We start from the raw sequence: 42,738 nt of genomic DNA, 5'->3' as shown, positions 1-42,738 counted from the left end.
GAGGCCATGGTCGGCATCAACGTCGACGAGATCGCCCAGCCGCACCGGCTGGCCGAGCGCGGCTGGTAACGTTCGCCTGCCTCTCCATGGACTCGGCGCTGGCGCGCCTCGTCCATGGAGCCTCTGCAGGCTCTCTTATTGAGCCAAGAGGGCCTGGCGCGATTGTCGCCAAGCAGTAAAGTACGACGACGGAGGCCGGTCACCCCTGAGGGTGACCGGCCTCCGTCGTCGTTTCCAGAATCTGCCAGGGAAGCGCCGCCGGAAATGCTTAGCACTTCAGGATCAGGTGCCGGCCGCGGCCGACCAGGCCCAGGCCGCAGGCCTCCAGGAACGGCGTGGCGGCCGGGGCCGCCGCGGCCACGATCTCCGGCGCCCCTGCCGTGAGTGCCCGCACCAGGGCCTTGCCGGCCCCCTGGTGGCGGTACGCGGGGGAGACGGCCACCGCGTGCAGCGAAACCAGCCCGTCCGGGCCGGTCCTGGCGAAACCGTGCCCCACGGCCTGTCCCTGCGCGGTGCGCACCGTGGCGTGGAGCACCGGCCAGCGCCCGTCGGCGACCGCGAGTTCCGCGGAGTCGGCCCCGCGGGCCTCGGCCACCCGGCCCCCGAGCTGGACGGTCAAACCGCCCGGCAGCTCGTCCGCGGCGCCCAAGGGGTGCGTCACCGAACGGGGCGCCCTCCCCGGCATCGGCGGCGCCCCCGTCCGCGCTCCCGTCTGAGCTTGCGGCTGAGCAGGGCCGGCCGTTCCGGACCGCGGGGCCGAAGGCTCCGGGACGGAAGGATCCGGGGCGGAAGGCGCGGGGGCTGGAGACTCCTGGATGGGGCGAATGATCGGGATCGTGGTGGTGGGGATGCCGGCATGCCACAGCAGGGGGGCCTGCTCGGTGAAGCCGAGGTCCTCGAGCTCATGTCCCCGCACCCCGGCGTTGAGCCAGGCGTGCACCTCGACGGCACCGAGCCGGGCCCCTTCGGCCAGCCCCGGCCGCAGGCCCGCGGCGGCGGGCGCGTCGGGGAACAGCAGCATCAGCCGGCGCCGGGTTGGCAGCCACACCCAGCGGCAGCCGAAGGTCGTGAAATGCTTGCCGCCGGTGGCTTCGGCGAGGTCGTCCAGCCAAGCCTCGAAGGCCCGCTGGGCCCGGGCTATGGTGCTCATGGCGCCGGTGGACCGTCGGGCGTCGCCGGCGCGGGCCCGGTGGGGGCGGTCTCGATTGGAGCGAGGCCCCTGCGCCGCAACAGGGGTTCGATCCGCGCCTCCCGGCCGCGGAACGCCACGTAGGACTCCAGCGGATCGCGGGTGTTGCCGCGGGAGAGCAGCTCCGCGCGGAACACGGTGCCGGCCGAGCGGACCGGGCCGCCCTGCTCGGTGAACCACTCCACGGTGTCCGCGTCCAGCACCTCGCTCCAGATGTAGGAGTAGTAGCCGGCCGCGTAGCCGCTGTCGAAGATGTGCTTGAAGTAGCCGGTGCGGTAGCGCGGCGGCACCAGGTCCGGGTCGAACCCGGCCGCGCGCAGCGCCTCGTCCTCGAAGCCCAGCGGGTCCTCCACGGCCTGCCCCGGCGCCAGCGAATGCCAGGCCAGGTCCAGCACGGTGGCGGCCAGGTATTCGGTGGTCGCGAACCCCTCGCCCCACAGCGCGGCGTCCTTGATCCGTTCCAGCGCATCCTCCGGCAGCGGCTCCCCGGTGAGGTGGTGGCGGGCGTACCCGGCGGCCAGCGAGGGCCACAGCGCCCACATCTCGTTGACCTGGGAGGGGTATTCGACGAAGTCGCGCGGGACGGAGGTGCCGGCCAGCGAGGGGTAGCGGGCCGCGGAGAACAGCCCGTGCAGCGCGTGCCCGAACTCGTGGAAGAGCGTGTTGACCTCATCCAGGCCCAGCAGGGCGGGCCCGCCGCCGGCCGGGTGCGCGATGTTCAGCGTGTTGGTGACCACCGGCCGCTCCCGCAGCAGGGAGGCGCCGTCGCGCAGCGAGTTCATCCAGGCGCCGCCGGCCTTGGTCGGGCGGGCGAAGAAGTCGCCCAGGAACAGGCCCAGCGGGCTCCCGTCCTCCTCCGACACCTCCCACGCGCGCACGTCCGGATGGTAGGCCGGCAGGTCGGTCCGCTCCGTGAACGTGATCCCGTACAGCGCGGTGGCGGCGGCGAACACGCCCCGGTGCAGCACCGATTCGAGCTCGAACCACGGGCGCAGCGCCGCGGCGTCCACCGCGTAGCGGTCGCGGCGCACGGCGGCGGAGCAGTAGGCCCAGTCCCAGGGCTCCACCGGGTGCCCTGCCGCTTCGGCGAGCACGGCGGCCTCGCGGCGGGCGTTCGCCACGGCCGGCGGCACCAGTTCCGCCAGCCTGTCGCGGACGGCGGCCAACGACGGCGCGGTCTGCCGCTCCAGCACCAGTTCGGCATGGCTGCCGTAGCCGAGCAGCCCGGCGCGCTCGGCCCGCAGCGCGGCGATTTCCGCGGCGACGCCGAGCGTGCCGTGCTCGCCGCCGATGCCGCGGCCCAGCGATGCCTCGAACAGGCGGCGCCGGGAGGCCGCCAGCCGGAGGCGTTCCAGCGCTGGCTGCCCCGTCGGCAGGACCAGGGTGAGGAGGAACCCGTCCGGGTGGCCGGCCGTGCGGGCGGCCTCCACCGCGGAGGCGATCTCGGCGGGATCCAGGCCCTCAAGTTCCTCCGCGTGGCCGAAGTGGACCGCCGCGGCGTTCATCCCGGCGAGCAGCCGGCGCGAGTAGTCGGTGGAGAGCTCGGCAATCCGGGCGTTCAGCCCGCGCAGCCGCTCCTTTTCGGGGTCGTCGAGGTCGGCGCCGGCCAGCCGGAAGTCGCGCAGCGTCTCCTCAGCCAGGCGGGCTTGCTCTTCATCCAGTTCGACGGCGTCAAGCCCAGTGGTGTCCAGCGACGCCAGCCGGGCGTGCAGCGCCGGGTCCAGGTGGACGGCGTCGCGGTGGGCGGAGAGCAGCGGCTGCAACGCGGCGTCGACCTCCAAAAGGTCCGCGGTCCCGTGGGCGGGCCTGACGGTCCCGAAGGCCATGGCGGCGCGGCGGAGCAGCTGGCCGCTGCGTTCGTACGCCTCGAAGGTGTTCGCGAAGGTCGGCGCCGCGGGGTCGGTGGCGATCGCCGCCAGCTCCGCCAGGTGCTCCTGGGCGCCCTGCTTGGCGGCCTCCAGGTAGTGCTCCGGCGCCACGGCGGAGAAGTCGGGGATCCCGAAGGGCAGCCCGCTGGGCTCCAGCAGCGGATTGGGCCCCAACGGTTGATCGGGCCCTGACAACGGCGTGGAACCCGGGTGCGCACCGGAAACCTGCGGCGGATCGGGCTGGGGAAGCGGATTCGATGCCATGGAGGCGTGCGTCATGGACCAAGCCTGTCACACGGTTGTGTTGTAGGCACGTGATGGGGGCAGGGCCGGCCTAGGGTGGATCGGGCGAGGGCGGATCGGGTGGTGGATCGGCCGGCAGATCGTAGGGTGGACACGGGACAGGCCCGGCCGGCGACGGCGGGGCAGGGCCCACAAATGGGACAGGGCAGCAGCGACCGGAAGGGCAGCGAAGGCCGGATGTGTCTTCCTGTGAAGGAGCGGGGCTGGGTGAGGCTTGGGAACGGGGTGGCATGGGCAGGGAACGAGGCCGGCTGCCGGCAGCCGGTGAATGCCGGGCTGTCCGGTTTCCTGGGGAATCCACCAACGCCTTCCCCCGCGCCGTGAAGGCCGCAGTGGTGGCCGCGGCGCTGGCCGCCGCCACCACGCTCTCCGGCTGCACGGGTCCCGGGGCGAATCCAGCAGTCTCGAATCCAGCAGTCTCGAATCCTGCTGGATCCGAAGCGCCGGCGGCGCCTGGCGCAGGGGAGGCGGTTCCCGGAACGGCTTCCCCGCAAACCCCTGCCTCCGAAAAGCCGGCCGCTGAAGCCCCGACCGTCGAAGCGCCGGGGTCGCCGGAGGGCGCCGACTGCGCCCCCGCGGACTGCGTGGACGTCGTGGTGACCGGCGACGTCCTGCTGCACCCGGCGCTGTGGGAACAGGCCAAGCGCGACGGCGGCGGCAGCTACGACTTCAGGCCCCTGCTGTCCGGCCTGCGGCCCTTCCTCGTGGAGGCGGAGCTGGCCGTCTGCAACCTGGAGACCCCGCTGGCCCCGCAGGGGGGACCGTACTCCGGCTACCCCAGCTTCACGGTCCCGCCGCAGATCGCCCCGGCCCTGAAGGCCACCGGCTACGACGCCTGCACCACCGCCAGCAACCACACCGTCGATGCCGGGACCGCGGGCGTGGAACGTACCCTGGACACCCTCGACGATGCGGGCCTGGCCCACACCGGGTCCTACCGCAGTTCCGCCGCCGCGGCCCGGCCGCTCATCGTGGACGCCGGCGGCGCCCGGATCGCCATCGTCGCCGCCACGTACGGGCTCAACGGGCTGCGGGCCGACACCGCCTGGAGGGTGGACCTGATCGAAACGCGCCGGCTCGTCGCCAAGGCGCGGCAGGCGCGCGCGGCGGGTGCCGACATCGTGCTCGCCGCACTCCACGACGGCGTGGAGTACTCCTCCACACCCAGCGCGCGGCAGGTGCAGGTGTCCCGCGCGCTGGCCGAGAGCGGCGAGTTCGACTTCGTTTACGGGCACCACACGCATTCGGTCCTGCCGCTGGAGAAGCACGCCGGGGTGTGGATCGCCTACGGGCTCGGCAACAGCGTGGCCGCCCATGCGACCGACCTCGCGGTCAACCGCGAGGGGCTGACGGTGAAGCTGCGCTTCACGCGCGCCGCCGGCGGATGGCAGGCCGGGGATCCGCGTTGGGCCGCGCACATCATGGCACGCTCACCGGCGCGCTGGTGCGCCCTGCCGGCGGCCGATCCCTGCACCGGCACGGCCGAGGACGCCGCATCCCTGGCCCGCACGACGGCGACGGTGAACGCCCGCGGCGCGGACGACGACGGCGCCGCGGCCTGGGTGCCCGGAAGCGCGGTTCCGGAGACTGCGGTTTCGGAAGCCGGGGTTTCGGAAGGCGCAGTCCCGTAACCCGCCGCTCCCAAGGCGTCCCGCGCCGCCCGGCCGGACCGCCCCGTGGCCGCGCGCGAGTCCTTCGGAAACGCAACGGAAAACCGCCCCGGTGCGGACCGCCGCCGCCCAGCGCATAAACTGGGCGCGGTCCCCATCAACCCACGCGCCGCTTCTCTGCGGCGCGACGCCCGGCCGCGCGCCGGGAGGAAGCGACGATTCGTGCTGAAAATCGGTGTCTTGGCCCTGCAGGGCGATGTCCGCGAACACGCGGCGGCGTTGGCCGCCGGGGGAGCGGACGCGGTGCCCGTGCGCCGTCCGGAGGAACTGGACGGCCTGGACGGGCTGGTGCTGCCCGGCGGCGAGTCCACCACGATCGACAAGCTCGCCCGCGCCTTCGGCGTCGCCGAGCCGCTCAAGCGCCGGATCGCCGAGGGACTGCCGGTCTACGGCTCCTGCGCCGGGATGATCCTGCTCGCCAACACCCTCGCCGACCCCGCCACCGACCTGGCCGGCAACCGCCAGCAGACCTTCGGCGGCATCGACATGGTGGTTCGCCGCAACGCGTTCGGGCGCCAGGTGGACTCCTTCGAGACGGACCTGCGCTTCGCCGGGCTGGAGAAGCTGCCCGGCGTCGTTCCGGGCGCCGAGGCGGCCCCGGTGCACGCGGTGTTCATCCGCGCGCCGTGGGTGGAAAGCATCGGTCCGGACGTCGAGGTGCTCGCCAGCGTGGCGCTTTCCGGGACGTCCGCCGCGGCGCAGGCCCCGGGCGCGGCTAGAATTGTCGCAGTGCGTTCGGGGAAGCTGCTCGCCACCTCGTTCCATCCCGAGGTCACAGGGGAGCGGCGCATCCACGAACTATTCATCCAGATGATCAGAGGAGAAGCGTAAGCATGTCCGGCCACTCCAAATGGGCAACCACCAAGCACAAGAAGGCCGTCATTGACGCCCGGCGCGCCAAGTCCTTCGCGAAGCTGATCAAGAACATCGAAGTTGCGGCCCGCGCCGGCGGTGCCGACCTCTCCGGCAACCCGGCCCTCGAACTGGCCGTCTCCAAGGCCAAGAAGACCTCGGTGCCCAACGACAACATCGACCGCGCCATCAAGCGCGGCGCCGGCCTGACCGGCGAGGTCGTCGACTACGCGGAGATCATCTACGAAGCGCGCGGCCCGCAGGGATCCGCCGTGCTGATCGAGTGCCTCACCGACAACAAGAACCGCGCCGCCTCCGAGGTTCGCGTCGCGGTGACCCGCAACGGCGGCAGCATCGCCGACCCCGGATCGGTGTCCTACATGTTCTCCCGCAAGGGCGTCGTGGCGCTGCCGAAGAAGGAGCTGACCGATGACGACGTCCTCATGGCCGTCCTCGAGGCCGGCGCCGACGAGGTCAAGGAATCCGGGGACAACTTCGAGGTCCACTCCGAGCCCGCCGACCTGCGCGCCGTCGTGGCCGCGCTCGAGGAGGCCGGCATCGAGTACGAGACCGACGAGGTCGAGTTCGTCTCCTCGATGCAGGTGGACCTGGAAGCCGACGCCGCCCGCAAGTTCCTGAAGCTGGTCGACGCCCTCGAGGAACTGGACGACGTCCAGAACGTCTACTCGAACGCCGACATCAGCGCCGAGGTCCTCGCCGAGCTCGAGGAGGACTAGTCCTCCATGGCGTTGCGCGTCGTCGGGGTCGACCCCGGCCTGACCAGGTGCGGACTGGCCGCGGTCGACGTCGAAACCAACCGGCGCGCGACGCTCGTGGACGTGACGGTGGTCGGCACGCCGCCGGACGTCCCGCTGGACAAACGGCTGCTCGCCATCGCCGAGGGCATCGACGCCTGGCTGGACCGCCATGAGCCCGACGTCGTGGCGATCGAGCGGGTGTTCAGCCAACTCAACGTCAGTACCGTGATGGGCACCGCCCAGGCGTCCGGAATCGTGATCGCCGCCGCCGCGCGCCGCGGCATCCCGGTGGCGCTGCACACCCCCACCGAGGTCAAGGCCGCGGTGACCGGCAGCGGCCAGGCGGACAAGGCGGCCGTGGGCAAGATGGTGGCCAAGATCCTGCGCCTGGACGCCCCGCCCAAGCCCGCCGACGCGGCCGATGCCGTCGCCCTGGCCATCACGCATGGCTGGCGCGGGGCCGCGCCCGGGTCCCAGGCCTCGGCCTCCGCCCACGGCGGCTCCGCGGGACTGACCGGCGCGCAGCGCGCCTGGGCGGAGGCCGAGGCGAAGGCGCGGCGTGCCGGTACCCGCCGGCGGCACTGACCCGGTACCCTATTCGTAGATATATTCGGATGGCGGCCGGAACCGGCCAGCCAGCACGACGCCGAAGGATGGCTAGGGCATGATTTCTTCCCTGACGGGCACGGTTCGGCACGTGGGCCTGCACAACGCGGTCATCGACGTCGGCGGCTTCGGCATGCTGGTCCAGGCGACCCCGCGGACCCTGTCCGGACTGCATGTGGGCCGCGAGGCCTCGGTCGAGACCTCCATGGTGGTCCGCGAGGATTCGATGACGCTGTTCGGCTTCTCCGACGCCGCCGAGCGCGAGGTCTTCGAGGTCATCACCGGCGTCTCCGGGATCGGCCCCCGGCTGGGGCTCTCGATCCTCGCGGTCCACACCCCGGAGGACGTGCGCGTCGCGGCCACCACCGGCGACGTCAAGGCGTTCACCCGCGTCCCGGGCATCGGTCCGAAGGGCGCCCAGCGGATCGTGCTCGAACTGGCCGGCAAGCTCGTGCCCACCGGCGAGCCGACCACGGCCGCCGGCGGCACCGCCGACCAGCCGTGGAAGGGGCAGGTGCTCGAGGCGCTCATGGGGCTCGGCTGGACCGAAAAGGACGCCGGCAAGGCCATCGATGCCACCGTCGAGGCCGAACCGGACGCCGTCGAGGGCGGCGACGTCGGCCAGATCCTGCGCACGGTCCTGCGCGGACTGGGCCGCGGCACCGCACGGGCCGGGCGCTAGGAGCCGGCCGTGACCGAGAGCCAGCCGCTGACCGCCTCCTCCAGCGAACCCGAGGAGCGCGCCCTCGAGTCGGCGCTGCGCCCCAAGAACCTCGACGACTTCGTCGGCCAGCAGCGCGTCCGCCGCCAGCTCTCCCTGGTCCTGGAGGCCTCCAAGATCCGCGGCCGCACCGCCGACCACGTCCTGCTGTCCGGTCCGCCCGGGCTCGGCAAGACCACCCTGGCGATGATCATCGCGGCCGAGATGAACGCCCCGCTGCGCATCAGCTCCGGACCCGCCATCCAGCACGCCGGCGACCTGGCCGCGATCCTGTCCTCGCTGAGCGAGGGCGAGGTCCTCTTCCTGGACGAGATCCACCGCATGAGCCGCCCCGCCGAGGAAATGCTCTACATGGCGATGGAGGACTTCCGCGTCGACATCATCGTCGGAAAGGGCGCCGGCGCCACCGCCATCCCGCTGGAGCTGCCCCCGTTCACGCTGGTTGGGGCGACGACCCGCGCCGGCCTGCTGCCGGGCCCGCTGCGCGACCGCTTCGGGTTCACCGGGCACCTCGAGTTCTACGCGACCGAGGAACTGGAACTGGTGCTGCGCCGCTCGGCCATGCTCATGGACATGAAGGTCAACTCCGCCGGATTCGCCGAAGTCGCCGGGCGCTCCCGCGGCACCCCGCGCATCGCCAACCGGCTCCTGCGCCGCGTGCGAGACTGGGCCCTGGTGCACGGGATCGAGCAGATCGACGCCCGCGGCGCCTCCGAGGCGCTGGACATGTACGAGGTCGACGCGCGCGGGCTGGACCGGCTTGACCGCAACGTGCTGCACGCGCTGTGCACCAAGTTCGGCGGCGGGCCGGTGGGCCTGTCCACGCTGGCCATCGCGGTCGGCGAGGAGACCGAGACGGTGGAGACCGTCGCCGAGCCGTACCTGGTCCGCGAGGGCCTGCTGGGCCGCACGCCGCGGGGACGCATCGCCACCGCCGCCGCCTGGGCCCACCTGGGGCTGGCCATGCCCGCCGACGCCGTGCTGGCAGCGGGCCAGGGCACCTTCGGTTTCGACACGGACGGGGACGCCGGGGAGGACTAGCGTCCGCGCAGGGCCCCGCCAGGCCCGCGGACCGGGAGGGGCTCCCGCGGGGCCGGGCCGGGCCGCCGTGGCGGGCTGACTGGGCGAAACGTTAAGGACGGCGTCGCCGGGTCCAAGGCTGCGTTCAGAAACGGCCTATACACTGGGAACTTGCCTGCCCCGCCGTGACCGCCTGCGGCGCCGGGCCCATCACTCCACACAGGAAACAGGTAGCCCTCAGTGACCACGACAGTACTGGCCCAGACGACCCCCGCGCCGAGCTCCGGGTTCGACCCGATGACGCTCATCCTGCTCGCGGCCTTCGCCTTCCTCATCTTCATGATGTTCCGCGGCCGCAAGAAGGCCCAGAAGGCCCAGGAGCAGCTCAAGTCCGAGCTGGCGCCGGGCGCGGAGGTCATGACCCAGTTCGGCCTGTTCGGTACCGTCCTGTCCATCGACAGCGAGAACAACAAGATCGTCCTGGAGCTGTCCCCGGGCAACACCGCCACCGTCCACGCGCAGGCCATCGGCAAGGTCGTCCCGCAGGAGGCCCCGGCCGAGGCGATCGCCGAGGAGGCTCCGGCCACCGAGGGCTACGTCCGGGAAACCCCGGCCGTGGAGGGGTACGCCCAGGAGACCCCGGAGGAAACCCGCCGCCGCCTGGACGGCACGGACACCACCGGCACTGGCACCACCAAGGAGTAGGCCGCCCCGCGCGGCATCCCGACGGGGTGCCGCGCGGACCCATGCCACCGTCCCGATGCCCGGCATCGGACGCCACGAGTAGAAAGTCCCACGATGTCAACAACTGGCCCGATCAGGCACGCCCGGCGTGCGCTGCTGTGGCTCGGCGTGATCTTCATCCTTTGCGGAGCGATCCTCGCCACCGGTGTGGCCACCGCCAAGACGACCTGGTCCCCGAAGCTCGCGCTCGACCTGGAGGGCGGCACCCAGATGATCCTGGCCCCCAAGGTCCAGGGCGGGGACGCGGCCACGCAGGAGCAGCTGGACCAAGCCGTGGAGATCATCCGCCAGCGCGTCGACGGCTCCGGCGTGTCCGAGGCGGAGATCAGCACCCAGTCCGGCAACAAGGTCGTGGTGTCGATGCCCGGCGTCCCCGACGCCAAGACGCGTGAGCTCATCCAGGCCTCCGCCAACATGGAGTTCCGCCCGGTCATCGCCTCCGGCTCGTGGGCAGCCACCCCGGAGGCGGACCGCACCCCCGAGAAGGACCTCCCGGAACCGACCGCCGATCCGGCGAATGCCTCGGACACCAACTGGATCGACGCCGACCTCTGGAAGGCCTTCGAGGCCCACGACTGCACCACCGAGCTGTTCAGCGGCGAAACCACCTCCGGCGACCCGGCCAAGCCGATGATCGCCTGCGAGCCGGGGACCCAGGCGAAGTACATCCTGGGCCCGGTCGAGGTGCCCGGCACCGACATCGCGGACGCCTCCTTCGGCATGACGCAGGGCTCCACGGGCTACTCCACCGGCCAGTGGGCCGTGAACCTGGTCTTCAACGGCGACGGCGCCACGCGCTTCGCCGACGTCACCACCCGCCTGGTCCAGCAGACCGGCGCGCAGAACCAGTTCGCGATCGTCCTGGACGGCCAGGTCGTCTCCGCGCCGACCACCAACAGCGTCATCGCCGACGGCCGCGCCCAGATCACCGGCTCCTTCACCGAGGAGAGCGCCCGCGCACTGGCCGAGCAGCTGAAGTACGGCGCCCTGCCGATCAGCTTCGAGATCCAGTCTGAGCAGCAGATCTCCGCCACCCTCGGCGCCGACCAGCTGCGCATGGGCATCGTCGCGGGCCTGATCGGCCTGGGCCTGGTGGCGATCTACTCCTTCTTCCAGTACCGCCTGCTGGGCCTGGTCACCGTGGCCTCGCTCGTCGTGGCCGGCGTGCTCACCTACGCGGCAATCGCCCTGCTCGGCTGGGCCCAGAACTACCGGCTCTCGCTGGCCGGCGTCGCGGGCCTGATCGTGGCGATCGGTCTGACCGCCGACTCGTTCATCGTCTACTTCGAGCGCGTCCGCGACGAACTGCGCGACGGACGCAGCCTTCCTTCCGCCGTCGAAACCGGGTGGAAGCGCGCCAAGCGCACCATCCTGGCCTCGAAGGCGGTGAACCTGCTGGCCGCCGTCGTGCTGTACATCGCCGCCGTGGGCAACGTGCGCGGCTTCGCGTTCACCCTCGGCCTGACCGCCATCGCCGACCTGATCGTCGTGTTCCTGTTCACCCACCCGGTGCTGCAGCTGCTGGCCCGCACCAAATTCTTCGGCGAGGGCCACCGCCTCTCGGGGCTGGACCCGTCGCTGATGGGCGTCGAACCGCTCTACCGCGGGGCCGGCCAGGTGCGCCGCTACAGCGCGGACGCCGGCCAGGCGCGCACCAAGCGCAACGCCGCAGCCACCAACGAGGCCGCCCGCCGGCAGACCATCGCCGAACGCCGCAAGGCGGAACAGGCCGCAGGCTCGTCCGTGAAGGAGACCGACAATGCCTAACCTCGCCACCTGGGGCAACGAGCTCTACACGGGCAAGCGCTCCTACCAGTTCATCGGCCGGCGCAAGCTCTGGTTCTCCATCGCGGGCTTGCTGGTGCTCCTGTCGCTGATCGTCCCGATCGCCAAGGGCGGCTTCAACCTGGGCATCGAGTTCCGCGGCGGCTCCGAGTTCACCGTTTCCTCCGTGGCCGACACGGCCGTGGGCCCGGGCGAGGCAGCCGTGCTCTCCGCCGCCCCCGACCACCACCCGCGCGTGACCAACATCGCGCCGAACACCATGCGCGTGCAGACGGACAAGCTCAGCGACGACCAGACGCTGCAGGTCGCCGAGGCGCTGGCGACGTCCTACGGGGTCACCAAGGACGAGGTCACCTCCACGTTCATCGGCCCGACGTGGGGCCAGGAGGTGTCCAAGCAGGCGCTGATCGGCCTGGTCACGTTCGTGGTGCTGGTCGCGCTGCTGATGGCCGCGTACTTCCGCACGTGGAAGATGTCGCTGGCGGCGATCGCCGGCCTGCTGACGGTGCTGATCGTCACCGCCGGCATCTACGCGCTCTCCGGGTTCGAGATCACGCCCTCGGCGATCATCGGCTTCCTGACCATCCTGAGCTACTCGCTCTATGACACGGTGGTGGTGTTCGACAAGATCCGCGAAAACACCGCGAACCTGTTCGGGCAGACCCGGCGCACCTTCTCCCAGCAGGTCAACCTGGCCATCAACCAGACTCTGGTGCGCTCGATCAACACCTCCGTCGTGGCGGTCCTGCCGGTCGGCTCGATTCTGTTCATCGGCGCGTTCCTGCTGGGCGCCGGCACGCTGCGCGACCTGTCGCTGGCCCTGTTCGTTGGCATCATCGTCAGCGCCCTGTCCACGATCTTCTTCCAGGCCCCGCTCTACGAGCTGCTGCGCGAGAAGGAGCCCGAGATCGTGCGTCACACCCAGCGCGTCCGCGAGCAGCAGGCGGCCTCGGCACCGACCGCCGCGTAGCGGCACCGAAGCCCGCAACGGGGGCGCCGGCGACACCCGCCGGCGCCCCCGCCGTCGTTCCCGCCATCGTTGGGGTTCCGTTGCTATACCCTAGATTCACCGCCTGTCAGCCGGGGATGTTCCCACCGGGTCCGGACAGGCGGTTGTCAGGCCGGAGGATCCGCCCACACGGTCCGCAGTGAAAGGAGCAGCCATGGCTGAACAGCCCATCCACGCGGCTCCGGGGCCGCAGCCTTCGGGCCGTCCGGTGCCCGGCCGCAGGGAGCGCGCCATGTCGCGCCTGGCCCGGCTGGCCGGGCGCAACCCGTCCGGGCAGCCGCCGATCCTCGAACCCCTGCTGCGCACCGTCCGCGCCAACAGCCCGCGCGAGGACCTGGAGCTGATCACCCGCGCCTACGCGGTGGCCGAGCGCTACCACGAGGGGCAGAAGCGCAAGAGCGGCGACCCGTACATCACCCACCCGGTGGCCGTGGCCACGATCCTTGCCGAAATGGGCATGACCGGGACCACCCTGGCCGCCGCGCTGCTGCACGACACCGTCGAGGACACCTCCTACTCCCTCGACGACCTGCGCCGCGAGTTCGGCCCCGAGGTCGCCATGCTCGTGGACGGGGTCACCAAGCTGGACAAGGTCCAGTTCGGCGAGGCCGCGCAGGCGGAGACCGTCCGGAAAATGGTCGTGGCGATGTCCAAGGACATCAGGGTGCTGCTGATCAAGCTCGCCGACCGGCTGCACAACGCCCGCACCTGGCGCTACGTCTCCCCGGAGTCCAGCGCGAAGAAGGCCCGCGAAACGCTGGAGATCTTCGCCCCGCTGGCCCACCGCCTGGGCATGAACACCATCAAGTGGGAACTGGAGGATCTCTCCTTCGCCGCGCTGCACCCGAAGGTGTACGAGGAGATCGTGCGCATGGTGGGGGACCGCACCCCCGAGCGCGAGAAGTACCTCTCCACGGTCCGCTCCCAGATCGGCGAGGACCTGCACCAGGCGCGGATCAAGGCGACCATCACCGGCCGGCCCAAGCACTACTACTCGATCTACCAGAAAATGATCGTGCGCGGGAAGGAGTTCAACGACATCCACGACCTGATGGGAGTGCGCGTGCTCGTGGACTCGGTCCGCGACTGCTACGCGACCCTCGGCTCGCTGCACGCGCGCTGGAACCCGCTGCCCGGCCGGTTCAAGGACTACATCGCGATGCCGAAGTTCAACATGTACCAGTCGCTGCACACCACGGTGATCGGCCCCGGCGGCAAGCCGGTGGAGATCCAGATCCGGACCCACGACATGCACCGCCGGGCCGAGTACGGCGTGGCCGCGCACTGGAAGTACAAGAACCCCGGAGCCAAGACCGAGGACGGCCCCGACGGGACGGACATGGGCTGGCTGCGCAGCCTGCTCGACTGGCAGCAGGAAACCCGCGATCCGGGCGAGTTCCTGGACTCGCTGCGCTTCGAGATCAATGCCGCCGAGGTGTTCGTGTTCACCCCCAAGGGCGAGGTCATGGCCCTGCCGGCAGGGTCCACCCCGGTGGACTTCGCCTATGCCGTGCACACCGAGGTGGGGCACCGCACCATCGGCGCCCGCGTCAACGGCAAGCTGGTTCCGCTCAACAGCGAGCTCAACCACGGCGACTGGGTGGAGATCTTCACCTCCAAGGCCGAGGGTGCCGGCCCCAGCCAGGACTGGCAGGGCTTCGTCAAGAGCGCCCGCGCCCGTAACAAGATCCGCCAGTGGTTCACCCGCGAACGCCGCGAGGAGGCGATCGACAAGGGCAAGGACCTGCTCACCAAGGCGCTGCGGAAGAACAACCTGCCGCTGCAGAAGCTGATGACGCACGACACCCTCACGGCCGTCGCGCACGAGCTGCGGCACACCGACATCACCGCCCTCTACGCCGCGGTCGGCGACGGGCACACGTCCGCGCAGAACGTCATCGAGCACCTCACGGCGCTGGTGGGTCCGGCCCACGTCGAGGACACGGCGTTCGACGAGACCTCGATCGTCAACGTCCCGCAGCGGCACAAGGCCTCCGACTCGGGCGTCATCGTCCAGGGCGCCGGCGACGTGCTGGCCAAACTGGCCCGCTGTTGCACCCCGGTCCCGCCGGACCCGATCAAGGGCTTCGTGACCCGCGGTTCGGGCGTCTCCGTGCACCGTACCGACTGCGTCAACCTGCAGGAGCTGCTCTCCGAACCGGACCGGATCGTCGACGTCCAGTGGGCGCCGACCAAGTCCAGCGTCTTCCTGGTGGAGATCCAGGTGGAGGCCCTGGACCGCAAGTCCCTGCTCTCAGACGTGACCAAGGTCCTTTCCGACAACCACGTCAACATCCTCGCCGCGAGCGTGAACACCACCCGCGACCGGGTGGCCATGTCCCGGTTCTCGTTCGAGATGGGCGACACGAAGTACCTGCACCACGTGCTGAACGCGGTGCGCCGCATCGACGGGGTCTACGACGTGTACCGCACGACGGCGGGCCAGCGCCGCATCTAGCGCACCGCACCCGCCCGGACCGGGCGGGTGCTAGGCTCCCGCGCCCAGCACCCGCTCGATCCGTTCGCGGGCCCGCAGCTTGCCGGGCCGGCGGGCCTGGCCCTCCAGCAGGTCCAGCACCGCCTGGCCCGTGCAGCCCAGTTCCGGCGCAGCGAGCAGGAGGGCCAGGACCGCCAGCGACTCCGCCTCGGGGCCGCAGAGCGCCACGTCCACCGCGGTTCGCGGCGGCGAGGTCACCGGCACGCCGGCGATCCGCACGATGTCCTCCGCGCCCAGCCGCGCCTCGCTCAGCTGCACCGGCAGCGGGTCGGCGTGCGCGGGCAGGCGGTGGAAGCGGGGAACCAGGACCTCCAGCCGCTGCGGGGCCGGGCAGCAGCCGTGGATCCACGCCGCGCTCAGCCTTCCCACCGCGCCGCCGCCTGTCCATTTGTCGCCTGACCACCTGTCGCCCCTCCGTTGGCCGCCCAGCCGCCTGCCGGCCAGCAGCCCGGCGGCGGCGGCCCGCAGGTGGGGGCCGTCCGGTGCGCGGGCCGGAGCATAGGCGCGTGGCAGCACCTCCCGCACAATGCCCTCCAACGCCATGGCCGCCAGTTCCGCGGCCGCAAAAACCTCCCCGGGCAGGAAGATCCCGGGGGCCGGATCGTTGGCAAACGGATCGTGGGGGCGTGGATCGGCCGGATACGGGAAGGGTCGCGGGGCGGAACTGGCGGCAGGCATGGGTCCACCCTCGCAAAGGGCGCCCGGACGCAACAGGGGGCGGCCGCCGATTGTGGATATCGGCGGCCGCCCCCTCGGGCCGGCCGGATCAGCGGCCGGGCCGCCGGCCCGGCCGCGTGGCTACTGGAAGTCCGCGGCGGACTTGCGCAGCGTCTCGAGCCAGGCCCGGCGGGCCTCCAGGGCCTCCTCGGCGGCGCGGATCTTGCCTTCGTTGCCCTTGGCGCGGGCGGCATCCAGGTCGGCTTCCAGGGACGCGATGGTCTCCTCCAGCTGGCTCAGCATGCTGTTGGAGCGGGCCTTGGTCTCCGGGTTGGACCGGCGCCACTTCTCGTCCTCGGCGTTGCGCACGGCGTCCTCGACCTGGCGCAGGCCGGCCTCGACGCGCTGCATCGCCGCACGCGGAACCTTGCCGGCCGCCTCCCAGCGGTCGCGGATGGAGTCCAGGGACTTCTTGGCGGCGGCCAGGTCGGAGATCGGCAGCAGCGCCTGCGCCTCGGTCAGCAGCTGCTCCTTGACGGCCAGGTTCGACTCGAACTCCTCGTCCAGGGCGGCGTTGGCGCCCTGGCGGGCGTTGAAGAAGACGTCCTGCGCGGCGCGGAAGCGGGACCAGAGGGCGTCGTCGTCCTTGCGGGAGGCGCGCTTGGAGGCCTTCCACTCGTCCATCAGGCGCCGGTACTCGGCAGCGGTGTTGCCCCAGTCGGTGGAGTGGGAGAGCTCCTCGGCGCGCGCGATCAGGGCCTCCTTGGCGGACTTGGCCTCGGCGTTGTCCGAATCCAGCTGGGAGAAGAACGCGCGGCGGTGGCGGTCGAAGGTGGTGCGGGCGCCGCGGAAGCGCTTCCACAGCGAATCCTCGGTGGCCCGACCCAGGCGCGGACCGTTCTTCTGCGCGGTCTTCCACTGCTCGAACAGTTCGTTCATCCGGGTGCTGCCCTGCTTCCACTGCACCGTCGAAGGGTCCTTGGCGGCAAGTTCCTCGGCCTCGGCGACGATCGCCTCGCGGGTCGCCAGTTCCTCGGCGCGGCGCGCCTCGCCGGCGGCCTGCTCGGCCTTCTGCAGTTCGCCAACCCCGGCGCGCAGGGCCTCGAGGCGGACCTGCAGGGCGGCAAGGTCGCCGACCATGTTCTTTTCGGCAACGGTCTGGGCCAGGTGGTCCACGGTCTTGCCCATGTCGGCGCTCGGCGCCTTCGCCGCGACGCGCTGTTCGAGCAGCATGACCTGGCTGACGACGTCGTCGTGCTTGCGCACGAAGTACGCCAGCGCCTCCTCGGCGGTCGCGTCCGGGTACTGGCCCACCGGGTGCTCCTCGCCCTCGACCAGGACGAACACGTGGCCGTCCTCGGTGACGCGGCCGAACTTCGCGGCTTCCTCCAGCGGAGTGCTGTAGGCCGGCGGTGCCGCCACGGGGGCCGTGGCCTTCTTCGCCGGGCGGGCGACGGCGGCCGGGGACGGCTTGCCGCCGGCAACAGCCGCCGGGGAGGGTGCCGCCGGGGACGGCGCTGCGGGGGAGGGAGCGGGAGACGGGGCTGCCGACGGGGCAGGGACCGTTTCGGGGGCCGCCGGGGCGGCTTCGTCGGTCGTGCCGGACGAGGGCTCTGCGGACGGCGCAGGGACCGTTTCGGGGGCCGCCGGGGCGGCTTCGTCGGTCGTGCCGGACGAGGGCTCTGCGGACGGCGCAGGGACCGTTTCGGGGGCCGCCGGGGCGGCCTCGTTGGTCGGGGCGGGGGACGGCGCAGGAACCGCTTCGGGGGCCGCCGGGGCGGCCTCGCCGGTCGTGGCGGGCTGGACGTTGTCGTCGGATTGCTGACTGGTGGTCACCGCTGGAACTCTTTCGCTCGGATCGGCCCCGGAACCGTTCCGGGACGCAAGTATCACCGGCCACTCTACCGAGTCGCCCCGTTCGCAGGTAGTTTGATCCGCGGCGGGCCGCCATCCCGCGCCTTGCTGCGCTCGGCCGGGGCCCCTCGGCGTCTAGACTGGGACACGCGCCGCACCGGCGGGACCTGCGACGAAAGCCGGGCCCGCGCTCCCGCGGCCCACGCGAACCGTCTAAGGAGTATTCGACCCATGGCACGCAAGGCCTCCCTGTCCGGCTTCCCCGAGTGGCTGCCCGCCGAACGACTCGTGGAACTGCACGTTCTGGACACCCTGCGGAAGACCTTCGAGCTCCACGGCTTCAGCAACATCGAAACCCGCGCCGTCGAGACCGTGGGCCAACTGCTGCGCAAGGGCGAGATCGACAAGGAGGTCTACGGGCTCAGCCGCCTGCAGGCCGAGGAAGGCGAGGCCGGCCGGCAGGATCCGAACGCGCTGGCCCTGCACTTCGACCTCACCGTCCCGTTCGCCCGCTACGTGGTGGAGAATTCCGGACACCTCGCGTTCCCGTTCCGGCGCTACCAGATCCAGAAGGTGTGGCGCGGCGAACGCCCGCAGGACGGCCGCTTCCGCGAATTCACCCAGGCGGACATCGACGTCGTCGGCGACGGCGAACTGCCCTTCCGCTACGACGTCGAGCTGGCGCTGGTCATCGCCGAGGCGCTGTCCGCGCTGCCGATCGGCGAGTTCCGCCTGCGCGTCAACAACCGCAAGCTGGCCGAGGGCTTTTACCTGGGCCTGGGACTTGCGGACACGGCCGGGGTGCTGCGCAGCATCGACAAGCTGGAGAAGATCGGCCCGGAGAAGGTCGCCGAACTGCTTCGGACCGAACTCGGCGCCACCGACGAGCAGGCCGCCGCCGCGCTGGCCCTGGCCGGCATCCGCACCACGGACACCTCGTTCGTCGAACGGGTCCGCGCCCTCGGCGTCGAGCACCCGCTCCTGGACCAGGGCCTGGACGAGCTCGCCCAGGTGATCGGGGCGGCCTCCACCCGCGCCCCCGGGCAGGTGGTCGCTGACCTCTCGATCGCCCGCGGCCTGGACTACTACACCGGCACCGTCTACGAAACCGTGCTGGTCGGCCATGAGCAGCTCGGCTCCATCTGCTCGGGCGGCCGCTACGAGTCCCTCGCCTCCAAGGGCAACCGCACCTTCCCCGGCGTGGGCCTGTCCATCGGCGTCACCCGGCTGGTGTCCCGCATGCTCGCCGAGGAAACCGCCGCCGCGACCCGCTCCGTCCCCACCGCCGTGCTGGTCACGCTGGCTCATGACGACTCCTGGTCCGAGGCCCAGGACATCGCCGCCGCCCTGCGCGCCCGCGGCATCGCCGTCGAGGTTGCCGCGAAGGCGGAGAAGTTCGGCAAGCAGATCAAGTACGCGGACCGCCGCGGCATCCCGTTCGTCTGGTTCACCGGCGCCGACGGCGCCCACGAGGTCAAGGACATCCGCTCCGGCGAGCAGGTTGCCGCGGACCCGGCGAGCTGGACCCCGCCGGCCGAGGACCTGCAGGTGCAGGTCCGCCCGGCCGCGGAGCCGGCCGCCGCGACCGCCTAGGCACTACGCCTAGGCGTCGCGCCGCCGCACCGCGAGGGCAACGGCCCGCCCGGCCAGGCCGGCGGCGAACACCGCCAGCATCGTGGCCACGCTGGCCCCGGGCAGCGTGAACGCCAGCAGCAGGCATCCGGCCAGGCCCGCGGCGTTCAGCCACCGCGGGCAGTACCACGGCCGCTCCGGCTGCCGCCGGGCCCGCTCCGTGCGGGCCCGCGGCGGCAGGGTCAGCGCGGAGGCGTTCGCGACCGCGTAGTAGACCAGCACGCCGAAGCTGGAGAAGCCGATGATCGTGGTCGCGTCGGTGGACAGCAGCAGCACAACGACCACCGCCGCCACGGACACCTCGGCAAGCCACGGCACCGAGCGCTTGGCCGAAACGGCGGCGAAGCGGCCGGGAAGGTCGCCTTCGCGGGCCATCGCCAGCGCCGTGCGGGAGATGCCGGCCACCAGCGCCATCAGGGCCCCGAGGCTGGCCAGGGCCGCCCCGGCCGCCGCCAGCCACGCGGGAGCGCCGAGCAAAACCACCGCCTCGCGCACGGGGGCGGTGGCCGCGGCCAGGCCCCCGACGCCCAGCAGATGGACCAGCGCGGCGGCCAGAAGCCCGTAGAGGACCAGCGTGAAGCCCAGCGCCAGGGCGATCGCCGCCGGGATGGTCCGTTCGGGGTCCCTCACCTCCTCGCCCAGGGTGGCGACGCGCGCGTAGCCGGCGAACGCGAAGAACAGCAGGCCGGCTGCCTGCAGCACCGCCCAGGCCGTCGGCTGCTCAGCGGCCGGCGGGGGCTCCGCGGGCCGGGGCGCGGCGAACGACGCCGCCACGACGAACGCCAGCAGCCCCACTACCGGCGCCACGAGGAGGCGCGCCGCGCCGGCGGTGCGGGTGATGCCCAACAGGTTCACGCCGGTCACCGCGGCCACCGCGCCGATCGCCAGCGGGACGGCCACCCCGGGGGCCGCGTAGGTGGCGAACGTGTAGGCCATGGCGGCGCAGGAGGCCGTCTTGCCGGTGACGAACCCCCAGCCGGCCACGAAGCCGGGCCACTGGCCGAGCCGGAGCCGCCCGTACAGGTAGGCCCCGCCGCTGGCCGGATGCGCCGCCGCCAGGGCCGCGACGGCCAAGGCGTTGGCGACCGCGATGCCTGCCGCGGCCAGCAGCGCGGCCCACAGCAGGCCGCCGGCGCGGGCCGCCACGGGGGAGAGGACCACGAACACCCCGGCCCCGACCATGGACCCGACGCCCAGCGTGGTGGCGTCGACGACGCCAAGGGAACGCCGCAGGGGAGCGGGGCGGGCGGGCGTTGCGGCCATGCGGGCACCTCGTGGACTTTCGGCGGGGAGTTCCGTGAGTGGATCGGACGCAAGGGCGGGGAGGGGCGGCCGCAGCCGGCGCAACCATCGGGCGCCGGTGGCGGTAAACTCGATCGGGATTGATCAAACCACACCGCCCCTCCGCCGCCTTGCGTCGCCGCGGGCGTTTCCCCTCCGAAAGGACCGTAGTGCTGCGCACTCATGACCTGGGATCCCTCAGGGCCGAGCACATTGGACAGACCGTGACCCTGGCCGGCTGGGTGGCCCGCCGCCGCGACCACGGAGGCGTCGCCTTCGTCGACCTGCGCGACGCCTCCGGCGTTTCCCAGATCGTGGTCCGCGACGAAGCCGACTTCCACCACCTGCGCAACGAGTTCGTCCTGCAGGTGACCGGCACCGTCGAGCGCCGTCCGGAGGGCAACGAGAACCCGGCCCTGGCCACCGGCGAGGTGGAGGTCATCGCCGAAACCGTCGTCGTGCTCAACACCGCCGCCCCGCTGCCGTTCCAGATCGACGAGCACGTCGAGGTCGGCGAGGAGGCGCGCCTGCGCCACCGCTACCTGGACCTGCGCCGCCCGGCGCCGAACGCCAACATCCGCCTGCGTTCGGAGGCCAACCGCGTCGCCCGCGAGCTGCTGCACAAGGACGGGTTCGTCGAGATCGAAACGCCGACGCTGACCCGTTCCACCCCGGAAGGCGCCCGCGACTTCCTGGTGCCGGCGCGCCTGGCCCCGGGTGCGTGGTACGCGCTGCCGCAGTCTCCCCAGCTGTTCAAGCAGCTGCTGCAGGTGGGCGGGTTTGAGAAGTACTACCAGATCGCTCGCTGCTACCGTGACGAGGACTTCCGCGCCGACCGCCAGCCGGAGTTCACCCAGCTGGACATCGAGGCCTCGTTCGTCGAGCAGGACGACATCATCGCCCTCGGCGAGTCCATCGTGAAGGCGCTGTGGCAGCTGATCGACGTCGAGATCCCGACCCCGATCCGCCGCATGACCTATGCCGAGGCCATGCACAAGTACGGCTCCGACAAGCCTGACCTGCGCTTCGGACTGGAGCTGACCGAGCTCACCGACTTCTTCAAGGACACCACCTTCCGCGTGTTCCAGGCCCCGTACGTCGGCGCCGTGGTCATGCCCGGCGGCGCCTCGCAGGCCCGCCGCACCCTCGACGCGTGGCAGGAATGGGCCAAGCAGCGCGGCGCCAAGGGCCTGGCCTACGTCCTGGTCCAGGAGTCCGGCGAGCTGACCGGCCCGGTGGCCAAGAATCTGACCGACTTCGAGCGCGAGAACCTCGCCTCCACCGTCGGCGCCAACCCCGGCGACTGCATCTTCTTCGCCGCCGGCTCCAGGCACGAGGCCCGCGCGCTGCTTGGTGCCGCCCGCGTGGAGATCGGCCACCGCACCGGCCTGATCAACGACGGCGACTGGGCCTTCGTGTGGGTCGTCGACGCGCCGCTGTTCGAGGCGGCCGAGGCCGCCGTCGCGTCCGGCGACGTTGCCGTCGGCGCCGGCAAGTGGACCGCCGTGCACCACGCCTTCACCTCCCCGAAGCCGGAGTTCATCGACACGTTCGACACCGACCCGGAGAACGCCCTCGCCTACGCGTACGACATCGTCTGCAACGGCAACGAGATCGGCGGCGGCTCCATCCGCATCCACCGCGCGGACATCCAGGAGCGCGTCTTCAAGATGATGGGCATCGACGAGGAAGACGCGAACGAGAAGTTCGGGTTCCTGCTTGAGGGCTTCAAGTACGGCGCCCCGCCGCACGGCGGCATCGCCTTCGGCTGGGACCGCGTCGTGGCACTGCTGGCCGGCGAGGATTCCATCCGCGAGGTCATCGCGTTCCCGAAGACCGGCGGCGGCTTCGATCCGCTGACCGCTGCTCCGGCCCCGATCACGCCGCAGCAGCGCAAGGAGGCGGGCGTGGACGCCAAGCCGGAGCCGAAGAAGGCCGAGTCCAAGAAGGAAGACGCCCAGAAGGAAGCTGCCGAGGCCAAGTAGGGCCCGGCGGGCAGGGCGGCCGCACGGGGCGTCCGGCCCGCAGAACGACGGCGGGGCGGTGCCCACGCAACACGGGTTGCGTGGGCACCGCCCCGCCTTTTGTGTCTGCCAGATTGTGGCTTGTGGGGAGGGGGGGATCCGCTCCCCTGAGTTCAGTTAATTATGCTAGATCGGTTTCCGTACTAGCTGGTCCTGTCGATTGCGGCTCACCGCGGCAGCCGGTCTTTCCGGAAAGCAGCCCGGAGGGAGAGGGGCGCCCGCGGGTCGGCGTGCCGGGGGAGCGAGTGGGGCATGGCGTCCGCCCAGTGGGCCCTGGTCCACTCGAGCCGCCGGGTTGCGGCAGTGATGCCGTGCGGCAGGGGCGCGGAGGAGGTGGGGCGGGGACTTGTTGCGCGGAGACTGGCGCAGGGCGGCGGCAGGCGGAGGAAGCCGCGGCGAAATGGCGCGGGGATACGAAAGTGCGGGGATGCAACGGTGCGGCGATACGACAGTGCGGGGTTGAAGCAACGCGGCGAGGCAGGGGTCCCTGGGGTGAAAGGGGGCCGGTGGAACCGGGGATCCGCTCCCCTGCATTCCGTTATGCATGCTAGATCGGATTTTGGACTAGTAAACCTCTGCCGGTTGCGGCCCACGAGCCCACCCGGCCATTCGTAAAAGCAGCCCCGAGGGGAGGGGCGGCGCGCGGGTATAGGCGCATGGGTAAATCGGGGAGGGGTCGCCATCGAGTGGGCGCGTTGGCCCGCCAGGCCAGGTGTCGGCCGGCTCGTGGCGGAGTGATGCGAGTTCGCCGCAGGGGAGTGTCGCTACGCAGCGGTGCGCGAGGAGGAGTGGCAGGGGCGGCGGCCTCGGGGGATGGTGCAGGGACGGAACCGGGGAGTCCGGTGGTTTGCGGGGGGTGCCGCAGCGGGTGGGGGGAGGTGGTGCCTGGTTCGCACGGCTGATGCTGAGTGGTTGGGACTTGTGGCGCAGGGATCCGTTCTCTTGCACTCGGATAGTTATGCTAGATCGAATTTTGGACTAGTATCCTTGATTGGATGCGGCCCAGCAGAATGACAATCCTTTCCCCAAAAACGCCATGGAGGGGGAGGGGCCGGGTGGTGTACACGACTGGTCGGCGCTGCCTGAATCCCCGGGGCGCGATGCCCGGTGGGCTGGATCGATCGGGAGCAGGCGCACGGGGCCGCCGTTCGACGCCGGCGCAGGTCCGTGGCATCGGATGTGTCGAACGGCCAGGGCGGCGGGACCGCTGGCAGGGGATCGGCGCCGGCGGGGGAGTGGAGGGTCGGCCGAACGCCTGGCGGTCTGCATGCCGTGGCGTCGCGTGCAGGCGGACGCGACGCCATACGGGGAACGCGGGAGCATGCGCACTGCGCCGGCATCCTGTTCGTCCCGCGGAGCGCATGGATCCGCCAGGCCCGGAAATCCATACGCGGCATGCGTGATTTTTCTGCGGCAATGCCTTAGAGTTATTAGAAATCTAGATCGGTTTCTGACTTACTTGATTGGAGTCTCGCATGCGGTTCCAGCCCCACCCAAACTCATGCCCAAACAATCTCCAGAGGGACGGGGGGCATCACCATGCCCGCTGAGACCGGGGGATTCCCGCGCTACCCGGGCACGTGGCAACGCGCCCTGCTGCCGATGTGCCTCTTGGCCGGGCTGGAGAACGGATCGAACCACGGCTACGCCCTGGCGAAGAAGCTGGAGGAGCGCGGATTCTCCCCGCTGAAGGGGGCCACCCTGTATCCGGCCCTCGGCAAGCTGGAGGAGGCCGGCTACATCCGCGGTGCGTGGAAGGAGGGCCGGGGCGCGCCCGGCCGCAAGGTCTACGCGCTCACCGCCTCCGGCCGCGAGCGGCTGCGCACCCTGCGCATGCTCTGGGACAGCTTCCAGTCCACCGTTTCCCGGCCCCACGAACAGTAGGACGCCGGCAAACGGGAGATCGCGGGCTCCTCGGACCTGACTCAACGACAACCCGGCGTCCAGAAGCCTCCCGCACCTCGCTTCGCTCGGCACGGGCCCCTCGGCTCCTAGACTGGGGGCCGTGAGTGATTTGTTCAGCATGGCGGATGAGGACGACTTCGGGACCGAGCCGGCCGGAGATGTTCCGGGGCGGCCCCGGGCCCCGCTGGCCGTGCGCATGCGCCCCCGCACGCTGGACGAACTGGTGGGACAGACGCACCTGCTCAAATCGGGATCTCCGCTGCGCCAGCTGGCGGGAGTGGACGGATCCGGGCCGGCGGGGCCGGCCAGCATCATCCTGTGGGGCCCGCCGGGCACCGGCAAGACGACGCTGGCGCACGTCATCGCGCGCGGCTCCGGCCGGAAGTTCGTTGAACTCAGCGCAATCACCGCCGGCGTTAAGGACGTGCGCCGGGTGATGGACCAGGCGCTGACGGACCGCGACCTGCACGGACGCACCACGGTGCTGTTCCTGGACGAGATCCACCGCTTCAACAAGGCCCAGCAGGACGCGCTGCTGCCCGGCGTCGAAAACCGGTGGGTCGTGCTGGTGGCCGCCACGACCGAGAACCCGTCCTTCTCGGTCGTCTCCCCGCTGCTTTCCCGCTCCCTGATGCTCACGCTCAAGCCCCTGGAGGAAGAGGACATCAGGCAGCTGCTGCTCCGGGCCGTGGCCGACGAACGCGGCCTGGGCGGCACCGTTGAGCTGGCCGACGACGCGCTGGAGCACCTGGTGCGGCTCTCCGGCGGGGATGCCCGCCGTTCCCTGACCGCGCTCGAGGCCGCGGCCGGCGTCGCCTGGGGCGAGGCCGCCGAGAGCGGCGCCGACACCGTCAGGATCGACGCCGTCCACGCCGAGCGGGCCATGGATGCCGCGGTGCAGCGCTACGACCGGGCGGGGGATCAGCACTACGACGTGGCCAGCGCCTTCATCAAGTCGATCCGCGGCTCCGACGTGGATGCTTCGCTCCACTACCTAGCCCGCATGCTGGAGGCGGGGGAGGACCCGCGGTTCATCGCCCGGCGGCTGATGATCAGCGCCTCCGAGGACATCGGCATGGCAGACCCCACCGCGCTGCAGACGGCCGTCGCGGCGGCCCAGGCGGTCCAGCTGATCGGCATGCCGGAGGCGCGCATCATCCTGGGCCACGCGGTGGTCCACCTGGCGGCGGCCCCGAAGTCCAACGCCGCCTACAACGGGATCAACGCCGCCATCGCCGACGTGCGGGCCGGCCGCGGCCAGGGGATTCCGGCCCACCTGCGCGATGCCCACTACCCGGGGGCCGGACAGCTGGGGCACGGCAAGGGCTACGTCTACGCCCACGACGAGCCGCATGGCATCGCCCGCCAGCAGTACCCGCCGGACGACCTGGTCGGCCGGAACTACTACCTGCCCACGGCCAACGGGGCAGAACGCGCCATCGCGGAGCGCCTCGAGCGGGTGCGCCGGATCGTCCGCGGCGGCTAGCGGGCCGCCCTGGTGCTAGGATGGATCTTTGGCTGGCAAGCCGTCCTCCTTTGCTGCGCAAGCGCAACACCCTTCCGGGTGCCCGGGGACGCGCTGTAGTAGCAGGGGAGCGGCTTCCCCTCACTCTCCCTCCTGGAGGCCAGAGCAATTCAAGCCGCCGTACAGAAAAGGACACCCGTGGCTAACAACACCCGTGCCCGCCGCAAGGTCCGCATTTCGCGTGCCCTCGGCATCGCCCTTACCCCCAAGGCCGAAAAGTACATGGAGCGCCGCCCGTACGGCCCCGGCCAGCACGGCCGTGCCCGTAAGAAGCAGGACTCCGACTACGCCGTGCGTCTGCGCGAAAAGCAGCGCCTGCGCGCCCAGTACGGCATCCGCGAGGCGCAGATGACCCGCGTCTTCGAGGAAGCCCGCCGCACCGCCGGCCTGACCGGTGAGAACCTGGTCGAGCTGCTGGAAATGCGCCTGGACGCCCTGGTCCTGCGTGCCGGCTTCGCCCGCACCATCTCCCAGGCCCGCCAGCTGGTTGTGCACCGCCACATCCTGGTTGACGGCGCCCGCGTGGACCGCCCCTCGTTCCGCGTCACCCCGGGCCAGCTGGTGCACGTGCACGAGCGTTCCGAGAAGATGGGTCCGTTCCAGATCGCCGCCGCCGGCGCCCACCGCGACGTCCTGCCGGCCGTTCCGGGCTACCTGGACGTCAAGCTGGAGTCGCTGCAGGCCACCCTGGTGCGCCGCCCGAAGCGCTCCGAGGTCCCCGTGACCTGCGAAGAGAACCTCGTCGTCGAGTACTACGCACGCTAGGCACCACTCCCGCGTGAGCGGAAGTGCGCCAAGCACACCACTGAGCCCGCGGCCCCGTGCCGCGGGCTCAGTGGTTTCCGCCCCGACGCGGTGGCAGCAAGCAACGACCGGTAGTGTTGTCTACCGTTGGTAGTGCCGAATCGCAAGGAGCAGTTGATATGACAGGGTCCGACATCGCCGGGCTGATCGCCGCCGGCGTCTTTGCGGTGCTGGTGGCCTTGCTGGCCGTCCCCGTCTGGAAGCTGGGCAAGGTGTTCGACGAGCTTCGCCTCGCCGTGCGTGAGCTCTCGGACGGCACCAGCCCGCTCCTGGAGGAGGTCACCACCACCGTGACCACCACCAACGAGCAGCTGCGCAAGGTCGACGGGATCACCAGCAACGTCTCCGACGCCTCCGCCAACGTCACCGCCCTGTCCTCGCTGGCCGCCGCCACGCTGGGCTCACCGCTGATCAAGGTTGCCGCGTTCTCGCACGGCGTCCGCTCCGCCTTGGCGGTCCGGCCGACCGGCAAGGGCCGGCGCAGCCGCTAGGGGGAACCACATGTTCAAACGCATTCTCTGGGTGGGCATCGGTGTTGGCATCGGTGCCCTGGCCGCGCGCAGGATCATCCAGATCCGGGACGCCGCCTCGGCCGAAGGCCTCAACCGCACCGTCGGCCGCGTGGCCGACGGCCTCCACGATGTCGCCTACGCGTTCCGCGAGGGCATGGCCAGCCGGGAAACCGAGCTGCGCGCCGCCCTCGGGATCTCCGACGCCGACGCCATTCCGGGCACCCGCCGCCACTAGGCCGGGCCCACGACCTACCCCGAACCATGAAGGGACCAAAGGACACAATGAAATCGCAGGACATCGCCCGCCGGTGGATCGACTTCTTCGTCGCCAAGGGACACACCGCCGCGCCGAGCGCCTCGCTGGTCTCCAGCGACCCCTCCCTGCTATTCACGGTGGCCGGCATGGTTCCGTTCATCCCGTACCTGACGGCCCGCGAAGAGCCCCCCTACAGCCGCGCCACCAGCGTCCAGAAGTGCATCCGCACCGGTGACATCGACGAGGTCGGCAAGACCGTCCGCCACGGCACCTTCTTCCAGATGTGCGGCAACTTCTCCTTCGGCGACTACTTCAAGGAAGGGGCCATCTCCTACGCGTGGGAGCTGCTGACCACCCCGGTGGAGCAGGGCGGCTTCGGCCTTCCGGTGGACCGCCTGTGGGTTACCGTCTACCACGAGGACGACGAGGCCCTGGCGATCTGGCGCGACAAGATCGGCCTGCCGGTCGAGCGCATCCAGAAGTTCGGCAAGAAGGACAACTACTGGTCCACCGGCCAGCCCGGCCCCGCCGGTCCCTGCTCCGAGATCTTCTACGACCGCGGCCCCGCCTACGGCATCGAGGGCGGGCCGGAGGCCGACGACACCCGCTACGTGGAGATCTGGAACCTGGTCTTCATGCAGTACCAGCGCGGCGAGGGCATCGGCAAGGAGGACTTCGAGATCCTCGGCGAACTGCCGAAGAAGAACATCGATACCGGCCTGGGCCTGGAGCGCCTGGCGATGATCCTGCAGGGCGTCGAGAACATGTACGAGACCGACCAGGTCCGTCCGGTGCTGGACAAGGCCGCCGAGCTCTCCGGCAAGGAGTACACCTCCACCGAGGACCCCGCCGACCCGCACCACACCGACGACGTGCGCATGCGTGTGGTCGCCGACCACGTCCGCTCCTCCCTGATGCTCATCTCCGACGGCGTGGTGCCCTCGAACGAGGGCCGCGGCTACGTGCTGCGCCGCCTGATCCGCCGCGCGGTGCGCGCCATGCGCCTGCTCGGCGTCGAGACGGCCGTGCTGCCCGAACTGCTCCCGGCCTCCCGCGACGCGATGAAGGGCGTCTACCCGGAGGTGGAGAGCGACTTCGCGCGCATCTCCCGCATCGCCTACGCCGAGGAGAAGGCGTTCCTGCGCACCATCGCCAGCGGCACCGCACGCCTGGAGGAGGCAGTCGTGGCCTCCAAGGCGGCCGGCGCCCAGCTCTCGGGCGAGGACGCCTTCGCGCTGCACGACACCTACGGCTTCCCGATCGACCTGACCCTGGAGATGGCGGCCGAGGCCGGCCTGGCCGTGGACGAGTCGACCTTCCGCAAGCTGATGACCGAACAGCGCGAACGCGCCCAGAAGGACGCCCGCCAGAAGAAGGCCGGCCACGCCGACCTGACGGTCTTCACCCAGCTGCACTCCGCCGGCGACGTCGTCTTCACCGGCTACGACGAACTCTCCACCGAGTCCGCCGTCCGCGGCATCGTCCGCGCCGGCCAGCTGGTTCCCTTCGCCACCCAGGGCGACGAGATCGAGCTGGTCCTGAACGAGACCCCCTTCTACGCCGAGGCGGGCGGCCAGGCCGGCGACGTCGGCCTGGTCACCGGCGACGGCTTCGTCGTCGAGGTCCTCGACGTGCAGTCGCCGATCAAGGGCCTGAACGTGCACCGCGCGATCGTCCGCGAGGGCGAGCTGCCCGCCGACGCGCGCGTCCTGGCCGAGGTCGACCGGCAGCGCCGCCACTCCGGCGAGCAGGCCCACTCCGCCACGCACATCATCCACGCCGCCCTGCACCAGATCCTCGGCCCGGAGGCGCTGCAGTCCGGTTCCTTCAACAAGGCCGGCTACCTGCGCTTCGACTTCACCTGGAGCGAAGGCATGTCCGCCGCCGCGCGCAGCGAGGTGGAGGAGGTCGCGAACCTGGCGATCCGCAACAACCACGAGGTCCTCACCCGCGTCATGCCGCTGGCCGAGGCCAAGGCCCTGGGCGCGACCAGCCTGTTCGGCGAGAAGTACGGCAACACCGTGCGGGTGGTCGAGATGGACGGCGAGTGGTCCCGCGAGTTCTGCGGTGGCACCCACGTGGCCTCCACCGCCCAGATCGCCCAGCTGACCCTGCTCGGCGAGCAGTCCGTCGGTTCCGGCAACCGCCGCGTCGAGGCCCTCGTCGGCATGGAGGCGTTCCGCCACGGTGCCGCCGAACGCGCCCTGGTCTCCGAGCTCTCCGAGATGTTCCGCGTGCCCTCCAACCAGCTCGCCGAGCGCGTTTCCACGACGGTGGCCAAGCTCAAGGCCGCCGAGAAGGAACTCGAAAGGCTGCGCAAGGAGCAGCTGGCCGCCGAGGCCGGCCGCCTGCTGACCCAGTCCGTGGACGTCGCCGGGGTGCGCGTCCTGGCGCACGACGCCGGCGCGGTCGCCTCCGCGGACGACCTGCGCGGCCTGGCGCTGGACCTGCGTGGCCGCCTCGGGTCCGAGGCCGCCACGGTGGCCCTCGCCGGCGTGGCCAACGGACGCCCGCTCGTGCTGGTCGCCACCAACGAAGCCGCCCGCGGGGCCGGAGTCAAGGCGGGCGCCCTGGTGCGCACCGCCGCCGGAATCCTCGGTGGCGGCGGCGGCGGCAAGGACGACGTCGCCCAGGGCGGCGGGCAGGACGCGGCCAAGATCGCCGACGCGCTGGCCGCCGTCGTCCGCCAGATCGCGGAGCGGTCCTGACGATGGACGCGGGCTTCCCGCGGGGTGTCAAGCTGGGCGTCGACGTGGGCATGGCCCGCGTCGGCGTCGCGGCCTGCGACCCCGACGGGATGCTGGCAACCCCGCTGAAGACCCTGCGCAGGGACGAGAAGAAGGGCAGCGACCTGCGGGCGCTGGCCTCCCTTGTGACGGAACGTGACGCGGTGCAGGTATTCGTGGGACTTCCCCGGTCCCTGGGCGGGGGGGACACCGAGTCCACCCGCATGGCCCGCGCCTACGCCGAGGCGCTGGTCGCCGAGCTGCGGACGGCCGGATCCGCCGCCACGGTGCGCCTTGTCGACGAGCGGCTGACCACGGTCAGCGCCCACCGTTCGCTGCGCGAAGCGGGCCTGGACGGGCGCAAGCACCGCCAGGTCGTGGACCAGGTGGCGGCCGCGGAAATCCTGCAACAGGCCCTTGATATGCAAAAATCTCTTCATCGGGACGTGGGGATCCCCGTGTACGATGGCATGCGCCCGCACGACGGACGATGACTGAAGGACGGCTCCCCGTGATCGAGAGGTACCCCCAGAACAGCGCCGGTGCGGCATCCGAGCAGTCGGGCCCGCCCTTCCGCCGGTTACCCACCGGCCGGCGCCGGCTTGAGCCGACCGCTCCGTTCGACGCCGCCGGGGAGGACCTGGCGGCGTCCGGACAGGACGCCCCGTCCCCCTCCGCGCCGGATGCGGGCGTCCCGGACGCCGTGCCGGCGGCCACCATGCCGGTGGCCGCAGTGCCCCTGGCGGCCGAGGTGGCCTCGCCTCGCCGCAGGGCGCGGCTCGCCCGTGCGCAGGAGACGGCGGATAGCCCCCTCCAGACGCTGGAACGGCCTCCGGCCCGCGTTTCCGCCTCCTCCGAGCCGGAGCGCCACCCCGACCCGCCGTCCCAGCCTCCCCGCAGCGGCCGCCACGACCACGGCCACCACGAGGTCGACGCCCATACCGTCCGGCTCGGGCATGTGGGCCGCACCCAGCCCGCCGCGGACGGCGACGCCGCCTCCGGCGGCACCCACGACGCCGACTCCGGGCACGTCCGGGACGAGGGGTACGACGACGGCCACGGCCGCGAGCACGTCTTCCTTCCCGGCCACCGCAGCGCCCCGCGCGTGCGCCAGCAGCGCCGGCGCCGGCGCAACATCGTCATGCTGACGGTCCTGGGCATCTTCGTGGTCGGGGTCATCGGCATGGCCACCTTCATCAAGCAGATCATCCCCACCCCGGCCGTGGACTACCCCGGGCCGGGAACCGGAGAGGTCACCTTCACCGTCCAGAACGGCTGGGGACCGATCCAGATCGGCCGCCGCCTGGCCGAGCAGGACATCGTCGCCGGCGAGGACCTCTTCCTCGAGGCCCTGGGCCAGGTGGAGGCCGAGAGCAAGGAAATCCACCCCGGCGACTACCAGCTCAAGTACCAGATGCGCGCGATCGACGCCGCCACCACGCTGGTCGGCGAGGACGCCGCCAAGGTCCACTACGTGGCCATCAAGCAGAACGTGCGCACCGACGCCGTTTTCGAGGAAATCAGCACCGCAACCGGCATCGGCGTCGCCGAACTGGCAAAGCTCAACGAGCAACCCGAACAGTTCGGACTGGACGGTTCGATCCAGACCCTGGAGGGCTACCTGCACCCGGGCGAGTACCGGTTCCCCGTGGACACCGACGCGAAGGGGATCCTGAAGCTGATGGTCGACGCCACGCTGAAGGAACTCACCGACCAGGGCGTCACCGACCCCGCCGAGCAGTACCGCATCCTGAAGATCGCCAGCATCCTGCAGGCCGAGGCGCTGCCCGCCGACTACGCCACCGTCGCCGGCGCGCTGGAGAACCGCCTGTCCCCGGACAACACGGAGACCAACGGACTGCTCCAGGTCGACTCCACGGTGATCTACGGCCTGAAGCGGTACTCGCTGCAGATGAGCGCCGAGGAGAAGGCCGACGCCGGCAACGTGTACAACACCTACGTGCACGCCGGCCTGCCGCCGACCCCGATCGGCTCCCCGGCCAACACCGCCATCGAGGCCGCGATCGCCCCGCAGCAGAACGACTACTACTACTGGGTCACCGTGGATTCGACGACCGGCGAAACCAAGTTCGCCCGCACCTACGCCGAACACCTGGTCAACCAGGAGCAGTTCCGCCAGTGGTGCGCCGCCAACGCGGACGTCTGCAAGTGAGCGCCCCAGCGCAGGGACGGGCCGCGGTCTTCGGCTCTCCGATCGGCCACAGCCGCTCGCCCGTCCTGCACCGCGCCGCCTACGACCTGCTCGGCCTCGACATCGCCTACACGGCCATCGAGGGCGGGGAGGCGGACGCGCCGCGGATCGCGGCGATGTTGCGCAGCGAGCCGGGCTGGCGCGGAGGCTCGTTCACCATGCCCTTCAAGCACGTGATGGTCCCGCTCATGGACACCGTCTCCGACCGGGTGGCCCGGCTCGGCGTGCTGAACACCGTGGTGGTTTCCCGGGATGACGCCGGGCGGGTGCGCCTGCACGGGGAGAACACCGACGTCGCGGGGATCGTGCGCGCGCTGCACGACGCCGGGACCAGCCGGCTTTCCCGGGCCGCGGTCCTCGGCGCCGGCGGCACCGCGGCGGCCGCCACCGAGGCCCTGGCGCAACTGGGTGCCGCGTCCATCGACTACGTGGTGCGGACCCCGTCCCGCGCGGCGGGGGTCCTGGCCCTGGCCGCGGCCCTGGGCATCGAAGGCCGGGCGGTCTCCGCGGGGGAGGCCGGCCAGCGGCTGGGGGAGTACGGGGCCGTGGTGTCCACGCTGCCCCCGCACGCCGCCGACGGCCTGGCCGAGGCGCTGCGCGTGTCCACCGTGCCCGCGGGCACCCCGCTGCTGGACGTCGCGTACGACCCCTGGCCCAGCGTCCTCGCCGGCGCCTGGGAGGCGGCCGGCGGGCGGGTCGTCAGCGGCCTGTCCATGCTGGTGCACCAGGCCGTGGACCAGGTGCGCCTGTTCACCGGCGCCGCGGACGCCGACTGGGAACGTGTCACAAACGTGATGTGTGACGCAGTGGACCTGCCCTGCCCCGCATCGTAGAGCCGGTCCGTGGCAGTATGGAGGGCATGTTGCGTTGGTTGACCGCGGGCGAATCACATGGGCCCGCACTGGTTGGAATCGTCGAAGGAATGCCCGCGGGCGTCGAACTGAGCTCGCAGGACGTGCGTGATGCGCTGGCCCGCCGCCGGCTGGGCTACGGGCGCGGAGCCCGCATGAAGTTCGAGCAGGACGAGGTCCGGTTCCTCGGTGGCGTCCGCCACGGGCTGACCCAGGGCGGCCCCGTTGCCATCGAGGTCGGCAATACCGAATGGCCCAAGTGGGAGCAGGTCATGAACGCGGACCCGGTGGACCCCGAGCTGCTCGAGGACCTGGCCCGCAACGCCCCGCTCACCCGCCCGCGCCCCGGCCACGCCGACTTCACGGGCATGCAGAAGTACGGCTTCGACGACGCCCGCCCGGTCCTGGAGCGCGCCAGCGCCCGTGAAACCGCGGCCCGCGTCGCCCTGGGCACCGTCGCCGCCAAGTTCCTTGCGGCCCTGGACATCCGCCTGGTCAGCCACACCGTCGCAGTCGGCACCGTCGCCGCCCCGGAAGGCTCGGCCCTGCCCCGCCCGGCCGACGTCGTTGCCCTCGACAGCGATCCGCTGCGCTGCTTCGACGCCGAAACCACCCAGGCGATGGTCGCGGAGGTCGACGCCGCCCACAAGGAGGGGGAGACCCTCGGTGGCGTCGTCGAGGTCCTCGCCTACAACCTGCCGCCGGGACTGGGCTCCTACGTGCACTGGGACCGCCGCCTCGACGCGCGCCTGGCCGCCGCCCTGATGGGCATCCAGGCGATCAAGGGCGTCGAGGTCGGGGACGGCTTCCTGACCGCCACCCGCCGCGGCTCGGCCGCCCACGACGAGATCGTCCGCGCCGAGGACGGCGTGATCGAACGCGTGTCCAACCGCGCCGGCGGCATCGAGGGCGGCATGAGCATCGGCGACGTGCTGCGCGTCCGCGCGGCCATGAAGCCGATCGCCACCGTCCCGCGCGCCCTGCGCACCATCGACGTGGCCAGCGGGGAAGACGCCAAGGCCCACCACCAGCGTTCGGACGTCTGCGCGGTTCCGGCCGCCGGCGTGGTCGCCGAGGCCATGGTGGCGCTCGTGCTGGCCCAGGCCGTGCTGGAGAAGTTCGGCGGCGACTCGGTCGACGAGGTCCGCCGCAACCTGCGCGCCTACGTCGACAGCATCCCTGAGGCGCTGGGCTCGGTCCGCTCCTGATGCGGCCGGGAATTTTCCTGGTCGGCCCGATGGCCTCGGGCAAGACGATCGTCGGCCGCGCCGTGGCCGCGCTGCTGGAGGCCGGATTCGTCGACACCGACGAAAAGGTCGTCCAGGGCGCGGGGCCGATCGCCGGGATCTTCGCCGAACAGGGCGAGGCAGGATTCCGCCGGCTCGAGTCCGCGGCCCTGGCGGCCGCGGCCGAGCAGGCCGACGCCGGCCCCACCGTGGTGGCGACCGGCGGGGGAGCGGTGCTCGATCCGGCCAACCGGGCCCTGCTGGCCGGACGGTTCACCGTCTACCTGCTCACCGACCTCGAGACCGTCGCCCCGCGCGTGCGCACCGCCACCGGGCGGCCGCTGCTGGATGCCGGCACCGACGCGCTCCAGCGCTGGACCGACATCTTCGCCGTCCGCGAGCCGCTCTACCGCGACTGCGCGCAGCTGACCATCGACACCCGCGGGGCCACCCCCGCGGAACTGGCGCAGGCAATCGTCGACGCGTACCGGCGTCGTACCGATGCCGCGCTTACCGACCCCGCACTTACCGACCCTGCACGGAGGGACCCCAGATGAACACCCAGGCCACCACGATTTCCGTCACGGGCTCCACGCCCGCGGAGAACTACGACGTCGTCGTGGGCCACGGGCTGCTCGGACTGCTCCCGGGCATGCTCGGCGAACGCGTCCGCAAGGTCCTGGTCATCCACCCGCGCGCCCTGCGCACCACCGGCGACGCCGTGAAGGCCGACCTGGACGCCGCGGGGATCCAGGCGTTCACCGCCGAGATTCCCGACGCCGAGGAGGGCAAGCACATCCAGGTCGCCGCGTTCTGCTGGCAGGTGCTGGGGCAGAACGACTTCACCCGTTCCGACGCCGTCGTCGCGGTCGGCGGCGGCGCCGTCACCGACGTCGCCGGCTTCGTGGCCGCCACGTGGCTGCGCGGGGTCAAGGTCGTCCACATCCCCACCAGCCTGCTGGGCATGGTCGACGCCTCCGTGGGCGGCAAGACCGGCATCAACACGGCCGAGGGCAAGAACCTGGTCGGCGCATTCCACCCGCCCGCGGGCGTGCTGGTGGACCTGGACGCGCTGCAGACGCTGCCGCGCAACGAACTGGTCACCGGCCTGGCCGAATCCGTCAAGTGCGGGTTCATCGCCGACCCGGAAATCCTCTCCCTCATCGAACGCAACCCCGAGGCGTCCACCACCGCCGGCACCGAGGAGCTGCGCGAGATCATCGAGCGCTCCATCCGGGTCAAGGCCGAGGTGGTCTCCACCGACCTGCGCGAATCGGGCCGGCGCGAGTTCCTCAACTACGGGCACACCCTGGGACACGCGATCGAGCTGGCCGAGCGCTACCAGATGCGGCACGGGGCCGCGGTGTCGATCGGCCTGGTTTTCGCCGCGGAGCTGGCCCGTTCGGTCGGACGCCTTTCGGACGAGGTGGCGGACCGCCACAAGGAGATCCTGACCCTGCTGGGGCTGCCCACCAGCTACCGCCGCGACCGCTGGGCCGCCCTGCTGGACGGCATGCGCCGGGACAAGAAGTCCCGCGGCGACCTGCTGCGCTTCGTGGTCCTTGACGACCTGGCCAAGCCGGGGATCCTCGAGGTCCCCGACACCTCCCTGCTCTTCGCCGCCTACCAGGAAATCGCGGAATGAGCGCCCCCGGCGAGTGGATCGAATCCGCCGTCGCCGGCGTCGGCGTCGACCCGGAGACGATGCTTCCGGTGATCGTCGACGAGGCGGCGGCCGAGGCCACCCTGGCCGGGGGCGACACCGAAAGCCGGATCGTGGTGCTGCTGGCTCGCGGCGACGCCGTCGGCGCAGCCGATCTGCTCGCCGAGGCCCGCCTGGCCGAGCCGAAGAACTTCGCCCTGAAGATCCTGGACATGCAGGTGCTGCGGGTCAGCGGCAACCCCGAGCGCGCGCTGCACTGGCTGCGGGCCATGGTGGACGAGTGCGCGGGCACCGAGCACGAGGCCGTGATCGAGCAGAACCTGGGCACCATGTACTTCGCCACCGGCGACTTCCTCGCCGCCTCCACCCGCTTCCGGGCCGCCCTGGCCCTGCGCGAGGCGGCGGGGGAACCGGAGCGGCTGATCGATTCCAGCCGCCGGGCACTGGCCGCCGCAGAGGCCCGCGCCGGCCGTGGGGTAGAATAGACTCTGGATTTTTGACAAACACGCCTGCGCCCCACCCGGCGCAAGGTTCCGCCTTCGGACGGAGCGCGGCGAATACAGGGAGAGTGCACGTGGCGACGACCAACGACATCAAGAACGGAACGATCCTCAAGCTCGAGGGCCAGCTGTGGAACATCATCGAGTTCCAGCACGTCAAGCCGGGCAAGGGCGGCGCGTTCGTCCGCACCAAGATGCGCAACGTGATGTCCGGCAAGGTCGTCGACAAGACGTTCAACGCCGGCCTGAAGATCGAGACCGCCACGGTCGACCGCCGCGACTACCAGTACCTGTACCAGGACGGCACCGACTACGTCTTCATGGACACCAGCGACTACGACCAGATTCACGTGCCGGCCGAGACCGTCGGCGACGCCAAGAACTTCATGCTGGAGAACCAGACCGCCGTCATCGCGATGTACGAGGGCTCCCCGCTGTACATCGAACTGCCGCCGTCGGTGGTCCTGGAGATCACCTACACCGAGCCGGGCCTGCAGGGCGACCGCTCCTCCGCCGGCACCAAGCCGGCCACGCTGGAGACCGGCTACGAGATCCAGGTGCCGCTGTTCGTCGAGCAGAACACCAAGGTCAAGGTCGACACCCGCACCGGCGACTACCTGGGGCGTGTCAGCTAGTGAGCAGTGCCCGCACCAAGGCCCGCCGCCGGGCCCTGGACATCCTGTTCGAAGCCGAGCAGCGGGACGTTTCCCCGCTTGAGGTGCTGCGCCTGCGCCGCGAGGCGACCGACCAGATCATCAACGAGTACACGGTGGTCCTGGTCGAGGGCGTGATGTCCCATCTGGACCGGATCGACGAGATCCTCGGCACCTACGCCCGGGGCTGGACGCTGGAGCGCATGCCGGCGGTGGACCGCACCGTGCTGCGCATCGGCGCCTGGGAGCTGCTTTTCAACGACGACGTCCCGGACGGCGTGGCCGTGTCCGAGGCCGTCGAGCTGGCGAAGGTCCTCTCCACGGACGATTCGCCCGAGTACGTCAACGGCCTCCTGGGCCGGCTGCAGCAGCTCAAGCCCACGCTGCTCGCCTGACGTCCCGGCCGCGAAGGCCCTGTTCGGCCACGAAGGCCCGGCCCCTCGCGGGGACCGGGCCTTTGCGGCGTCCCCAGCCGGGCCGCTTGCGGGAGGGGGCCGGGGCGGGGCTTGCCCGCGAGCGAAGGATCGCACATGCGGCAAACGCACGGACCCGCCGGGACCCTGTGAGGTATCGCTCACGCGGCACCGCCGGGGGGCCCGCGGCGCTGTGATAGTTTTCTTAGGGAGCAGTCAACCTTTAAATTCCGTCCCGTGAGGCGGGGAAGGAGGCGGCCATGGACACCGGCGACGCGACCCAGCGAACCAGTGAATCACAGCCGAAGAGCGCCCGGACCGTGCTGTCCGGGGGCGACATCGATCGCGCGCTTACGCGCATCGCGCACGAAATCATCGAAGCCAACAAGGGCGTGCAGGACCTGGTCCTGCTGGGCATCCCGCGCCGCGGCTTCCCCCTGGCCCAGCGCATCGCCCAGCGCATCGCGGCCGCCGAGCCGGGCACCGACCCCACGGCGATCGTCGGCCAGCTCGACGTCACCATGTACCGGGACGACCTGCGCCACAGCACCGCCCGCACCCCGTCCCCGACGAACCTGCCCGCCGGCGGCATCGACGGCAAGGTCGTGGTGCTGGTGGACGACGTCCTCTACTCCGGGCGCACCATCCGCGCCGCCCTGGACGCCATCGCCGACCTCGGCCGCCCGCGCATCGTCCGCCTGGCCGTCCTCGTCGACCGCGGCCACCGCGAGCTGCCCATCCGCGCCGACCACGTCGGCAAGAACCTGCCCACCGCGACCAGCGAAAAGGTCCGCGTGCGGCTCGGCGAGGTCGACACAGCCAACGGCCTGCCGCTGAACGAAGTAGCCATTGAAGGGCAGGCATGAAGCACCTACTTTCCACCCTTGACCTGTCCCGCGACGACGCGATCCGCATCCTGGACATCGCCGAGGAGATGGCGGCGGTCGGCACCCGCGAGGTCAAGAAGCTTCCCGCCCTGCGCGGGCGCACCGTGGTGAACCTGTTCTTCGAGGACTCCACCCGCACGCGCATCTCCTTCGAGGCCGCGGCCAAGCGGCTCTCCGCCGACGTCATCAACTTCGCGGCCAAGGGCTCCTCCGTTTCCAAGGGCGAGTCCCTCAAGGACACCGCGCAGACGCTGCAGGCAATCGGCGCCGACGCCGTCGTCATCCGCCACTGGGCCTCCGGCGCCCCGGCCCGGCTGGCCGCCACCGACTGGATCGACGCCCCGGTGGTCAACGCCGGCGACGGCACCCACGAACACCCCACCCAGGCGCTGCTGGACGCGTTCACGCTGCGCCGCCACTGGGCCAAGGCCAACGGCACCGGCTCGCTGGGCACCGACCTGGCCGGCATGAAGATCGCGATCGTCGGGGACATCCTGCACTCCCGCGTGGCCCGCTCCAACCTGTGGCTGCTGCGCACCCTCGGCGCCGAGGTCACCATGGTGGCCCCGCCGACCCTGCTGCCGGTCGCCGCCGACAGCTGGCCGTGCACCATCAACTACGACCTCGACGACGCCCTGGCCGCCGGCCCCGACGCCGTGATGATGCTGCGCGTCCAGGCCGAACGCATGAACGCCGCGTTCTTCCCCAACGCCCGCGAATACTCGCGCCGCTGGGGCTTCGACGACGCCCGGCTGGACGCGCTGGACGCCCACGGGCTGGCCAACACGCTCATCCTGCACCCCGGCCCGATGAACCGGGGCCTGGAGATCTCCTCCGGCGCCGCCGACTCGGCCCGCTCCGCCATCCTCGACCAGGTCAGCAACGGCGTCGCCGTGCGCATGGCCGTCCTCTACCTCCTCCTGTCCGGCGACCAGCAGCGCACCGCGAACTAGACCCAAGGCTGATCATGACCACCACCCCCACCACCGGCGACTACCTGATTCGCGGCGCCTCCCTGCTCGCCGAAACCACCGCCGACCTCCTTCTCAGCGACGGCCGCATCGCCGCCGTCGGACCCGACGCCGCCGCTGACGCGCGCGCGGCCGCCGCCACCGTGATCGAGGCCGACGGCCTGGTCGCGCTGCCGGGCCTGGTCGACCTGCACACCCACCTGCGCGAGCCCGGCCGCGAAGACGCCGAGACGGTGGAGACCGGCACCCGCGCCGCTGCCCTGGGCGGCTTCACCGCCGTGCACGCCATGGCCAACTCCAACCCCGTCGCCGACACCGCCGGCGTCGTCGAGCAGGTCTGGAGCCTGGGCCGGCGCAGCGGCTGGGTCGACGTGCGCCCCGTCGGCGCCGTCACCGTCGGCCTGGGTGGGGAACGCCTGTCCGAACTCGGCGCCATGGCCGATTCCCGGGCCCGCGTGCGCGTCTTCTCCGACGACGGCATCTGCGTGTCCGACCCCGTGCTGATGCGCCGCGCGCTCGAGTACGTCAAGGCGTTCGACGGCGTCATCGCCCAGCACGCTCAGGAACCGCGCCTCACCGAGGGCGCCCAGATGAACGAGGGCGAGGTCTCCGCGGTGCTCGGCCTGGCCGGCTGGCCCGCCGTCGCGGAGGAGTCCATCATCGCCCGCGACGTGCTGCTGGCCCAGCACGTCGGTTCGCGCCTGCACGTCTGCCACGTCTCCACCAAGGGCAGCGTCGAGATCATCCGCTGGGCCAAGGAGCGCGGCATCCAGGTCACCGCGGAGGTCACCCCGCACCACCTGCTGCTCACCGACGAACTGGTGCGCACCTACGACCCGGTCTACAAGGTCAACCCGCCGCTGCGCCGCGAAGAGGACGTCATGGCGTTGCGCGCGGCCCTGGCCGACGGCACCATCGACGTCATCGGCACCGACCACGCCCCGCACCCGAGCGAGTCCAAGGAATGCGAGTGGGCACAGGCGGCGATGGGCATGACCGGGCTGGAGACCGCCCTGTCCGTGGTCCAGCACGCCATGATCGAGACCGGCCTGATCACCTGGGCCGACTTCGCCCGCATCACCTCCACCGTCCCGGCCACCATCGGCCGGCTCGAGGACCAGGGCGGCCCGCTGGCCGCCGGCGAACCGGCGAACCTGGTGCTGGTGGACCCGGCCGCGCGCTGGACGGTGGACCCGGCCCGGATGGCCACCAAGGGCCGCAACTCGCCGTTCCGAGGCCTGGAACTGCCCGGCGCGGTGGTCGCCACCTTCTTCCGCGGCCACCCGACCGTGCTCGACGGCGCCCTGAACACTCCGGTCCCGCTGGACGGCGAGGCGTAGGCATGCAGTACCTTCCAGCGCTTCTGGTCACCGTCGCGGTGATCGCCCTTCTCCTGGCCCTGATGGGGCTGGGGTGGAGGAACCGCCTGCGCCGCCAGGCCGGCGTCGCCGCCCCGCCCGAGGTCCCCACCGTCCTCGGCGCCCCGCTGGCCGTCGCCGACGGCCAGTACATCTGCACCACGACGGCGGGGGACTGGCTGGACCGCATCGCCACCCACTCGCTGGGGCTGCGCACCGGCGCTGTCCTGGAGATCGTCGACCAGGGCGCCGTGCTGCGCCGCTCCGGCGCCTCCGACCTGTTCATCCCGGCGGCCGCCCTGACCGGCGTCCGCCTCGAATCCGGCATGGCCGGCAAGTTCGTCGAAAAGGACGGCCTGCTGGTCATCGGCTGGACCCTGGGCGGCCAGGGGGTCGACACCGGCTTCCGGCCCCGCCACCACGCCGACCGGTCCGCGCTGGTCGCGGCCCTGAACGGCATCCTTCCGGCATCGGCCGGAACCACGAACCACCCGGCACACCACACCGCAGCAAAGAAGGAAAACCAGTGACCGCACAGACCACCACCGAGCCAGCAGTCCTGGTGCTCGAGGACGGACGCGTCTTCCGCGGCCGCGGCTACGGAGCAACCGGCACCGCCCTGGGCGAGGCCGTGTTCGCCACCGGCATGACCGGCTACCAGGAGACGATCACCGACCCCTCCTACGCCCGCCAGCTCGTCGTCCAGACGGCCCCGCACATCGGCAACACCGGCGTGAACCGCGAGGACGCCGAGTCCCGCCGCATCTGGGTCGCCGGCTACGTCGTCCGCGACGCGGCCCGCCGCCCCTCCAACTGGCGCTCCGAGCGCTCCCTCGACGAGGAGCTCGTCGAGCAGGGCGTCGTCGGGATCCAGGGCGTCGACACCCGCGCCATCACCCGCCACCTGCGCGAGCGCGGGGCCATGAAGGCCGGCATCTTCTCCGGCGCCGACGCGGCCCGCCCCGAGGCCGAGCTGCTGGAGACGGTCAAGGCGCAGGCGTCCATGAAGGGTTCCCGCCTGGCCGAAGAGGTCAGCATCGACGCGGCCTACACCGTCGAGCCGGCGGACTTCGGGTGGACGGGCGAGCCCCTCTACACCATCGCCGCGCTGGACCTGGGCATCAAGTCCATGACTCCGAAGCGCTTCGCCGAGCGCGGGGTGCGCGTGCACGTGCTGCCCGCCGCCTCCACCCTCGAGGACGTCCTGGCCGTAAACCCGGACGGCGTGTTCGTCTCCAACGGCCCCGGCGACCCCGCCACCGCCGATACCCAGGTGGGCCTGCTGCGCGAGGTCCTGGACCGCAAGGTGCCGTTCTTCGGCATCTGCTTCGGCAACCAGATCCTCGGCCGCGCCCTCGGCTTCGGGACCTACAAGCTGCGCTACGGCCACCGCGGCATCAACCAGCCGGTCATGGACCGCACCACCGGCAAGGTGGAGATCACCAGCCAGAACCACGGCTTCGCCGTCGACGCCCCGCTGGAGGGCGCCGTGACCGCGCCGGAGGCCCGGTTCGGCCGCGTCGAGGTGTCCCACGTGAGCCTCAACGACCAGGTCGTCGAGGGGCTGCGCTGCCTGGACATCCCGGCCTTCTCCGTCCAGTACCACCCGGAGGCCGCCTCGGGTCCGCACGACTCGGCCTACCTCTTTGACCGCTTCATCGACGTCATGGCCCAGGCCAAGACCGGCGCCGCCGCCGATTCCAAGGGAGAGAAGTAATGCCCAAGCGCGAAGACCTCAAGTCCGTCCTGGTCATCGGGTCCGGCCCGATCGTCATCGGCCAGGCCGCGGAGTTCGACTACTCCGGC

38 protein-coding genes (1 of these 38 only partly in view) are annotated in these 42,738 nt (G+C 71.4%); 33 read left to right on the top strand and 5 right to left on the bottom strand.

All coding sequences use genetic code 11. The features are described from left to right. Positions 1-268 precede the first annotated feature (268 nt). Positions 269-1,150 (bottom strand): GNAT family N-acetyltransferase, encoded by an 882-nt coding sequence (locus ABD912_RS15105; RefSeq protein ID WP_345151973.1) that lies wholly within the window; start codon positions 1,148-1,150, stop codon positions 269-271. After that, the gene (locus ABD912_RS15100; protein ID WP_345151971.1) at positions 1,147-3,231 is read right to left on the bottom strand and encodes a M3 family metallopeptidase; all 2,085 of its coding nucleotides are present in this window, start codon (positions 3,229-3,231) and stop codon (positions 1,147-1,149) included. Before ABD912_RS15100 ends, ABD912_RS15105 begins: the two co-directional genes overlap by 4 nt. A 449-nt stretch (positions 3,232-3,680) precedes the next feature. Between ABD912_RS15100 and ABD912_RS15095 the strand changes: the two genes are divergently transcribed. The 10 genes from ABD912_RS15095 (at position 3,681) to ABD912_RS15050 (ending at position 14,983) form a co-directional block, all read left to right on the top strand. After that, a complete protein-coding gene (locus ABD912_RS15095) occupies positions 3,681-4,991 on the top strand; it encodes a CapA family protein (protein ID WP_345151969.1) in 1,311 nt (436 codons plus the stop codon). 201 nt (positions 4,992-5,192) lie between these two features. Then, complete coding sequence (pdxT, locus tag ABD912_RS15090; protein WP_345151968.1) at positions 5,193-5,861, top strand: pyridoxal 5'-phosphate synthase glutaminase subunit PdxT; 669 nt, start codon at positions 5,193-5,195, stop codon at positions 5,859-5,861. Between the two features lie 2 nt (positions 5,862-5,863). After that, positions 5,864-6,619, top strand: a complete 756-nt coding sequence (locus ABD912_RS15085) for a YebC/PmpR family DNA-binding transcriptional regulator (protein WP_345151967.1) — start codon at positions 5,864-5,866, stop codon at positions 6,617-6,619. 6 nt (positions 6,620-6,625) lie between these two features. After that, positions 6,626-7,225: a crossover junction endodeoxyribonuclease RuvC gene (gene ruvC / locus ABD912_RS15080; protein ID WP_345151966.1), complete on the top strand. Its 600-nt coding sequence runs from the start codon at positions 6,626-6,628 to the stop codon at positions 7,223-7,225. Positions 7,226-7,304: 79 nt separating this feature from the next. After that, positions 7,305-7,928: a Holliday junction branch migration protein RuvA gene (gene ruvA / locus ABD912_RS15075; RefSeq protein WP_345151964.1), complete on the top strand. Its 624-nt coding sequence runs from the start codon at positions 7,305-7,307 to the stop codon at positions 7,926-7,928. A gap of 9 nt (positions 7,929-7,937) precedes the next feature. Continuing rightward, positions 7,938-9,008, top strand: coding sequence for a Holliday junction branch migration DNA helicase RuvB (gene ruvB / locus ABD912_RS15070; RefSeq protein ID WP_345151963.1), 1,071 nt, complete (start codon positions 7,938-7,940; stop codon positions 9,006-9,008). 219 nt (positions 9,009-9,227) lie between these two features. Beyond that, positions 9,228-9,692 (top strand): preprotein translocase subunit YajC, encoded by a 465-nt coding sequence (gene yajC / locus ABD912_RS15065; protein WP_345151961.1) that lies wholly within the window; start codon positions 9,228-9,230, stop codon positions 9,690-9,692. 93 nt (positions 9,693-9,785) lie between these two features. Further along, positions 9,786-11,498, top strand: a complete 1,713-nt coding sequence (gene secD / locus ABD912_RS15060; RefSeq protein WP_345151960.1) for a protein translocase subunit SecD — start codon at positions 9,786-9,788, stop codon at positions 11,496-11,498. Next, positions 11,491-12,486 (top strand): protein translocase subunit SecF, encoded by a 996-nt coding sequence (gene secF / locus ABD912_RS15055; protein WP_345151959.1) that lies wholly within the window; start codon positions 11,491-11,493, stop codon positions 12,484-12,486. Before secD ends, secF begins: the two co-directional genes overlap by 8 nt. Positions 12,487-12,679: 193 nt before the next feature. After that, complete coding sequence (locus tag ABD912_RS15050; protein ID WP_345151957.1) at positions 12,680-14,983, top strand: RelA/SpoT family protein; 2,304 nt, start codon at positions 12,680-12,682, stop codon at positions 14,981-14,983. A gap of 30 nt (positions 14,984-15,013) precedes the next feature. Here ABD912_RS15050 and ABD912_RS15045 read toward each other — a convergent pair whose 3' ends face one another. Then, positions 15,014-15,700 (bottom strand): type IV toxin-antitoxin system AbiEi family antitoxin, encoded by a 687-nt coding sequence (locus ABD912_RS15045; protein ID WP_345151955.1) that lies wholly within the window; start codon positions 15,698-15,700, stop codon positions 15,014-15,016. Between the two features lie 120 nt (positions 15,701-15,820). Next, positions 15,821-17,515, bottom strand: a complete 1,695-nt coding sequence (locus ABD912_RS15040; RefSeq protein ID WP_345151953.1) for a DUF349 domain-containing protein — start codon at positions 17,513-17,515, stop codon at positions 15,821-15,823. A gap of 249 nt (positions 17,516-17,764) precedes the next feature. On the opposite strand from ABD912_RS15040, the gene hisS reads away from it, so the two are divergent. Continuing rightward, the gene (gene hisS, locus ABD912_RS15035; protein WP_345151951.1) at positions 17,765-19,126 is read left to right on the top strand and encodes a histidine--tRNA ligase; all 1,362 of its coding nucleotides are present in this window, start codon (positions 17,765-17,767) and stop codon (positions 19,124-19,126) included. Positions 19,127-19,135: 9 nt separating this feature from the next. Here the strand turns inward: hisS and ABD912_RS15030 are convergent, their stop codons facing one another. Then, a complete protein-coding gene (locus ABD912_RS15030) occupies positions 19,136-20,428 on the bottom strand; it encodes an APC family permease (protein ID WP_345151949.1) in 1,293 nt (430 codons plus the stop codon). Positions 20,429-20,616: 188 nt separating this feature from the next. On the opposite strand from ABD912_RS15030, the gene aspS reads away from it, so the two are divergent. From aspS to carB, 22 genes are all read left to right on the top strand, one after another. Beyond that, positions 20,617-22,431, top strand: coding sequence for an aspartate--tRNA ligase (gene aspS, locus ABD912_RS15025; RefSeq protein ID WP_345151947.1), 1,815 nt, complete (start codon positions 20,617-20,619; stop codon positions 22,429-22,431). Between the two features lie 1,578 nt (positions 22,432-24,009). Next, on the top strand, positions 24,010-24,354 hold the full coding sequence (locus tag ABD912_RS15020) for a PadR family transcriptional regulator (RefSeq protein ID WP_149955821.1): 345 nt from the start codon (positions 24,010-24,012) through the stop codon (positions 24,352-24,354). A 121-nt stretch (positions 24,355-24,475) separates the two neighbouring features. Beyond that, entirely contained in the window at positions 24,476-25,861 is a 1,386-nt protein-coding gene (locus ABD912_RS15015) for a replication-associated recombination protein A (protein ID WP_425548076.1), read from the top strand. Positions 25,862-26,038: 177 nt separating this feature from the next. Further along, entirely contained in the window at positions 26,039-26,665 is a 627-nt protein-coding gene (rpsD, locus tag ABD912_RS15010) for a 30S ribosomal protein S4 (RefSeq protein WP_345151944.1), read from the top strand. 158 nt (positions 26,666-26,823) lie between these two features. Then, a complete protein-coding gene (locus ABD912_RS15005; protein ID WP_345151942.1) occupies positions 26,824-27,195 on the top strand; it encodes a DUF948 domain-containing protein in 372 nt (123 codons plus the stop codon). 10 nt (positions 27,196-27,205) lie between these two features. Next, positions 27,206-27,451: a hypothetical protein gene (locus ABD912_RS15000; protein ID WP_345151940.1), complete on the top strand. Its 246-nt coding sequence runs from the start codon at positions 27,206-27,208 to the stop codon at positions 27,449-27,451. Between the two features lie 47 nt (positions 27,452-27,498). After that, positions 27,499-30,180 carry an alanine--tRNA ligase gene (alaS, locus tag ABD912_RS14995; protein ID WP_345151937.1) on the top strand — a complete coding sequence of 894 codons (2,682 nt, stop codon included), beginning with the start codon at positions 27,499-27,501 and terminating at the stop codon, positions 30,178-30,180. A gap of 2 nt (positions 30,181-30,182) precedes the next feature. Next, positions 30,183-30,692 (top strand): Holliday junction resolvase RuvX, encoded by a 510-nt coding sequence (ruvX, locus tag ABD912_RS14990; protein ID WP_345151935.1) that lies wholly within the window; start codon positions 30,183-30,185, stop codon positions 30,690-30,692. 17 nt (positions 30,693-30,709) lie between these two features. Beyond that, positions 30,710-32,371, top strand: a complete 1,662-nt coding sequence (mltG, locus tag ABD912_RS14985) for an endolytic transglycosylase MltG (protein ID WP_345151932.1) — start codon at positions 30,710-30,712, stop codon at positions 32,369-32,371. Further along, a complete protein-coding gene (locus ABD912_RS14980) occupies positions 32,368-33,243 on the top strand; it encodes a shikimate dehydrogenase family protein (RefSeq protein ID WP_345151930.1) in 876 nt (291 codons plus the stop codon). Before mltG ends, ABD912_RS14980 begins: the two co-directional genes overlap by 4 nt. A gap of 26 nt (positions 33,244-33,269) precedes the next feature. Beyond that, on the top strand, positions 33,270-34,469 hold the full coding sequence (gene aroC, locus ABD912_RS14975) for a chorismate synthase (RefSeq protein ID WP_345151928.1): 1,200 nt from the start codon (positions 33,270-33,272) through the stop codon (positions 34,467-34,469). Next, positions 34,469-35,044 carry a shikimate kinase gene (locus ABD912_RS14970; RefSeq protein WP_345151926.1) on the top strand — a complete coding sequence of 192 codons (576 nt, stop codon included), beginning with the start codon at positions 34,469-34,471 and terminating at the stop codon, positions 35,042-35,044. Before aroC ends, ABD912_RS14970 begins: the two co-directional genes overlap by 1 nt. Then, positions 35,041-36,132, top strand: a complete 1,092-nt coding sequence (aroB, locus tag ABD912_RS14965; protein ID WP_345151923.1) for a 3-dehydroquinate synthase — start codon at positions 35,041-35,043, stop codon at positions 36,130-36,132. Before ABD912_RS14970 ends, aroB begins: the two co-directional genes overlap by 4 nt. Next, the gene (locus ABD912_RS14960; RefSeq protein WP_345151921.1) at positions 36,129-36,635 is read left to right on the top strand and encodes a tetratricopeptide repeat protein; all 507 of its coding nucleotides are present in this window, start codon (positions 36,129-36,131) and stop codon (positions 36,633-36,635) included. The genes aroB and ABD912_RS14960 overlap by 4 nt, the downstream gene beginning before the upstream one ends. Before the next feature lie 89 nt (positions 36,636-36,724). Next, complete coding sequence (gene efp / locus ABD912_RS14955) at positions 36,725-37,285, top strand: elongation factor P (RefSeq protein WP_345151920.1); 561 nt, start codon at positions 36,725-36,727, stop codon at positions 37,283-37,285. Continuing rightward, positions 37,285-37,698 (top strand): transcription antitermination factor NusB, encoded by a 414-nt coding sequence (nusB, locus tag ABD912_RS14950; RefSeq protein ID WP_345151919.1) that lies wholly within the window; start codon positions 37,285-37,287, stop codon positions 37,696-37,698. Before efp ends, nusB begins: the two co-directional genes overlap by 1 nt. A 278-nt stretch (positions 37,699-37,976) precedes the next feature. Then, complete coding sequence (pyrR, locus tag ABD912_RS14945) at positions 37,977-38,582, top strand: bifunctional pyr operon transcriptional regulator/uracil phosphoribosyltransferase PyrR (RefSeq protein WP_345151918.1); 606 nt, start codon at positions 37,977-37,979, stop codon at positions 38,580-38,582. Next, positions 38,579-39,556, top strand: a complete 978-nt coding sequence (locus tag ABD912_RS14940; protein WP_345151916.1) for an aspartate carbamoyltransferase catalytic subunit — start codon at positions 38,579-38,581, stop codon at positions 39,554-39,556. Before pyrR ends, ABD912_RS14940 begins: the two co-directional genes overlap by 4 nt. 14 nt (positions 39,557-39,570) lie before the next feature. Further along, positions 39,571-40,914, top strand: coding sequence for a dihydroorotase (locus tag ABD912_RS14935; RefSeq protein ID WP_345151914.1), 1,344 nt, complete (start codon positions 39,571-39,573; stop codon positions 40,912-40,914). Between the two features lie 2 nt (positions 40,915-40,916). After that, on the top strand, positions 40,917-41,462 hold the full coding sequence (locus tag ABD912_RS14930; RefSeq protein WP_345151912.1) for a PH-like domain-containing protein: 546 nt from the start codon (positions 40,917-40,919) through the stop codon (positions 41,460-41,462). Then, complete coding sequence (gene carA, locus ABD912_RS14925; protein WP_345151910.1) at positions 41,459-42,649, top strand: glutamine-hydrolyzing carbamoyl-phosphate synthase small subunit; 1,191 nt, start codon at positions 41,459-41,461, stop codon at positions 42,647-42,649. The genes ABD912_RS14930 and carA overlap by 4 nt, the downstream gene beginning before the upstream one ends. After that, positions 42,649-42,738 carry the 5' portion of a carbamoyl-phosphate synthase large subunit gene (gene carB / locus ABD912_RS14920; protein WP_345151908.1) on the top strand. The gene runs 3,207 nt beyond the window's last position, so 90 of the gene's 3,297 nt are visible here — the first part of the coding sequence; the start codon lies at positions 42,649-42,651; the stop codon falls past the right edge of the window. Before carA ends, carB begins: the two co-directional genes overlap by 1 nt.

This window comes from Arthrobacter ginkgonis (assembly GCF_039540195.1).
Classification (GTDB): domain Bacteria; phylum Actinomycetota; class Actinomycetes; order Actinomycetales; family Micrococcaceae; genus Zafaria; species Zafaria ginkgonis.
This window is presented reverse-complemented; position numbering and strand designations above follow the sequence as displayed.

Bases quoted from the DNA above. Each gene is read 5' to 3' on its own strand.
- ABD912_RS15105 (WP_345151973.1), bottom strand. From the start codon at position 1,150: ATGAGCACCATAGCCCGGGCCCAGCGGGCCTTCGAGGCTTGGCTGGAC.
- ABD912_RS15085 (WP_345151967.1), top strand. From the start codon at position 5,864: ATGTCCGGCCACTCCAAATGGGCAACCACCAAGCACAAGAAGGCCGTC.
- ruvC (WP_345151966.1), top strand. From the start codon at position 6,626: ATGGCGTTGCGCGTCGTCGGGGTCGACCCCGGCCTGACCAGGTGCGGA.
- ruvA (WP_345151964.1), top strand. From the start codon at position 7,305: ATGATTTCTTCCCTGACGGGCACGGTTCGGCACGTGGGCCTGCACAAC.
- secD (WP_345151960.1), top strand. From the start codon at position 9,786: ATGTCAACAACTGGCCCGATCAGGCACGCCCGGCGTGCGCTGCTGTGG.
- secF (WP_345151959.1), top strand. From the start codon at position 11,491: ATGCCTAACCTCGCCACCTGGGGCAACGAGCTCTACACGGGCAAGCGC.
- ABD912_RS15050 (WP_345151957.1), top strand. From the start codon at position 12,680: ATGGCTGAACAGCCCATCCACGCGGCTCCGGGGCCGCAGCCTTCGGGC.
- ABD912_RS15045 (WP_345151955.1), bottom strand. From the start codon at position 15,700: ATGCCTGCCGCCAGTTCCGCCCCGCGACCCTTCCCGTATCCGGCCGAT.
- hisS (WP_345151951.1), top strand. From the start codon at position 17,765: ATGGCACGCAAGGCCTCCCTGTCCGGCTTCCCCGAGTGGCTGCCCGCC.
- ABD912_RS15030 (WP_345151949.1), bottom strand. From the start codon at position 20,428: ATGGCCGCAACGCCCGCCCGCCCCGCTCCCCTGCGGCGTTCCCTTGGC.
- ABD912_RS15020 (WP_149955821.1), top strand. From the start codon at position 24,010: ATGCCCGCTGAGACCGGGGGATTCCCGCGCTACCCGGGCACGTGGCAA.
- ABD912_RS15005 (WP_345151942.1), top strand. From the start codon at position 26,824: ATGACAGGGTCCGACATCGCCGGGCTGATCGCCGCCGGCGTCTTTGCG.
- ABD912_RS15000 (WP_345151940.1), top strand. From the start codon at position 27,206: ATGTTCAAACGCATTCTCTGGGTGGGCATCGGTGTTGGCATCGGTGCC.
- alaS (WP_345151937.1), top strand. From the start codon at position 27,499: ATGAAATCGCAGGACATCGCCCGCCGGTGGATCGACTTCTTCGTCGCC.
- ruvX (WP_345151935.1), top strand. From the start codon at position 30,183: ATGGACGCGGGCTTCCCGCGGGGTGTCAAGCTGGGCGTCGACGTGGGC.
- aroC (WP_345151928.1), top strand. From the start codon at position 33,270: ATGTTGCGTTGGTTGACCGCGGGCGAATCACATGGGCCCGCACTGGTT.
- ABD912_RS14970 (WP_345151926.1), top strand. From the start codon at position 34,469: ATGCGGCCGGGAATTTTCCTGGTCGGCCCGATGGCCTCGGGCAAGACG.
- aroB (WP_345151923.1), top strand. From the start codon at position 35,041: ATGAACACCCAGGCCACCACGATTTCCGTCACGGGCTCCACGCCCGCG.
- ABD912_RS14960 (WP_345151921.1), top strand. From the start codon at position 36,129: ATGAGCGCCCCCGGCGAGTGGATCGAATCCGCCGTCGCCGGCGTCGGC.
- pyrR (WP_345151918.1), top strand. From the start codon at position 37,977: ATGGACACCGGCGACGCGACCCAGCGAACCAGTGAATCACAGCCGAAG.
- ABD912_RS14940 (WP_345151916.1), top strand. From the start codon at position 38,579: ATGAAGCACCTACTTTCCACCCTTGACCTGTCCCGCGACGACGCGATC.
- ABD912_RS14935 (WP_345151914.1), top strand. From the start codon at position 39,571: ATGACCACCACCCCCACCACCGGCGACTACCTGATTCGCGGCGCCTCC.
- ABD912_RS14930 (WP_345151912.1), top strand. From the start codon at position 40,917: ATGCAGTACCTTCCAGCGCTTCTGGTCACCGTCGCGGTGATCGCCCTT.